The 55,866-nt window shown below is 64.2% G+C and carries 57 protein-coding genes (1 of these 57 only partly in view); 25 read left to right on the top strand and 32 right to left on the bottom strand.

Features of this window, described 5'->3' with window-relative positions; translation table 11 throughout:
• The 4 genes in view from AC1DJB_RS20280 to AC1DJB_RS20265 are tightly spaced (at most 13 nt apart) and all read right to left on the bottom strand, a layout consistent with a single transcriptional unit that may run on beyond the window.
• Positions 1 to 677 carry the 5' portion of an ABC transporter ATP-binding protein gene (locus AC1DJB_RS20280; protein WP_441438270.1) on the bottom strand. 163 nt of this gene lie to the left of the window's left edge, so 677 of the gene's 840 nt are visible here — the first part of the coding sequence; the start codon lies at positions 675 to 677; the stop codon falls past the left edge of the window.
• Between the two features lies 1 nt (position 678).
• Positions 679 to 1,716, bottom strand: a complete 1,038-nt coding sequence (locus AC1DJB_RS20275; protein ID WP_441433585.1) for a FecCD family ABC transporter permease — start codon at positions 1,714 to 1,716, stop codon at positions 679 to 681.
• Positions 1,713 to 2,849, bottom strand: a complete 1,137-nt coding sequence (locus AC1DJB_RS20270; protein ID WP_441433586.1) for a FecCD family ABC transporter permease — start codon at positions 2,847 to 2,849, stop codon at positions 1,713 to 1,715. Before AC1DJB_RS20270 ends, AC1DJB_RS20275 begins: the two co-directional genes overlap by 4 nt.
• A gap of 13 nt (positions 2,850 to 2,862) precedes the next feature.
• A complete protein-coding gene (locus AC1DJB_RS20265; protein ID WP_441438271.1) occupies positions 2,863 to 3,933 on the bottom strand; it encodes an iron-siderophore ABC transporter substrate-binding protein in 1,071 nt (356 codons plus the stop codon).
• Between the two features lie 559 nt (positions 3,934 to 4,492).
• Between AC1DJB_RS20265 and AC1DJB_RS20260 the strand changes: the two genes are divergently transcribed.
• The gene (locus AC1DJB_RS20260) at positions 4,493 to 4,987 is read left to right on the top strand and encodes an FBP domain-containing protein (protein ID WP_306963518.1); all 495 of its coding nucleotides are present in this window, start codon (positions 4,493 to 4,495) and stop codon (positions 4,985 to 4,987) included.
• Positions 4,988 to 5,131: 144 nt separating this feature from the next.
• On the opposite strand, the gene AC1DJB_RS20255 is transcribed toward AC1DJB_RS20260, so the two are convergent.
• From AC1DJB_RS20255 to AC1DJB_RS20245, 3 genes are read right to left on the bottom strand one after another with little or no spacing between them, the layout of a single operon-like run.
• Positions 5,132 to 8,596, bottom strand: coding sequence for an ATP-binding protein (locus tag AC1DJB_RS20255; RefSeq protein WP_476910758.1), 3,465 nt, complete (start codon positions 8,594 to 8,596; stop codon positions 5,132 to 5,134).
• Positions 8,593 to 9,507, bottom strand: a complete 915-nt coding sequence (locus AC1DJB_RS20250; protein WP_084784478.1) for a DUF4194 domain-containing protein — start codon at positions 9,505 to 9,507, stop codon at positions 8,593 to 8,595. Before AC1DJB_RS20250 ends, AC1DJB_RS20255 begins: the two co-directional genes overlap by 4 nt.
• Positions 9,500 to 10,957, bottom strand: coding sequence for a DUF3375 family protein (locus AC1DJB_RS20245; RefSeq protein WP_441433589.1), 1,458 nt, complete (start codon positions 10,955 to 10,957; stop codon positions 9,500 to 9,502). Before AC1DJB_RS20245 ends, AC1DJB_RS20250 begins: the two co-directional genes overlap by 8 nt.
• Before the next feature lie 245 nt (positions 10,958 to 11,202).
• On the opposite strand from AC1DJB_RS20245, the gene AC1DJB_RS20240 reads away from it, so the two are divergent.
• Both AC1DJB_RS20240 and AC1DJB_RS20235 read left to right on the top strand, forming a co-directional pair.
• Positions 11,203 to 11,505 (top strand): hypothetical protein, encoded by a 303-nt coding sequence (locus tag AC1DJB_RS20240; protein ID WP_059388681.1) that lies wholly within the window; start codon positions 11,203 to 11,205, stop codon positions 11,503 to 11,505.
• Positions 11,506 to 11,570: 65 nt separating this feature from the next.
• Complete coding sequence (locus tag AC1DJB_RS20235) at positions 11,571 to 13,523, top strand: acyl-CoA dehydrogenase family protein (protein WP_441433590.1); 1,953 nt, start codon at positions 11,571 to 11,573, stop codon at positions 13,521 to 13,523.
• Positions 13,524 to 13,545: 22 nt separating this feature from the next.
• On the opposite strand, the gene AC1DJB_RS20230 is transcribed toward AC1DJB_RS20235, so the two are convergent.
• Positions 13,546 to 13,950 (bottom strand): YchJ family protein, encoded by a 405-nt coding sequence (locus tag AC1DJB_RS20230; protein ID WP_441433591.1) that lies wholly within the window; start codon positions 13,948 to 13,950, stop codon positions 13,546 to 13,548.
• Between the two features lie 192 nt (positions 13,951 to 14,142).
• Here AC1DJB_RS20230 and AC1DJB_RS20225 point away from each other — a divergent pair, with 192 nt between their 5' ends.
• On the top strand, positions 14,143 to 14,895 hold the full coding sequence (locus AC1DJB_RS20225; RefSeq protein WP_441433592.1) for a hypothetical protein: 753 nt from the start codon (positions 14,143 to 14,145) through the stop codon (positions 14,893 to 14,895).
• Positions 14,896 to 15,018: 123 nt separating this feature from the next.
• Here AC1DJB_RS20225 and AC1DJB_RS20220 read toward each other — a convergent pair whose 3' ends face one another.
• Positions 15,019 to 15,510, bottom strand: coding sequence for a flavin reductase family protein (locus AC1DJB_RS20220; protein ID WP_307053260.1), 492 nt, complete (start codon positions 15,508 to 15,510; stop codon positions 15,019 to 15,021).
• A gap of 245 nt (positions 15,511 to 15,755) precedes the next feature.
• On the opposite strand from AC1DJB_RS20220, the gene AC1DJB_RS20215 reads away from it, so the two are divergent.
• The 3 genes from AC1DJB_RS20215 to AC1DJB_RS20205 all read left to right on the top strand — a co-directional run bounded on the left by AC1DJB_RS20215 (position 15,756) and on the right by AC1DJB_RS20205 (position 18,015).
• The gene (locus AC1DJB_RS20215; RefSeq protein ID WP_307053259.1) at positions 15,756 to 16,790 is read left to right on the top strand and encodes an aldo/keto reductase; all 1,035 of its coding nucleotides are present in this window, start codon (positions 15,756 to 15,758) and stop codon (positions 16,788 to 16,790) included.
• A 54-nt stretch (positions 16,791 to 16,844) separates the two neighbouring features.
• A complete protein-coding gene (locus AC1DJB_RS20210) occupies positions 16,845 to 17,240 on the top strand; it encodes an RNA-binding S4 domain-containing protein (RefSeq protein WP_236813437.1) in 396 nt (131 codons plus the stop codon).
• Positions 17,241 to 17,397: 157 nt separating this feature from the next.
• A complete protein-coding gene (locus AC1DJB_RS20205; protein ID WP_059388685.1) occupies positions 17,398 to 18,015 on the top strand; it encodes a uracil-DNA glycosylase family protein in 618 nt (205 codons plus the stop codon).
• A gap of 8 nt (positions 18,016 to 18,023) precedes the next feature.
• Here the strand turns inward: AC1DJB_RS20205 and AC1DJB_RS20200 are convergent, their stop codons facing one another.
• On the bottom strand, positions 18,024 to 19,043 hold the full coding sequence (locus tag AC1DJB_RS20200) for a glycosyltransferase family 4 protein (protein ID WP_476910757.1): 1,020 nt from the start codon (positions 19,041 to 19,043) through the stop codon (positions 18,024 to 18,026).
• 135 nt (positions 19,044 to 19,178) lie between these two features.
• On the opposite strand from AC1DJB_RS20200, the gene AC1DJB_RS20195 reads away from it, so the two are divergent.
• The 3 genes from AC1DJB_RS20195 (at position 19,179) to AC1DJB_RS20185 (ending at position 20,273) form a co-directional block, all read left to right on the top strand.
• Positions 19,179 to 19,685, top strand: coding sequence for a hypothetical protein (locus AC1DJB_RS20195; RefSeq protein ID WP_332602901.1), 507 nt, complete (start codon positions 19,179 to 19,181; stop codon positions 19,683 to 19,685).
• A gap of 67 nt (positions 19,686 to 19,752) precedes the next feature.
• Positions 19,753 to 20,004 carry a type II toxin-antitoxin system Phd/YefM family antitoxin gene (locus AC1DJB_RS20190; RefSeq protein WP_306963534.1) on the top strand — a complete coding sequence of 84 codons (252 nt, stop codon included), beginning with the start codon at positions 19,753 to 19,755 and terminating at the stop codon, positions 20,002 to 20,004.
• Entirely contained in the window at positions 20,001 to 20,273 is a 273-nt protein-coding gene (locus AC1DJB_RS20185; protein WP_306963537.1) for a Txe/YoeB family addiction module toxin, read from the top strand. Before AC1DJB_RS20190 ends, AC1DJB_RS20185 begins: the two co-directional genes overlap by 4 nt.
• Here AC1DJB_RS20185 and AC1DJB_RS20180 read toward each other — a convergent pair.
• Positions 20,261 to 20,878 (bottom strand): hypothetical protein, encoded by a 618-nt coding sequence (locus tag AC1DJB_RS20180; protein WP_332602900.1) that lies wholly within the window; start codon positions 20,876 to 20,878, stop codon positions 20,261 to 20,263. The genes AC1DJB_RS20185 and AC1DJB_RS20180 overlap by 13 nt on opposite strands.
• A gap of 58 nt (positions 20,879 to 20,936) precedes the next feature.
• Between AC1DJB_RS20180 and AC1DJB_RS20175 the strand changes: the two genes are divergently transcribed.
• The 5 genes from AC1DJB_RS20175 (at position 20,937) to AC1DJB_RS20155 (ending at position 26,865) form a co-directional block, all read left to right on the top strand.
• Positions 20,937 to 21,752, top strand: coding sequence for a FadR/GntR family transcriptional regulator (locus AC1DJB_RS20175; RefSeq protein ID WP_284991977.1), 816 nt, complete (start codon positions 20,937 to 20,939; stop codon positions 21,750 to 21,752).
• 20 nt (positions 21,753 to 21,772) lie between these two features.
• A complete protein-coding gene (locus AC1DJB_RS20170) occupies positions 21,773 to 22,798 on the top strand; it encodes an asparaginase (protein WP_370872242.1) in 1,026 nt (341 codons plus the stop codon).
• Positions 22,799 to 22,833: 35 nt separating this feature from the next.
• On the top strand, positions 22,834 to 24,258 hold the full coding sequence (gene aspA / locus AC1DJB_RS20165; protein ID WP_441433594.1) for an aspartate ammonia-lyase: 1,425 nt from the start codon (positions 22,834 to 22,836) through the stop codon (positions 24,256 to 24,258).
• Between the two features lie 124 nt (positions 24,259 to 24,382).
• Positions 24,383 to 25,900 carry an amino acid permease gene (locus AC1DJB_RS20160; protein WP_059388690.1) on the top strand — a complete coding sequence of 506 codons (1,518 nt, stop codon included), beginning with the start codon at positions 24,383 to 24,385 and terminating at the stop codon, positions 25,898 to 25,900.
• Positions 25,901 to 26,193: 293 nt separating this feature from the next.
• Complete coding sequence (locus AC1DJB_RS20155) at positions 26,194 to 26,865, top strand: FadR/GntR family transcriptional regulator (RefSeq protein ID WP_284991975.1); 672 nt, start codon at positions 26,194 to 26,196, stop codon at positions 26,863 to 26,865.
• Here AC1DJB_RS20155 and AC1DJB_RS20150 read toward each other — a convergent pair.
• From AC1DJB_RS20150 to AC1DJB_RS20115, 8 genes are all read right to left on the bottom strand, one after another.
• On the bottom strand, positions 26,862 to 27,731 hold the full coding sequence (locus AC1DJB_RS20150; protein ID WP_441433595.1) for an amidohydrolase family protein: 870 nt from the start codon (positions 27,729 to 27,731) through the stop codon (positions 26,862 to 26,864). The two genes, AC1DJB_RS20155 and AC1DJB_RS20150, sit on opposite strands and share 4 nt — an antisense overlap.
• Complete coding sequence (locus AC1DJB_RS20145; protein WP_441433596.1) at positions 27,724 to 28,680, bottom strand: aldo/keto reductase; 957 nt, start codon at positions 28,678 to 28,680, stop codon at positions 27,724 to 27,726. The genes AC1DJB_RS20150 and AC1DJB_RS20145 overlap by 8 nt, the downstream gene beginning before the upstream one ends.
• Complete coding sequence (locus AC1DJB_RS20140) at positions 28,677 to 28,991, bottom strand: L-rhamnose mutarotase (protein ID WP_441433597.1); 315 nt, start codon at positions 28,989 to 28,991, stop codon at positions 28,677 to 28,679. The genes AC1DJB_RS20145 and AC1DJB_RS20140 overlap by 4 nt, the downstream gene beginning before the upstream one ends.
• 1 nt (position 28,992) lies before the next feature.
• Positions 28,993 to 30,276 carry an alpha-L-fucosidase gene (locus AC1DJB_RS20135; protein WP_441433598.1) on the bottom strand — a complete coding sequence of 428 codons (1,284 nt, stop codon included), beginning with the start codon at positions 30,274 to 30,276 and terminating at the stop codon, positions 28,993 to 28,995.
• A 72-nt stretch (positions 30,277 to 30,348) separates the two neighbouring features.
• The gene (locus AC1DJB_RS20130) at positions 30,349 to 31,248 is read right to left on the bottom strand and encodes a carbohydrate ABC transporter permease (RefSeq protein WP_441433599.1); all 900 of its coding nucleotides are present in this window, start codon (positions 31,246 to 31,248) and stop codon (positions 30,349 to 30,351) included.
• Entirely contained in the window at positions 31,241 to 32,200 is a 960-nt protein-coding gene (locus AC1DJB_RS20125; RefSeq protein ID WP_441433600.1) for a carbohydrate ABC transporter permease, read from the bottom strand. Before AC1DJB_RS20125 ends, AC1DJB_RS20130 begins: the two co-directional genes overlap by 8 nt.
• 73 nt (positions 32,201 to 32,273) lie before the next feature.
• The gene (locus tag AC1DJB_RS20120) at positions 32,274 to 33,512 is read right to left on the bottom strand and encodes an ABC transporter substrate-binding protein (protein WP_306973098.1); all 1,239 of its coding nucleotides are present in this window, start codon (positions 33,510 to 33,512) and stop codon (positions 32,274 to 32,276) included.
• A 57-nt stretch (positions 33,513 to 33,569) separates the two neighbouring features.
• Positions 33,570 to 34,895: an L-fuconate dehydratase gene (locus AC1DJB_RS20115; RefSeq protein ID WP_441433601.1), complete on the bottom strand. Its 1,326-nt coding sequence runs from the start codon at positions 34,893 to 34,895 to the stop codon at positions 33,570 to 33,572.
• Between the two features lie 144 nt (positions 34,896 to 35,039).
• On the opposite strand from AC1DJB_RS20115, the gene AC1DJB_RS20110 reads away from it, so the two are divergent.
• The 9 genes from AC1DJB_RS20110 (at position 35,040) to AC1DJB_RS20070 (ending at position 42,700) form a co-directional block, all read left to right on the top strand.
• A complete protein-coding gene (locus AC1DJB_RS20110; RefSeq protein ID WP_441433602.1) occupies positions 35,040 to 35,951 on the top strand; it encodes a fumarylacetoacetate hydrolase family protein in 912 nt (303 codons plus the stop codon).
• Complete coding sequence (locus AC1DJB_RS20105) at positions 35,948 to 36,697, top strand: SDR family NAD(P)-dependent oxidoreductase (RefSeq protein ID WP_284991965.1); 750 nt, start codon at positions 35,948 to 35,950, stop codon at positions 36,695 to 36,697. Before AC1DJB_RS20110 ends, AC1DJB_RS20105 begins: the two co-directional genes overlap by 4 nt.
• Before the next feature lie 93 nt (positions 36,698 to 36,790).
• A complete protein-coding gene (locus tag AC1DJB_RS20100; protein WP_332602890.1) occupies positions 36,791 to 38,116 on the top strand; it encodes an ATP-binding protein in 1,326 nt (441 codons plus the stop codon).
• A gap of 79 nt (positions 38,117 to 38,195) precedes the next feature.
• Entirely contained in the window at positions 38,196 to 38,855 is a 660-nt protein-coding gene (locus tag AC1DJB_RS20095) for a transmembrane-type terpene cyclase (protein ID WP_441433604.1), read from the top strand.
• A gap of 3 nt (positions 38,856 to 38,858) precedes the next feature.
• Positions 38,859 to 40,106: a low temperature requirement protein A gene (locus AC1DJB_RS20090; protein ID WP_441433605.1), complete on the top strand. Its 1,248-nt coding sequence runs from the start codon at positions 38,859 to 38,861 to the stop codon at positions 40,104 to 40,106.
• A gap of 217 nt (positions 40,107 to 40,323) precedes the next feature.
• On the top strand, positions 40,324 to 40,557 hold the full coding sequence (locus AC1DJB_RS20085; protein WP_284991962.1) for a helix-turn-helix transcriptional regulator: 234 nt from the start codon (positions 40,324 to 40,326) through the stop codon (positions 40,555 to 40,557).
• Positions 40,554 to 41,747, top strand: coding sequence for a type II toxin-antitoxin system HipA family toxin (locus AC1DJB_RS20080; protein WP_441433606.1), 1,194 nt, complete (start codon positions 40,554 to 40,556; stop codon positions 41,745 to 41,747). Before AC1DJB_RS20085 ends, AC1DJB_RS20080 begins: the two co-directional genes overlap by 4 nt.
• A gap of 171 nt (positions 41,748 to 41,918) precedes the next feature.
• Positions 41,919 to 42,065, top strand: coding sequence for a lmo0937 family membrane protein (locus tag AC1DJB_RS20075; protein WP_113990647.1), 147 nt, complete (start codon positions 41,919 to 41,921; stop codon positions 42,063 to 42,065).
• Positions 42,066 to 42,160: 95 nt separating this feature from the next.
• A complete protein-coding gene (locus AC1DJB_RS20070; protein WP_084784483.1) occupies positions 42,161 to 42,700 on the top strand; it encodes a DUF1003 domain-containing protein in 540 nt (179 codons plus the stop codon).
• 27 nt (positions 42,701 to 42,727) lie between these two features.
• Here AC1DJB_RS20070 and AC1DJB_RS20065 read toward each other — a convergent pair whose 3' ends face one another.
• From AC1DJB_RS20065 to AC1DJB_RS20010, 12 genes are all read right to left on the bottom strand, one after another.
• A complete protein-coding gene (locus AC1DJB_RS20065; RefSeq protein WP_441433607.1) occupies positions 42,728 to 43,261 on the bottom strand; it encodes an HD domain-containing protein in 534 nt (177 codons plus the stop codon).
• Between the two features lie 9 nt (positions 43,262 to 43,270).
• Positions 43,271 to 44,398: a serine hydrolase domain-containing protein gene (locus AC1DJB_RS20060; RefSeq protein ID WP_441433608.1), complete on the bottom strand. Its 1,128-nt coding sequence runs from the start codon at positions 44,396 to 44,398 to the stop codon at positions 43,271 to 43,273.
• A 138-nt stretch (positions 44,399 to 44,536) separates the two neighbouring features.
• Positions 44,537 to 45,553, bottom strand: coding sequence for an NADP-dependent oxidoreductase (locus AC1DJB_RS20055; RefSeq protein WP_441433609.1), 1,017 nt, complete (start codon positions 45,551 to 45,553; stop codon positions 44,537 to 44,539).
• Complete coding sequence (gluQRS, locus tag AC1DJB_RS20050) at positions 45,554 to 46,462, bottom strand: tRNA glutamyl-Q(34) synthetase GluQRS (RefSeq protein ID WP_441433610.1); 909 nt, start codon at positions 46,460 to 46,462, stop codon at positions 45,554 to 45,556. It abuts the gene before it with no gap.
• Positions 46,463 to 47,126: 664 nt separating this feature from the next.
• Complete coding sequence (locus tag AC1DJB_RS20045; protein ID WP_441433611.1) at positions 47,127 to 47,717, bottom strand: TetR/AcrR family transcriptional regulator; 591 nt, start codon at positions 47,715 to 47,717, stop codon at positions 47,127 to 47,129.
• A gap of 74 nt (positions 47,718 to 47,791) precedes the next feature.
• Entirely contained in the window at positions 47,792 to 48,961 is a 1,170-nt protein-coding gene (locus AC1DJB_RS20040; RefSeq protein WP_441433612.1) for a pyridoxal phosphate-dependent aminotransferase, read from the bottom strand.
• Between the two features lie 92 nt (positions 48,962 to 49,053).
• Entirely contained in the window at positions 49,054 to 49,866 is an 813-nt protein-coding gene (locus AC1DJB_RS20035; RefSeq protein WP_441433613.1) for an SDR family oxidoreductase, read from the bottom strand.
• 113 nt (positions 49,867 to 49,979) lie between these two features.
• Positions 49,980 to 51,017, bottom strand: a complete 1,038-nt coding sequence (locus tag AC1DJB_RS20030; RefSeq protein ID WP_476910756.1) for a 5-oxoprolinase subunit C family protein — start codon at positions 51,015 to 51,017, stop codon at positions 49,980 to 49,982.
• A complete protein-coding gene (locus AC1DJB_RS20025; protein WP_441438273.1) occupies positions 51,004 to 51,795 on the bottom strand; it encodes a carboxyltransferase domain-containing protein in 792 nt (263 codons plus the stop codon). Before AC1DJB_RS20025 ends, AC1DJB_RS20030 begins: the two co-directional genes overlap by 14 nt.
• Positions 51,796 to 51,842: 47 nt before the next feature.
• Positions 51,843 to 52,646 (bottom strand): LamB/YcsF family protein, encoded by an 804-nt coding sequence (locus AC1DJB_RS20020; RefSeq protein ID WP_441433616.1) that lies wholly within the window; start codon positions 52,644 to 52,646, stop codon positions 51,843 to 51,845.
• Positions 52,647 to 52,760: 114 nt separating this feature from the next.
• Positions 52,761 to 54,110 (bottom strand): MFS transporter, encoded by a 1,350-nt coding sequence (locus tag AC1DJB_RS20015; RefSeq protein ID WP_441433617.1) that lies wholly within the window; start codon positions 54,108 to 54,110, stop codon positions 52,761 to 52,763.
• 45 nt (positions 54,111 to 54,155) lie between these two features.
• Entirely contained in the window at positions 54,156 to 54,788 is a 633-nt protein-coding gene (locus AC1DJB_RS20010) for an RraA family protein (RefSeq protein ID WP_332602877.1), read from the bottom strand.
• A gap of 266 nt (positions 54,789 to 55,054) precedes the next feature.
• Between AC1DJB_RS20010 and AC1DJB_RS20005 the strand changes: the two genes are divergently transcribed.
• A complete protein-coding gene (locus AC1DJB_RS20005; protein WP_306963577.1) occupies positions 55,055 to 55,513 on the top strand; it encodes an Lrp/AsnC family transcriptional regulator in 459 nt (152 codons plus the stop codon).
• Between the two features lie 2 nt (positions 55,514 to 55,515).
• Here the strand turns inward: AC1DJB_RS20005 and AC1DJB_RS20000 are convergent.
• A partial coding sequence (locus tag AC1DJB_RS20000; RefSeq protein ID WP_441438274.1) for an HNH endonuclease signature motif containing protein occupies positions 55,516 to 55,866 on the bottom strand: 351 nt, incomplete at its 5' end.

Raw genomic sequence — 55,866 nt, 5'->3', positions numbered from 1 at the left:
CCCTCGGCGACGATCGCCCCGGTCTTCATGGCGATGACGTGGTCGGCGTAACGCGCTGCCAGGTTGAGGTCATGCAACACGATTGCCACGGTGGTCCCCCGGCTGCGGTTGAGGTCGGTCACCAGGTCCAGCACCTCCACTTGGTGTGCCAGGTCAAGGTAGGTGGTGGGTTCGTCAAGGAGCAGGACCTCGGTCTCCTGCGCAAGGGCCATGGCGATCCACACCCTCTGGCGCTGCCCACCGGACAATTCGTCGACGTTCCGTTCAGCAAGCTCAAGCGTTGACGTGGTCTCGAGTGCGCGTTGCACGGCGAGATCATGCACCGACCGGTCGCCAGTCCTCCAGTGGCGGAAGAACCCTTGGTGCGGATACCGTCCGCGGCCCACCAGTTCGCGGACGGTGATGCCGTCCGGGGCAAGGGGGTGCTGCGGAAGAAGGCCGAGCGTGCGGGCGAGTTCGCGGGCCGGGCGGGAGTAGATGTCCTTGCCATCCAGTGTGACGACGCCGGCGCTCGGCTTCAGGAGCCTGGACAGCCCTCGGAGCAGCGTGGATTTCCCGCAGGCGTTGGCACCCACGATCATGGTCACTTTGCCTTCGGGAACCTCCGTCGAGAGTCCTTCGACCACCCGTCGTTGCTCGTATTGGAGCGTCAAGCCGCGTGCGCTCAGTTGTGCCATGTCAGGCTTCCTTTCGGTTGGAGGTGACCAGAAGCCACAACAGGAATGGAGCGCCGAGGGCGCCGGTAATGACGCCGACCGGCAGGACGGTGCCGGCCAGAACCAGGGGTGCCACGTTGTACGCGAAGTAGTCGGCCGCGAGGACGATCAAGGTGCCGGTGAACGCCGACGCCGGGAGGCTGGGTCGGCCGACCACCCGCCGGGCGATCGGCCCGGCGAGGAAGGCGACGAAGGCAACCGGACCGGCAGCCGCCGTCGCCATTGCTGCGAGCGCGACGGCGGTGATCACCAGGCCGAAACGTACGGCGTTTACGCGGATTCCTAGTCCGGCCGCGGCGTCGTCCCCGAGTTCGAGCATACGCAGCGGTACGGCGAGGAGGGCCAGCGCGGGAACAAGCACGGCGAGCGAGGCCATGAGTACGCCCACGCGCTCCCAATTGGCCGAATTCAAGGAACCGTTGAGCCATATGAGGGCCTCGGAGGCTGTTCGGATATCCGCCTGGGTCATGAGGAAGTTCACCACCGCCCCCAATGAGGCGGCGACACCAACGCCGGCGAGGATAAGCCGGTTGCCTGCCGCATTCCCGCGACGGCCGCCCGACCCGCCCCCTGAACCCGAGCCGCCGCGCGAAATGGCGTAGATGACAAGCGCGACGCCGATCGCACCAGCGAGCGCGGCCGCGGACACGGCGGCACCGGACGCGCCGAACACCACAATGGCCAGGACTGCAGCGGCACTCGCACCGTAACTGATGCCGATGACGTCGGGGCTGGCAAGGGGGTTGCGCAGCATGGTCTGGAAGAGCCCGCCCGAGAGGCCGAACGCCACACCAATCAGGATTGCCAGCACGGCCCGGGGCAGTTTGTTTTCCATGACGATGAAGCTTGCGCCCGGGATCTTCTCCCCGCCCGTCAAGTGGGCAGTGAGGATCCTGAAGAAATCGGGGATGGTGACCGTGTAGCTGCCAAGGAGCACAGTCACTGCAAAGAGGACCACGACGCCGGTGCCCAGGAGTGCGGTCCTGCTGCGGAGGTTCACAGCGACGCCCCCTCGCCCCGGCGGACGAGCCACACGAAGACGGGGGCACCGACGATGGCCGTCATGATGCCCGCGGGAACTTCGCCCGGCAGCAGCGCTACTCGGCCGATCACGTCCGAAACCAGGAGGAGTGCCGGCGCGAGAACCATGGAGAACGGCAGGATCCAGCGGTAGTCCGGACCCGTAAAGAAACGCACGGCATGTGGAACCACGAGTCCGACGAATCCGATGGGACCAGCCAACGCCGTGGCCGATCCGCAGAGCAGCACGATTCCAAGCGCGGTGACGCCCCTGGCCAGGGTCACATTCTGGCCGAGCCCGCGGGCAACGTCATCGCCGAGGGCCAGGCTGTTGAGGATCCGCCCGCTGCCCAGCACGATCAACGCGCCAATCAGCAGGAAGGGCAATCCGGTCAACACCACGGACCAGTCGCTGCCGGCAATTCCACCCACCTGCCAGAAACGGAAGCGGTCCAGGGTGTCCTGGCTCGAAACCAGGATGACGTTCATTATCGAGTAAAGCCCCGCACTCAGCGCCGCCCCCGCCAAAGCGAGCTTCACCGGCGTCGCACCGTCACGCCCGATCGACGCAATCAGATAGACGACGACGGCGGCCGCCGCGGCACCGACGAAGGCGAACCAGATGTAGCCGCTCGCCCCCGAGATACCGAAAAGGTAGATCCCGGCGACCACAGCCAGTGCCGCCCCGGCGTTGACGCCCATGATGCCCGGGTCCGCAAGGGGGTTGCGGGAGACGCCCTGCATCGCGGCGCCCGCAAGGCCAAGGGCAGCCCCTGCCACCAAACCGAGCACAGTGCGTGGAATGCGGGTGTGGACCACCGCATGGTTCCCGTCGTCGGGGCTGAACTGCGTGAGTGCTTGCCACACGGTTTCGAGGGACAAGCCCCGTGCGCCGATCGCGAGCGAGGCCGCACAGGCAAGCGCAAGCACGACGACGGCGGCCAGCAGCCAGGCGGCGCGGTTGCCGCGTCCCCGGCCCCCGACGTCGGGCCCGGCCTTCGCGCGAACTGGCAGGTGTTGCCCTGTGGAAGCGATGTGAGGGTCATGAGCTGCCAGCTCGCGCGCCGTTCCGCCCGCGGAAGGTGGGCCCGCCGTCGTCGTGCTTTGTGTCATGTCAGGCGTTTCGCTACTTGGTGGCCGCGTCGGCGCCCTTGGCCAGCTGCGGCAGGAACATGTCCAGTGCCCACGGCAAGCTCAGCGGCGAGGATGCGGAGATCGCCAGGGTGAGGGTGTTGTCGGAGTCTGCAACCAGGGCGCCCTTCTTGATCGCGGGGATCTGCCCCAGCAGGGGGTCCTGCTTGATTTGGTCCGTGGTCTTGGAATCCGGCACCCAGGTCACGAAGACGTCCGAGGAAAGCTCGTTGGCCTTTTCGGCGGACCACGGAACGAAAAATTCCTTGGAGCCCTTGCTGGCGTTCTGCACCACGGGGGCGAGCGTCATGCCGATTTCGGACAGGAAACGCGGTCGGTTGTCGTTGGCTGTGTAGACGTTGACGCCGTCGCCCTTGGCAGGCTCAAGGTTGCCGTAGATGAAGGACTTGCCGGCGAGCTGCGGAAACGCGGCGACCTTGGTCTTGATGGTGGCCTCGGTGTCCGAGACGAGCTTGGTGGCCTCTGAGCTCTTACCCAAGGCCTGGCCGATGATCGTGGTGGCTTCCTGCCATGGCGTGCCGTACGCGAGTTCGGGCTGCGCCACCACGGGGGCAATTTCGGAGAGCTTCTTGTAGTCCGCCTCGGTCAGGCCGGAATAGGCGGCAAGGATGACGTCCGGTGCCAGCTTGGCGATCTCCGTGAAGTTGATGCCGTCGGCCTCGGAGAACTGGGCTGGCGCCTTCGCGGTGCCAAAGCCGGCACCCAACTTCTCGAGCGCGGCGTCCTTCCAGGGGGTGGAACCCTTGCCGTTGTTGCCCCATTCGTTTTTCGGGACCCCGACGGGCACGACGCCGAGAGCCAAGGCAACATCGTCGTTGACCCACGAGACGGTTACCACGCGTTGCGGTTGCGCCTTGATGGTGGTCTCACCGAAGACGTTCTTGATGGTGATTGGGAACTGACCGCTTGAGGCCGGCGTCGTCGCTGAACTGGCGGTAGTTGAGCCGGTCGAGCAAGCGGTGAGGGACAGCGCGACGGCGGCAACGGCTGCGGTCGCTGCACCTGCGGTCTTCAGCAGGGCTCGGCGTGAGGGGCGGGAAGCCACGGGACTCCTTAGGTAAGTGATGCAAACCTAAGTAAGGCTAGCCTACCCTTCTGATAATTACGAAACGTTTGCGTCGCGTAATTAATTCACGCTCTGCGTGCCCTCAAACGCCCGCTCACCTATCACGGCCAAAACCCCATCGCCCGCTCACCTATAGCGACAAAACGGCGATCGCTCGCTCACCTATAGCGACAAAACGGCGAACGCTCGCTCACCTATGGGAACAAACGGCACGGGAATTTTTGGACACCAACGACGACTTTTGCAAAGATGACAGAGCCGGTTGATTCAACGAACTGGCCAGGGCCGTGAAAGCGGCGAAGATCGAGAGGATGAGCATGCGCACTACACACGTTGGCGCTGCGATGGTTGGCGAGGTGGCCGTTTTGGCCTGCTTTGCAGCCCCCTCTGCGTCGGCCATCCCGCTCGGCGGCCAGGGAAACTAAACCCACCGCCCCTGCACTAGAAGCACTCTAAGGTTCCTTTGCGGTGCCCTCGGATCGCCAGACGCCATGCGTCCTTCCTCTTCGGAGCCCAATCGATCTGAAAGAACTTTGCCGTGCAGAAAATCACCGCCCAACAAATCCGTTCCTCATTCATCAACGCGAGCCGCTCGGAGGCCGCCAAACTCAACCTCCCGAAGGACTTCGATTCCCTCGACTGGGACAACCTCGAATTCCTTGGCTGGCGCGACGAGAAGATGCCGATGCGAGGCTACCTCGTTCTCCCGAACGACGGTTCCCTTACCGGCATCATGCTGCGCGCGCCCGAGGGAGGCTCCGGCAAGAAGCGTTCGGTCCTTTGCGAACTGTGCCGCGACGTGTTTTCCAAGGACGATGTGTATCTTTGGGTTGCCAAACGCGCGGGCCAATCGGGCCGCGACGGCAACACTGTGGGGACGTTGATCTGCGCAGAATTCGGCTGCTGCGCCAACGTCCGGAAGGAACCCCCGGCGAATGAGATCAATCCGGACCCGGCCGACGTCGTCGTTCGCCAAATCGCCGGGCTGCAGTCCCGGACCGCCCAGTTCCTGGGGCGGGTCCAAGGGAAGTAGCCGCCTGCGGCGGACGCTCGCTCTATCTCTAGTGAGCGAGCGTCCGCCGGAAACCCGACATAAGTGAGCGAGCGTCCGCCGGAAACCCGACATACGTGAGCGAGCGTCCGCAGAAAGTGCCACATACGTGAGCGAGCGTCGGGGCTAGCGGAGCACGATGTCCACGGGGTTGGCTTCGGAACGCCATTCGCCGGGCGCGCCCGGGGCGCCGATGACGGGGGCCGTGAGCACGCCGGAGCGGTTGGTCCGCTTGTCGCGCAGGATTTCCGTGACCGAACCAAGATGCCGGGACAGGTCGATGACGTTTTCGGGGGCGGCCAGCAACAACTGGAAGCCGAACTCGTGCAGGGCCTTGATGCCTGCGCCGGCGAACTCCTCCGACGCGAGGACGAACGCCTCGTCCATCATCACCGTTCCGTACGTTGTGAAACCCTGCTCGGCGATGCCCAATTGGTAGCTCAGGGCCGCCGCCATGATGAACGCAGTGAATCGCTGCCGCTCGCCACCGGACATCGATCCGGTGTCTGCGTGCATGTACACCTCGGTCTTCTTGCCACCCCGCGGGCCTTGGACGGAGCGGTGCTCCTTGCACTGGATGAAGAGGTGCCCGCGGACATCCAGCACCTCGGCTCGCCAGCGCCGGTCCTCGGGGGTCTGCGAACCGAGCCGCTTGACCAGGGTTTCGAGCGACTTGTAACGGTTGGTGAGTTCGACGTCGTCGTCCGCCTCGGGTGAGCCCGCGGCCCCCGAAGCGGCGCCGGCCGCGCGGGACGGCCGCGAGTGGCGCGTCTTCAACGCGTTGTGGATGGCGTCCTTGAACTGCTTCGCAGTGGCGGGCAGCGTCTGTTTGATATCGAGTTCCAGGAAGCTGCCCTCGTGGAAGTTGACCTCGGACAGGATGCCGTTGAGGGGAAGGATGCGGCTCGTGATGGCACGGCGTTCCTCGTCTAGCAGGTGGAGAAGCGTGCTGAACGATTCGTGCGTGCGCTGGTTGAAGAACTGCCGGAATTCGGCCTCCTGCGCGGGCAACCCTTCGCTGACGATCTGGTGGTAGCGGGACTCGAACTCCCCCGCGGCGCCGATCGAGGTCCCGTGGTCCGCGGAAATGGCGGTACCCCATTCGCGCACGAATCCTTCGAACATGCGCGTCAGCCGCTCGGCCAACGCCTGCCCGCGCGACTCAGTGGCATGCAGTTCCGCCAAGAGCTTGCTCCGGACTTCGGCAGCCAGGGTGTCGAGTTCATGGAGCTCGCCCACCTCGCCGAATGCGCTGAAGTACGGCTCGAGGGCGGCAACGGTAGTGCCCGACGGCGGCGCCTGGTCCAGGCGGTTGCGTGCGGCATCCAGGAGGGCGTCAGCCGTGGTCATCTGCTGGTCGAGCGTCTTGTATTCGCTCTGCAACACCGCCGCCGACCCTGTGGAGGACTGGTGCTTTTCGCGCACGGCCTCGATGTTTGCCCGCAAGGGCTCCAAGTCGGCCTGCGCGGCCAAGGCATCCTTGAGCCGCTGCTCGATCTTCGCGAGTTCCTCGGCCGCCACCGCTGCAGAGACCTGTTCCCAGCCACGCTCGTCGTCGGCGATGCGACGCAAGGCATCGAGCTGGCGGGTCATGCCTTGGTGCGAATCCTCGCGGCTTTGGGCGAGTTCGGCGGCCTTCAGAAGCTCGTTCTCGAGCTCGCCGACCTTCGCGGCCACGAGCTCCAGCTTGGAAGCGTTGTCGAAACCGAGAACATAGTCTTGCCGGCTCGTGAAACGATCGTCCTTCTCCACTGTGTGCCTGTTGCGCTTGACCACTCCGCCCAGGCTCAGGCCTTTGTCCAACTTCGCGAGCTCGTCCGGGTCTTCCACGCACGGGTACGCGAAATCGAGGGCGATCCGCTCGCGGATCCACTCTCCGGCGTCGGCGTTCGCCCCCAAGGTGAGGATGTTCAGCTTCGTGAGCAAATCGCCGTCGGACACGTCCTCCACAGCCAAGGCCCCGCCCGCGAGCGGTTTGGACACGTCCACTGCCCGCAGCGCGCCGCGGACCGTGTTGTCGTTCAGGTAGCGCGTGACGGCGGCGAAGTGCTCTCCGGGAACAAGCAGCGTCGTGGCGAGGTTCCGTAAAGCACGCTCGGCCGCGGGCCGCCACTGTTCCTCCCCCTCGGCGAGGTCTATCAGCTCGCCTCCAAAGGGCATCCGGTCCTCGGGAACGCCAGTGGCTGCCGCGATTGCGGCGCGGTTTTCAATGCTCGACGGCGGCAGGAGGGACTTGCGCGTCTTCAACGAGACGAGCTCCTGCTGGGCTGCGGCGAGTTCGCGTTTCTTGGTGGCGTGGCCGTCGAAAGCTTCGAAGCGGAGTTCCCGCAGCGCTTCCGAATCGTCCTTGAGTTCGGCGGAGCGGCTCGCTGCCTGCTCGTGGGCCTGCTCCCAACCCTCAGCCGTCCACTCAAGGTTGAGTCCGGCGTCGGCCAATGCTTGGCGTGCCGCCTCCTCCACCTGCTGGCGAAGCTTGAGGCCGACCCGGGCATTTTCGAGCGACTGCTCGATCGCCGAAATCGCGTTACCGCCCTGGTTGTTGTAATCCGACTCGAGCTGGCGAAGCTCCTTGGCGAGCGCGTCCCGGACGCCCCGCTCGGCGCTGAGCTCCTTGGCTTTCGCCTGGGCAAGGTCCTTGAAACGGGCCAAAGTCTTGGCATGGACCGTGACCGAGAGCTGCTGCTTGTAGGCGTCGAATTCCTCGCCGCTGAGCTCCCGGAGCCGGTTGGCTTCCAGCAACGACTGGGCATACTCCTTGTTCATCCCAGGGACGGGGGCGAGCTGGTCGCGCTGCTGGCGCACGTCCTCCAGCCGCTGCCTGATGGACATGAGGTTGCTGAATTCCTCGACGACGTCGTCCGCAGCAGTGAGCGTCGCGGGCGCGTCGAGCACCTGGTCGCGGAAGAACGTGTTGACGCTGCCGCCGAGCCCCTTGCCGGCCTGGATCACCCGCAAAAGCGGAAGCGCCTGGTCCGAGTTGATGCCGAGAAGCCGCCGGAAACGCTCCGCAAAGGCCTTGTGCACATCGAAGATCTGGGCGTCCGGGAAGATTGTCTCCAGCGCGCCCTTGGTGAAGCGCTTCTCCGCGATGCCCTCAATCGCGCCGAGATCCAGGGGCTTGTTGTCAATCACATAGAACCGGCCGACGCTGGACTCCGTGCCGTTCTTGGGCAGGTCGAAGAGGGCCGAGATCGTCACCTGGGTGCCGGCAGCGTTGTCGAACGTCAGCGCGACGGCGGACCACGTGGCACCGGGGCGCTGGAAGGCACTCGCCGAACCCTCGCCCACGGCCTTGTCGCCCACTTTTCCACGCATGTACGTGAACGTGGTCCTCTTGTCCTCCACAGCCCCGCCGGCCCGCTGCGCCGCAGCCTCATTGGAGCGCGGACGGGCATCGAAGACACGCAGCATGGCATCGAACAACGTGGACTTGCCGACGCCTGAGTTGCCTGTGAGCAGGGTGCCGTTGCGGTCCACGTGCATCGTGTGGGCGCCGTGGAACGTGCCCCAGTTGACCACCTGGACCAAGGCGAGGCGCATCTGGCCCGGGTTGGTGAGTTCGCCGATCGGAAGCATCGTCGCAATGGTCACTTGGCTGCCTCCTTGGTTTCGTCAGTTGCGTCAAGTGTCGTTGCGTCAGTTGTGGTCGCCTTTGCCTCCGCGGTGGATGCGTCACCACTGCTGTCGGTCACCACGTCGTCCTCTTCCCCGGTGTCGGACTCAGCGTCGTCGTTGGAGTTGGGGTCGTCCGTTTCCGTTAGTTCGATGAGGGGTTCAGTGCCTGATTCGTCGGCTGCTACCGCGATCAGTGCTTCGATTTGGGCCGGGATGTCGCCGATGTTTTCGAAGGGGAGCGCCAGGGGGAGGGCCTTGGAGATCGCGAACGTGTCCTCGATGCCCGTGGGCAGGAGGAGTTGGCGGGCCAGGAGCTTCGTGATGGTGCGGTTCACGACGTCGGTGTCGCGGAGGGCGTCTTGTTGGCCGGATGGCTGGTAGTGCGCCACGAGTTCGGCGATTTCTTCGCGGGTGATCACAGGCTCGGTCTGGGCAGTGACGTGGCGGTCGAGAAGGAGCCTCAGGCGCAGAAGCACGATGGTTTCGACCCGGCTCAACGCACGTTGCTGACGAAGGATGCTCGAGCGGGTGCTTCCTCCGATGGCTTCTGGATCGACGGGACGGAGCACCGCGATCTTGCGTTCGTGGTCCAGTTGCAGGTTCAGGAAAAGCTCGGAAAGCCGGCTGCGGAGGATCACTTGGTTGTCCAGAAGGGTGGTCCAGAGCTTTTCGTCGCGGCCGCCGTCGACATACGGACCCTTGAGCAGCCGCACGAGAGCCTGGCGGACCTTCATAGGCAGCACGCCGGTGTCGCCCGGGAACAACGCCGCGCCGTCTACGAATGTGTCGCGCGGCGTGACGCGGAAGGGATCGGAGTGGACATGCTGCGCTATGTCCACTCTTTGTTCCGAAGAGGGGGCATGCTCGGTGGGGTGGGCGTCAGTCATCGGAATCCTTAGTCAGGGTCACGAGCGGCAGGTACGCGGTGCGTGTGCTGCCATCGATTTGTTCGAAGTCGATGTTTTCCCAGGCGGCCCGGTCGAACGCCGCACCACCGTGCAGCGCTTCGGACAGGAGGGCCCGGACGGTGTTGATGTGCCGTTCACCCTCCGGGAGGTTCGCCCAGGCCTCTGCCAGTGTGGCTGCGCCCGCCATGGCGGAGCGGACGACGTCGGGCCTTGCCTTCGCGGAGCGAAGTGAACGCACGCGGTCCGAATCGCTGAAGGCGATGGGGTCGGCGAGCTTTGGCGGCGCCGCGAACTCATCCGGGTCAAAGAGCTTGACCATGGCGAGGGATTCGAATCCCGCATTGAACAACACCGGGCCGCGGACCAGGCCGGGACGGTCGCGCTCGTACGGCATCGAGCGGATAGCCTGTTCGGCTTCGCGCAAGACCTGCCGGAGCCGGACGGACTGGCGGATATCGTCGCTCTGGATGTAGTTGTTGAGGCTCTCCGAAAGCCGGCCGTAGATGCGCTGGATCTGGCTGTGCTGCGTGCGCAGTTCCGCCACGAGGTTCTTGAGGGTTTCCCTGTCCTCATGGCTGAGGTCATCCGCGAATTGGCGGCTCAGCACGTCGCCGATCGCCGAACGGAAGCGCAACTGTTGCTGCGGGTCCTCAAGGAACGCCGTGAAGGAACGGAAGGTACGGCCTTCGGGGCTCTGCCGCAAGCGTTTGTCCGCCTCCAGGACCTGCGCCATCGTTGCACCCTTGCTGAGCGACTCCTCGATGATCTGGTTGCGGAGCTCGCCTACCAGTTCTTCGATGCGGTCACGCATCTTCTTGTAATCGGCAGGCAGGCTTGCCGCAAGGTCCAGGATGTTCCCGGCTGCTTCGACGGCTTCCTCATCATCCAAAAGACCGTCGAAGTCGCCGGAACTGATGTCTTCGATCAGCTGCTGCCGCTCCTGGATCTCCTCTTCAAGGGATTCCAAACGGGCGCTCTGGTCCGGGTTCGTCTCGTTGGCGAGCTTTTCGACGTCGCCCAGCAACGTCCCGAGCCTGGAACCGTTGAGCGTGGAACGTTCGCTGGAGAGGCTGTCCAGGAATGCCAGGACTCTTGCGGCGGCCTCGGTGATTTCGTAGACGATCTGGCCGGACTGGCTGCGTCGGGTCAGGAACTGCTTTCGGGTCCATTCGTCCGCAAAGGCCTTGCCGCTCCCCTGGCCGCCCAGCCCGGGATCCTGCCTGCGGAGCTGCTCGAGGAAAGCGTCGACGTCGGCATGGAACTCTTCGAGCGGCAGCTGCGGTTTCGTTCGGGTGAAGGATGCCTGGAGCACCGCGATGACCCAGGGCGCCGAGCGCGTGAGGGCCCAGGCGGGGCCTTTGGTCAGGAGTTCGAGATCCCTGAGCCGCGCACTGATGGCGTCGGCTGAGGACATTGCTGAGCGGGACACTTACTCTCCTTCAGCTGCCGCGGAACCTTCTGGCAGCGGAAATCCCGAAAACTGCCCCGTACAAGGTTAACGCAGGGTGCGCCGCAACCCTTCCGTGATCTACCTCCCGGTAGGGTTTCGATCGCGTATCAACAGTCCCGACGCCGGTGTCGTTGCTAGCTGAACCGATGACGCCGCCCCTAATGTCGACACCAACGACGTCGACGCTCCGACGTCGGCTTTGGCAGCGTTGCGGAGGGGACCCAATGCAGTTCGACTTGACGACCTTAGACACCAGCACTTATGTCTTCGCGGGAACACTAATCCTTGGCCTGGTTCTGGCAGCCTTCATCGCGGTAGCCGCAATGGCCGCACTTGCGTTGCTCGGCGCCGGAAGCCTCGCCTGGTACACCGTGAAGAACGTGCTGGGCGGGCTGGTCCACGGCATCAATTTTGCGTGGGACCAGCTGGTCCACCAGGCCGGAAAAGTGGAACTGCCAGTGGAATTCCCGTCCCAGACCGCCCCTAGCACAGGTACCTACCCGCGAGTAGCATTGAGGGACAGCTGAAGGGTCCACCACCCGAGGCGGATCCTGGGCTCGAAACCGGCACAACCGGCAAGAGGAGTCCTCCCATGACCTCCGCCACTGACAACAAGAGCAACGGCGTCACGGCCGCAGAAGCCCGCGCAGTCGCCGAGGCCGCCCGCGACACCGAATGGAACCGCCCCAGTTTCGCCAAGGGGCTGTATTTGGGAGACTTCGATCTGGGGCTGATCCATCCTTGGCCCCAGGCAAGAGCCGACGACGTCGAGCGCGGCGAAGAGTTCATGGCGAAGCTGACGGAGTTCTGCGGCACCATGTCCGGCCGAGCCATCGAACGCGATGCCAAGATCCCGGACGAATACCTCGCTGGCCTCATCGGGTTGGGCGTTTTCGGCATGAAGATTCCGCGCGAGTACGGCGGCTTGGGCCTCTCGCTGGTCTACTACGGCAGGGCGTTGGCGCTGTTGGGATCAGTCCATCCGAGCCTCGGCGCGTTGCTCTCGGCCCACCAGTCCATCGGCGTCCCGGAGCCGGTCAAAGTCTTCGGCACGCCCGAACAAAAACAGGAGTACTTGCCGCGTTGCGCCGCTGGCGCCATCACGGCGTTCCTGCTGACCGAGCCCGACGTCGGCAGCGACCCCGCCCGGATGGGCTGCACCGCAGTGCCAAGCGACGACGGCGAGTCCTACCTTTTGGACGGCGTCAAACTTTGGACCACCAACGGCGTGATCGCCGAATTGGTAGTGGTCATGGCGGTTGTCCCTGCCCGCACAGCCCCCGACGGGACGGCACTCAAAGGCGGGATCACGGCGTTCGTCGTGGAAATGGACTCACCCGGCATCACGGTGGAGAACCGCAACGCCTTCATGGGCCTGCGCGGCATCGAGAACGGCGTGACACGGTTCCACCAAGTCCGCGTACCTGCAGCCAACCGGCTGGGCCGCGAAGGCCAGGGACTCAAGATCGCGCTCACCACACTCAACACTGGCCGGCTTTCCATCCCCGGCCTTTGCGTGGCGGCGGGTAAGTGGTCGTTGAAGATCGCCCGCGAATGGTCCAACGCCCGCACCCAATGGGGCCGTCCGGTCGGAAAACATGAGGCCGTCGGCAAGAAGATCGCGTTCATCGCCGCCACCACCTTTGCCCTTGAAGCCGTTTTCGAACTGTCCGCCGAGATGGCCGACGCCGGCCAGAAGGATGTGCGGATCGAGGCTGCGCTGGCCAAACTTTGGTCCACTGAACTGAGCTACACGGTGGCTGATGAGTTGGTCCAAATCCGGGGTGGCCGCGGGTTTGAGACGGCAGATTCCCTGGAGGCCCGTGGAGAACGCGCGGTGGCCGCCGAGCAGTTGCTGAGGGACATGCGCATCAACCGGATCTTCGAAGGCTCGTCCGAAATCATGCGCCTGCTCATCGCCCGCGAAGCCGTCGATGCCCACCTTTCGGCCGCGGGCGAGCTCGCCTCCGCGGACGCAACCCTGCAGGAGAAGGCGCGTGCCGCCGTCGGCGCCTCAGGTTTCTACGCCAAATGGCTCCCTAAGCTGGTGGCCGGAGCCGGCATGGACCCCCGGTCCTACAGCGAGTTCGGGCGCCTCGCGAAGCAACTGAGGTATGTGGAACGGGCTTCGCGCCGGCTCGCCCGGCAGACTTTCTACGGCATGGGCCGCTGGCAGGCAAGGCTCGAATACAAACAAGCGTTCCTCGGCAGGATCGTGGATATCGGGGCCGAGTTGTTTGCCATGGCAGCGTGCTGCTCACGGGCCGAGATGCTGCTGCAGACCGCACCGGAGCAAGGCGCGGCGGCGTACGAGCTCGCCGAGGCCTACTGCGAGCAGGCCCGGATTCGCGTGGACGGATACTTCGATCAGTTGTGGCGGAACACCGACGACGTCGATCATGAGTTGTCCTCGAACGTCCTCGCCGGCGACTATGCATGGCTTGAGGCCGGAATCCTTGACCAATCCGAAGGAACGGGTCCGTGGATCGCCGATGCCACCCCGGGCGCCTCGTCGAAGGAGAGCCTGCACCGGAAGTACCGCTGAGGCCTGCTGCCGATCGACGCGGCTAGCCGACGTCGCCGTCGAGGTAGTACCAGCGCCGGTCGATCCGCAGGAAGCGGCTGTTCTCGCGCTGGACTCCGCGTTCGCCGTCGGAACGGTAATGTGCTGCGAACTCGACCGTCCCTTCGGTGTCCAAGGGGCCGCCTTGGCGCGTGGCCAGGATGTCCAGCCTGCGCCATTCAATGTCCGGGTCCAGGTCCAGCGCGGCAGGCCTGGTGTCCGGGTGCCACGTGCGCAAAAGGTAATCGGTGTCAAGGACAACAAAGGCGGAGTAGCGCGAACGCATGAGCTGTTCCGCCGTGGGCGCGTCAGCGTCTCCGCGATGGAAGCGTCCGCAGCACTCGGTGTACTGCTCTCCGGACAAACAGGGGCAAGCGCCTAGTCGTAGGCGGGCCGGATCGAGTGGCATTGAAGCCCTATCTTGAAGAGAAGGTGAGAGCTAGGCAACAAATTCTGTCACAGCAGATAACAGCTTCGAAACAACCTCGGCGAGCCGGAGTTTGGCGGATGATTCCTTAAGATTTCGCCCTTAGGCTAGATGACATGCCCGCAGACCTTCGGTTGCGGCGTCCACCCCACAACTCTGGCTCGAGGAGGCTACGTGGAGGATCCAACAACACTTGGCCTCAATCTGACTTTTTTTGGAACGCTCGGGCTGGCTTTGTTGATGTCCATTGGTTTGGGCTTCCTGATGGTTGTCACTTTGGTGCTGGCCGGCGTCGCGAAGCTGGTTTGGATCATCCTGCTCGCGATGGTCGGGATCTTCCCGAAACGCGATGCCGTACCGGTTGTGCACTTGCCACCAAGGCCTCGACGTGCCCCCGTCCCGCCGTCGGATTCCGAGGAACCGACCTCGGCGGACGACGGCTTGCTGGGCGCAGGGCCGTCCGTTCCCCGGAAGCCGCGTCCTGGGTTTGCTGGGACCACCAAGCTACTGTGGTCGGCGTCGTGGTCAGCCGTCCGGAACGTCCCTTGGAAGTCGCTGGTCAACCCACGGACGTGGCCCAAGCCTGCCCAGATCAAGGACGGTATCGCAGCCACAGCCACAACCCAGGCGAAGGAACATCCTTTTGTGGTCGCGATAAAGCAGGATCCTCCGGTCCTGAACAGCCAGTGGGCTGCCGCCGTCGCCGAGGCCGATGCCCGGGCTGCGGCACGCGACGCTGAACGGGCCGGGGAAGCGTCAGCTTCGGACCCGGAACCGCCGGCTTCCGGGGAACCCGCTGAAGCGAACGTGGCGGAATCGTCGGGGACTGGCACGCCGGTCCGCGAACACCGGGGAGAACCACATGGCGGCAAACCCGTATCTTCCGGCCGTGTGACGGCCTCAGCAGGGTCCCGCCCCCGGGCCTAGCGCCCCGCAGTGCCCGCCTGACCCAATCCTCAGTGCCCGGCCGACCCAACTGACTAGCATTTGTTGTCGTTTTGGAGGCTCATAACGACAACAACTGCGGGTCAGTTGGGGCCGCGACCAAGCTCACGCGGCCAATTGCCTGAACCCGGCCCCGTGGTAGATGAGGGGCTCGGCGTCGTGGTTGATCTCCACGGACTTCACTTCGAGGACGACGATCGCGTGGTCACCCGCCGGGGTTTCTGAGACCACTTCGCATTCAAGCACCAGCGCTGCGCCGTCGATCAACACCGCCCCGGCGTCGCTCGTTGAGGTCGCCAGGCCAGCGAATCGGTCCTGGGTCCGCGAGGAGAGCTGCAGGCACACGGCTTCCTGGCCCTGGGCCAAGATGGAAACACCCAGTCGCGGGGCGCGCCGGAGCTTGGGCCATGTGGTGGAGGAGTTCTGCACCGCGAACATGACCAGCGGTGGTTCGAGCGAGACTCCCACTGTGAAACTCGATGCCACCAGGGCCTCCGGCACGAATCCGACCATGGCACTGAAGGCCGCCACGCCTGAGGGAAATTGCGCGAACGCCTGCTTGATCGATGCGGCTCCATCCACCGTTGCCTGGGTCATGGCGGGTTCCTTTCTCTGTAGTTTCGTGCCTGCCTTTCTACTAATTCACTCGGGGCCGATAACGGCAATATTTGTGTATTCGCGTGTCGAATGAAGTCAATTCATAATTCGTCATTCCTTGTTTCATTACCCCGCAATACGAAAAGCGAAGAATTTGTACGTTTTTCGAGTGCCCCGGGGCACGACATGTGTAGCGTCGTGTCAATCCATTGCACAGCCTTGATTCTTCACGGAGGAAGCCGGAGATGAGCCTCAGCGAGCTTCGAACCCTGGGACGCACGGGTGCCCTGATCAGCCCCCTTACCCTGGGAACCCTCAACCTTGGGACGGGTTCGGCGCCCACGGGCGCAGAGGAAAGCGTCCGCATCATCCATTCGGCCCTCGACGCCGGCATCACCAGCGTCGATACCGCGGACATCTATTCGCAGGGCGAGGCGGAAGCCATTGTGGGCCGGGCCCTCCACGGCAGGCGGGATGATGTTTTCCTTTCCACCAAGTTCCACGGACAAATGGGGCCGAATCCCGCGCATGCAGGCAATTCCCGGCGCTGGATCATGAAGGCCGTGGAAGGCAGCCTGCACCGCTTGCAGACGGACAGGATCGACCTTTACCAGGCACACCGTCCGGACTACAACACCGACGTCCTGGAAACCATCACGGCCCTCAACGACCTCATCCGGCAGGGCAAGATTCTCTACTACGGAACGTCGGTGTTCACGCCGTCGCAGCTTGTGGAGGCACAGTGGATCGCCACCACCAACCACCTCATACCGCCAGTGGTGGATCAGGTGCCCTATTCCTTGTTGGTCCGCGCGAATGAGCGCGACGTCTTTGCAATCACGCAGCAGTACAACCTTGGCGTGCTCAGCTATGGACCGCTCGACGGCGGCTGGCTCTCCGGGAACTACCGCGTGGGAGTCCCCCAGCCCGCAAGCTCCCGCGCGTCGGCCGTTCCCGGGCGCTTCGACGTCTCTGCACCTTTCAACAGGAACAAACTCCTGGCGGCCGATGCCTTGGGCCGTGTCGCCGAACGGCATGGGCTCACCCTCATCCAGCTTGCTGTCGGCTTTGCCCTGAACCATCCGGCCGTCAGCAGCGTGGTTATCGGTCCGCGCACGGAGGACCATCTGGTCGACTACCTCAAGGCCGCGGATGTTGTCCTCAACGAAGCCGTGCTGGATGCCATAGACGAGATCGTGGCGCCCGGTACCAACTTCCTGGAGCGCGACGCAGGTACCGTTGTCCCCCACCTTGAATATGCGGAACTTCGACGCCGGTAACCGGCTTCGCGTTGGAGCCGCCGGTTCGCGCGCCGACTATACTCGTTCGCAATCATGACTAGCCTTCCGACTTCCGCCCAAACATCAAAAACCGGCAATGTGCGCATTGATGCCTGGCTCTGGGCGATCCGCGCTTACAAGACCCGTTCCGCTGCCACAACCGCTTGCCGGGCGGGGCATGTGCGAATCAACGGGAACCCGGTCAAGGCTTCACAGTCCGTGATTATCGGCGACACAATCCGTGTACGGCAGCCCGGCTTCGAGCGCATCCTTGAGGTCCGCAGGCTCATTGCGAAAAGGGTAGGGGCCGAAGCAGCGTCCCATTGCTTCACCGACCACACACCGGAGCGTCCCGCCGCGCCCGCCCTCGGGCTGCCGCAGCGCGATCGCGGCGCGGGACGGCCCACCAAGAAGGACCGGCGCGACATGCAGAAGCTCAAAGGTCAGTAGAAGACCGGGCCAAAGGCGGGTCGGGAAGCTCGCCGCTCGGACCGGCGTCGGGCAGTTTTGTCCCTCGGCTCTGCAGGAGCGTGAGCGCCGCGTAAAGCGACGGCGTAAAGTGGCAAGGGACGCCGATTCTGGACGCCGCGCTGCCGAAGGAGAGAACGTGACCATTGACTGGGACGAAAAACGGGCCTTGCTACAGGAGCCCAACATTGCTGCCGTGACGCAGCTGTGCGACGAACTGATGGCCAAACGGCCCGGTTCCACCGTGCCTTACATCGATCCGGTGCATGACGAAGATGAGTGCCGGATCGTCACCCTCCAGACCAGCCCCGGGCGGGCCCCCACCTCGGGTTTCGTATCGCACCTCAACGACGACGACGCCGCCCGACGTGCGCAGCTGATCTATGACTCGGCCGACTTGGACGTCCGCTACGTCATGCCGTGGAACTGCTACCCCTGGGTCCGCGACCCCGAACTGCCGCCGGCACTGAGCGCACAGGAGAAGACCGACGGTCTCCGTCCGTTCCGCCAGTTCCTCAAGATCAACAAGAGAGTCTCCGCCGTCGTCGCTCACGGCGCGGAGGCCGCCGCTTTCCTGGCACTGTTCGAGAAGACGTACCACTCGCCGCTCCGGCAGCACGGGATCAAGGTCTACAAGGCAAGCGCGCTCGGTGGACGGGCGTTTGCCTTGTCCGAGGCGAAGCAGCAGGAACTCCTGGCAAAGAACATCGAAACCTACCGGGACGCCATGCAGAGGGCGGGCATCCAGCACCTGTAGGGAAGCGCTTAGGACCCCACGACGGCGCGAAGGACTTCCCCTGCGGTATCTTCCCATCGCGGCAACTCCCCGCTGGCTGCCTCGGCCGCTGACTGCCATCGCTTCCGTAGGGCAGCGTCGCCCAGCCATCTCCGAAGGATGTTCTCCAACGATCCGATTCCCGCGGTGAGATCGATGGCTCCACCGGCACCCTGGGCTCCGAGCGCTCCGACGGCTCCGGTTCCCTTTCGGACCACTACCGGTATGCCGTGCGCCAGGGACTCCTGGACCACCATGCCGAAGGACTCCGAGTGTGAGATCAACAGACTGAGGTCAGCCCGGTTCCACTGGTCCTCCAGGGCCGGGCCGGAGAGCTCGCCTGTTGTTTCCACCCGTTTTTCCAGTCCATTCCGGAGGATGCGTTCCTGCACGGCTGCGGCGTACGAAGGGTCTGCTTTTGTGGAGCCAACAAGCGCCGCTGTCCACGCCAGGTCCTTGATCCGTGCCAACGCGTCGACGAATAGGATCTGGTCCTTATTGGGGAGCAGCACGCCCACCATGATGAAATGCGGTACCGCCCCAGCGTCTCGCGAACTCGGGCGTGTTTTCGATGGGAGATCTACCCCGGGGATCGCCAAGTGCACGTTGCCCAGGCCTAGGGTTCTGGCCGTTTCGGCAGTCCGGGAACCAGTGCAGAGAAGACCTGTTGCAGCGCGCAGCGCGCTCGTTTCTACTGGATTCTCCCCGGAAGGGGGCATGTGGAGCAGCACCCAGACACGGCGCCCGGCAGCGGCTGCGCTCTCAATTTCCGCGGGTGCACCCGAGGCAATCAGGCCGTCGACAATGTAGATGGCCTGTTCCCCTCCGGTAAGTGCAGCTGCAAAGCGGTTCCGGTCTGCTGCACTCCCCAAAGGCCAGCCGCCGTCGAGCGTGCAGACCGAGACCTCCGTGCCCAGGCCCCGGAGGGCTTCAGCCAGCTTCGCGTTGTAGATGTTTCCCCCGGAACGATGGCGCACATTCGCGGGCAAAATCATGCGGATCTTGACCAAGGGCTACTCCCCTCCATAGAGCCGGTTGTTTGGCCTCGCAGTCCTCAGACCATGGTGCTGACCATATAACCCGGGCGGGTGGTGTGGTAGGTGAACTGCACATCCGGCGCGGGGCATCGGCGGTAGATTGTGGGCATGGGACAGACTTCTTCAGACCGCCGGGACGTGTTCGCTGATTGGATCTTGAGTGTCGCGGAGTTCACCCACGCACACTGGTTCTTCGGCAACCTCTATGAGGCCATCGTCAAAATCCCGGACCGGGTCGCGGCCTCGGCAGCGAGCAGCGAACTCCCCCGAACCCCCTTTGGAGCGGGAAGCCCCGGGCGCTACTACGCGCCGATCGCGCCTCTCAGCGCCCCTGCCGCCGTCGCTGCCCTCGTCGCGGGGTGGAAGCATTCCGACAATCGGGCTTGGCTGATGGTGGGCGCAGCCAGCTCCGCCACGGGGGCAGCAGCTACGGCGTACCTGCTTCGGTCAGTCAACCCCAAGCTTTTCTTCAGCCCCTATCCGCTCGAAGAGACTCGCCGCAGGCCCCTGTTGAAGCGCTGGTACAGGGTCCACGCCCTCAGGCTCACGGCCAGCGCGGTTGCCCTGGCCGCCATCCACCAGGCCCGCACGATCCGGCTGAGAAGTCACGGATAAGAATCCGCCGTGGGCGCCGACAAAGATGCGGCGTACAATATTCTGTACGCAACTCAGGGAGATCACCATGCGCACACTCAGCTACTCGGAATCTCGAGCCCACTACAAGGAAACTCTCGACGCCGTCACGAATGACCGCGAAGAAGTAATCATTACCCGGCCAGGCAAGGAAGACGTCGTCATGGTTTCGCGTGATGACTACGAGTCCCTCCGTGAGACCGCTTACTTACTGCGCAGTCCAGCCAACGCGCAAAGGATCCTATCGTCCATCGAGGAACTGGAAGCTGGCCGAGGCGTGACCCGGGATATCGTTGAATGAGGCTGATCTGGTCCTCAGCGGCGTGGGACGACTACGTTTGGTGGCAATCCCAAGATCGCAAGACGCTAAAGAGAATCAACGGGTTGCTACAGGACATAGCCCGGCACGGCAATGAGGGCATCGGCAAGCCTGAACCCCTGAAACATGGTTTCCACGGGTATTGGTCACGGCGCATCACGGACGAACATCGCCTGGTGTACAAGTTCGTCGAAACTGACGATGGCGTCGAAGTGCTTATCGCCGCTTACAGGTACCACTACGGCAATTGAGGGAAATGCTGGCGGTTCCTGATCCGCGATTCGCCGAAGTCAACTCCCACCTGGCCAATCTCCCACGGTCCGCGGCCCCTGTGCAATGGCCTGCCCACAGCCACATGGGGTACCCATCGAGGCGAGCGGAATCCAAGGGCAGGGGAGCTGAGGATGAAGTCGTCGATGTTGTCGACAAGCAGTTCATCCAGGAGTTCATGAAGCGCGTGTACAAGGGAGACCTGAAAGTCATGCACCGAGGCGGGCACATCTACTTCCAGTCCGCACACTCCGCCGCTGCCCAGGACGATCAGGCTTTCGGCGCTGCCGGAGAAGGCCTCCAGTACGGGCAGTGCCTCAAGCCACGCGACGGTCCTGAGCATGGCCGAATCGGCGCGGGTGTTGCCTTTGGTCCAATCAGCCACGTCCCGGCAGAAGTCATCCAGGACGCCCAAGTGCAATAGCGTCATGTGCAATCCCCGCTGCCTGCGCAAGGCAAACACGTACCGCGACAACTCCTCATAGTCCGCAGGCCCTGCCCCGACACCGAGGACCGGCACCTCCACTGTGATGGGCGGTGCTGTCTGTGTCGTTGAATCCCATCCCCCGCGCGGACGGTTGGCCATGGGAGTAATTATGCTCCCAACATTGACACCGCCCTGTGACCCGTGCCATATTCGTAGAGTGAACCTGTCAGACAGCCGGACAGCCGGACAGGCCGCCACTGGACAGCCAGCTGTCAGCCAGAAAGCTGCAGCTGGCCAGCGCACCGCCACAAGCGGCGCCGTCCCCCGGCCGGCCCAAGGAGCCCAAGGGGCCCAGCCAGCCAGCCCCCGGCCCCTCGCCCGCTTCAGTGCAGCGGAAGCTGTGTTCAGCGCCATCCGCCAGGACATTGAAAACGGAGCCGTGCAAGTGGGGGCCAAACTCAGCTCCGAAGCCACCCTGGCAACGCAATACGGGGTGAGCCGCTCGGTCATCCGTGAGGCGCTCCGCTCCTGCACTGCGCTGGGACTGACGGTCACCAAGACCGGCAGAGGCACGTTCGTCGTCGCGGACAGGGTGGCCAACGACCTCACACTCGGCCAGTACTCGGCACGGGACCTCAACGAGGCCCGCCCCCATATCGAAGTACCGGCAGCCGGCCTGGCTGCGAAACGCCGCAGCCCGGAAGAACTTGAGCACCTCAAGGAAATTGTCGATTCAATGGCAGCCGAGACCGACCCTGAGACCTGGGTCAGCCTCGACGCCAGTTTCCATTCTGCCATCGCCCGCGCAAGCGGCAACAAGGTCTTCGAAAGCGTTGTCGCAGACATCCGCGAAGCCCTAGCCCATCAATCCGAAACCTTGAACATGGTGGCCGACCGCCAGCATGTTTCAGACGATGAACACCTCCGCATCGTCGAAGCCATTGAAGCCGGCGACTCCCCAGCCGCCGAAGCCGCCATGGCCGACCATCTCAGCGCCGTCAGCGTTGCGTTGGACACCATCCTCAGCAAATGATCCACCAACTGAAGGAAGTCATGCCCACCCCGCATGCAACGCGCACCGCTATGCCCGCAACCACCCCGGCAGGGACGATTCCGCCAACCCCGCGCCACGTCCCCCTCGCGGAACAGACCCGCGACGGCCTGGTCGAGAGCGTCCACTACGGCTCCCTGATCGCAGTAGGGCCTGACGGTGAAACACTCCTCCAAGCGGGCGATCCCGACGCCGCGTTCTACCCGCGGTCCTCCCTCAAACCGCTGCAGGCGGTCGCCATGGTCCGTGCGGGACTCAAGCTTCCGGAGAACCTCCTCGCCCTCACCGCCGCAAGCCACTCCGGCGCCGCGATGCACCTCGACGGTGCCGCACGCATCCTCGAAATGCACGGCCTGGACAAAAGCGCGTTGGAAAACAGCACCGACCTTCCCTACGGCATCGCCGAGCGCGAAGCATGGCTCCGCAGCGGCGGCGAGCCCACCCAGCTCGCACAGAACTGTTCCGGCAAGCACGCATCCATGGCCGCCACGTGCGTCATCAACGGCTGGCCGGTCCAGGGTTACCTGCACCCCGAGCATCCCCTCCAAGTGCTCGTGAAGGACACCATCACCGAACTCACGGGGGAAGACGCGTTGGCAGTCAGCACCGACGGTTGCGGCACCCCGCTCTTCGCCCACAGCCTGCACGGCATGGCCCGGGCCTATGGCCGCATGGCGGCGGCGGACAGCACGGAAGCGGAAGGCCAAGTAGCCCACGCGATGCGCGCCTTCCCGGAGATGGTGGCCGGCGAGGGGCGCGACGTCACAGCGATCATGCGTACAGTACCCGGGTTGCTCGCCAAGGACGGCTTCGAAGGCCTCCAGCTCATCGGCCTGCGGAACGGCACAGGCATCGCCATCAAGATTTCCGACGGCGCCGACCGCGCCCGCATGCCCGTCACCGTCCGCGTCCTTGAGGAACTAGGGCTCGACGGCGGCCAGCTCGCCACGCTCGCCAGCCCGCCTGTGTTGGGCGGCGGCCACCCTGTTGGCGTGCTCCGTGCCGCGAACTTCCTTGCATCCAACTGACGCAGCCAAACAAGCACAAAGACCAAAGGACAGCAATGACTTCTGCCGTGCCCACCACGACAATTCCAGGGTTCCGCTCGGAACACGATCTCCTCGGTGACCGCGACGTCCCTGCTGATGCCTACTGGGGCGTGCACACGCTGCGTGCCATCGAGAACTTCCCCATCACCGGCCACCCCTTGGCCAGCAACGCCAACCTCGTCAAGGGCCTCGCCGCGGTCAAGCTCGCCGCTGCCCGCACCAACCGCGAACTCGGTCTCCTCGACGACGAACGGGCCGACGCCATCGAACAAGCCTGCCAGGACATCCTGGACGGCAAGCTCCACGAGCAGTTCATGGTGGACGTTATCCAAGGCGGTGCCGGCACCAGCTCCAACATGAACGCCAACGAGGTCATTGCCAACCGGGCCCTTGAAATACTTGGCCACCCCAAAGGCGAGTACGCCAGGCTGCACCCGAACGACCACGTCAACCTGAGCCAGTCCACCAACGACGTCTACCCCACCGCCGTCAACCTGGCCACCATTTTCTCGGTCCAGGGCCTTCTCGAGGCTCTTCAGGAACTCCAGGTCGCCTTCGCGGAGAAGGGCCAGGAATTCCGCACGGTGGTCAAGATGGGCCGCACGCAGTTGCAGGACGCCGTCCCCATGACCCTCGGCCAGGAATTCGGCGGCTACGCAGTGACCGTGGGCGAGGACCGGGCTCGACTGGCCGAGTCCCAGCTGCTCATCCACGAGATCAACCTCGGCGCAACCGCCATCGGGACCGGCCTGAACGCTCCCGTTGGATACGCCGCAGCGGCCTGCAGGCACTTGGCCGAGATCACCGGCCTGCCGCTGGTCACCTCGGTGGACCTCATCGAGGCCACCCAGGACGTAGGCGCGTTCGTCCACCTCTCCGGTGTGCTCAAGCGCGTCGCCGTCAAGCTTTCCAAGATTTGCAACGATCTCCGCTTGCTGTCCTCCGGACCGCGTGCGGGACTGGGCGAGATCAACCTCCCGGCTGTGCAGTCGGGATCGTCCATCATGCCAGGCAAGATCAATCCGGTGATCCCGGAAGTGGTCAGCCAAGTGGCGTATGAAGTCATCGGCAACGATGTCACAGTCACCATGGCAGCCGAAGCCGGACAGCTCCAGCTGAACGCCTTCGAACCGATTATCGTCCACAGCCTCCACAAGAGCATCTCCCACCTGGAAGCCGCGTGCCGCACACTCACGTCGCGCTGCATTCGGGGCATCACCGCGAATACCGAACACCTGCGCCTCACCGTAGAGCAGTCGATCGGACTCGTCACGGCACTCAATCCGCACATCGGCTACGCCTCCGCCACCGCCATCGCCCAGGAAGCGCTGGCAAGCGGCAAGGGCGTCGCCGAGCTCGTTCTCGAACACGGCTTGCTGACCTCGGAGCAGCTCGATGAGCTCCTCCGCCCCGAACGCCTGGCCAACCTCAGCAACTAGGCTGAGCCGCGCAGAGCGTCCGACGACGGCGCCACTCACCAGCCGCCGTCGGGCCTGAACACGCGAAGAAACAGGCCGGACGGCAAGATCCGGACCCCCAACAGGACACCCCCTAAGGATTCCCATGACCAATGCACCCATCACGGACCACACGGTCCCTCCGCAGGCGCACTCCACTGAAAAGCTCCTCCACGCCGAGGACAAGGGCTATCACAAGAGCTTGAAGCCGCGTCAGATCCAGATGATCGCAATCGGCGGCGCCATCGGCACCGGCCTGTTCCTGGGTGCCGGCGGCCGCCTCAACGCTGCGGGCCCTTCCCTTGTCATCGCGTACGCGGTCTGCGGCTTCTTTGCCTTCCTGATCCTGCGCGCGCTTGGCGAACTCGTGCTGCACCGCCCGTCCTCGGGCTCCTTCGTCTCCTACGCCCGCGAGTTCTTCGGCGAGAAGGCTGCGTTTGTGTCCGGCTGGTTCTACTGGATCAACTGGGCAACCACCACCATCGTGGACACCACGGCCGCGGCCCTCTACATGAACTTCTTCGGCAAATACGTCCCTTGGATCGGAGTCGTCCCGCAGTGGGCCTGGGCACTGATCGCGCTTCTGGTGGTGCTTTGCCTGAACTTGGTCTCGGTCAAGGTCTTCGGCGAAATGGAGTTCTACTTCGCCCTGATCAAGGTGGCCGCGCTGGCGGCGTTCCTGGTGATCGGCACGTACTTCGTCATCTTCGGCACGCCGGTACCGGGCCAGGAAGTGGGCTTCAGCCTCCTCACGGACCACGGCGGTATCTTCCCCACCGGCATGCTGCCCATGATCATGCTCATGCAGGGCGTTCTGTTCGCCTACGCCTCGATTGAGCTTGTGGGCACGGCAGCGGGCGAAACAGAGAACCCCGAGAAGATCATGCCCAAGGCCATCAACTCAGTGGTCTTCCGCATCGCCGTCTTCTACGTCGGTTCCGTCATCCTGCTGGCGTTGCTGCTGCCGTACACCTCCTACGTCAAGGGTGTCAGCCCGTTTGTGACCTTCTTCGGCCACATCGGCGTACAAGGCGTGGACGTGATCATGAACCTCGTGGTCCTGACCGCCGCCCTGTCCTCCCTGAATGCCGGGTTGTACTCCACGGGCCGCATCCTGCGCTCCATGTCCGTGGCCGGTTCCGCTCCCAAGTTCGCCCAGCGCATGAACAAAGCCGGCGTCCCCTACGGCGGCATCGCCATCACGGCCGGCGTCTCCCTGCTCGGTGTTCCGCTGAACTACCTCGTACCGTCCGACGCCTTCGAGATCGTCCTCAACGTCGCCTCCGTGGGCATCATCGTCACGTGGGCCACCATCGTCTTGTGCCAGATGCAGCTCAAGCGCTGGGCCGACAAGGGCTGGCTGAAGCGTCCGTCTTTCCGGATGTTCGGCGCCCCCTACACTGGCTACCTTTCGCTGCTGTTCCTGGTGGGCGTGCTGGTGATGGTGTTCATCGACTCTCCGCTCACCATGCTGGTTACGGCCATCGCCTGCGCGCTCATTGTGGTTGGTTGGTACATGTGCCGCAAGCAAATCCACGAGATCGCCGCAGCCCGGGACGGCTTCACGGGCAGCTCGCCGGTCATCGCCAACCTGCCGGTTGCCGGTGCCGAGGACAGGATCTAGCCCCCAGTACTGAGTGCCCGACGGCGGCACCCGCGGTTCCGTTCGCGCGGAACCCGGGTGCCGCCGTCGTGCCCCCCCCAACTGATCCCCACCGCCACCCTCGCCTCGCAAGTCCCCACCGGCTCCCAGCCTTCGCAAGCTCAGGCCGGGGCCCTCGCCGGTGTGGCCCCACGGCCAGGGAACCCTGGCGGCGTGGGCCCACGCATTTGTTGTCATTTTGGAGCCTCATAACGGCAACAACTGCGAGGTAGTTGGGTGCCAGACATCGGATCATTCGCCGTTAGGATGTAGCCATGGCTGTCACAGATGAAGCGATCGGCAAGATCAAGGACATGCTGATCCGCGGCGAACTCAAGGCCGGGGACCGCCTTCCGCCGGAGAAGGAACTGAGCGAGCGGCTCGGCCTCTCGCGAAGCTCCCTGCGCGAGGCCGTCAAAGCGCTCGAACTCATCCGTGTCCTCGACGTGCGGCGTGGGGACGGCACCTACGTCACCAGCCTCGACGCCAAGTTGCTCAATGAAGCAGTGGCATTCGTCGTCGATCTCCACCAGGACCGTTCCATCCTGGAACTCTTTGAGGTCCGACGAATCCTGGAGCCCGCCACCGCATTCATCGCCACAGGCAAGATCACTCCCACGGCACTCACGGCGTTGCGCGCCACGATGGACGGGATCGACGAGAACACCGACGTCGAAGAACTCGTGGCCCACGACCTCGAATTCCACGGCATCATCACCCAGGCCGCCGGAAACGACTACCTCGCCGGCCTACTCGAAGCCCTCTCCAGCAGCACCGTCCGGGCGCGCATCTGGCGCGGCTTGACCCAGGAAAAAGCCGTGGCGCACACCCTTGCGGAGCACAAGGCCATCGCGGACGCCTTGGAACGTGGCGACGCCGAGCTGGTCCGGGCACTTGTGACCGTCCACATCAGCGGCGTCGAGAGCTGGTTGCGCCAGGCGCTTTAGTTCGCGATGCTTCGCTTTTGAAGCCCATACGTCCGCACGGCGGTTCCCTCAAGAAACTCCGCCCGCTCACCCGAAGTGAGCTCCTCGGCGAGTTCCAGAAGAACTCCGAGGGTTCGTCCGTACGGCGCACCCAAGGTACTGACGGGCCAATCGCCGCCGACCATGAGCCGTCCAGGACCGAAAGCTTCGAGCGCTTCATCCCACAGCGGACGCAAGGCCTCCGCCGTGTACGGGACGCCCGGCAAGTGCAGGCCGGACACCTTGGCCACCGTGTTGGGCAGCTCAGCCAAGGCGCGGAAATCCGCTCGCCACACGTCCATCGCCGCAGGATCGGCCATCGGCGGCTTCCCGAGATGATCCAGCACCATGGTCAGCTCCGGCAGCTCCCGGGCGAGGTGGACCGCACTACCGAGGTGCCTCGGAAAGGCGTCCGGGACGTCGAACGCCAATCCGTGGCCGGCGAGCATGCGCAAGGAATCGCGGACCGCGGGCAATTCGAGGAAATCGTCCCGCGGATCGTCGTGGACCAAGTGCCGCACGCCCCGGAACGCGGGGTTCCGGAGGAACCGTTCCAGCTCCTGCTCCGCTTCGGCCGGCTTATCGAGGGGAATCCAGCCCACGACGCCGAGTACCCAAGCGTTGCGGTCGGCGACGGCGAGCATGGACTCAGTATCCAAAACGGTGTCGTCAGCCTGGACGAGCACCGCTCCATCGACGCCAGCGCCATCCAGGGTTTTCCGTGCCTCAGCCTCGCCGTAGCTACGGAAGAGTCCGCCGTGCTGCGGCCCAAGCCACGCGTACGGACTCGGACCACCGCCGGCTGGATCCGGCCCGAGGTCCCACAGGTGCAGGTGCGAATCAATCACCCGGCACACCCGCCAAAGCCGCCCACAGTTCTTCCGGCACATCCTCATTCATCCGGGCCGCGTTTGCTGACACTTGCTCCGGACTGCTGGCCCCCACCGTCACGTTCACAACGGCCGGGTGTCGCAGGCTGAACTGGAGTGCCGCCGTCGGGAGCTCCACCCCGAACCCGCGGCACAAGCCGGCGAGCGCCCGTGCGCGCTCCACCAGTGCGCGCGGGGCACGCGCATAGTTGTAATGCGAGTCCTCGGGTACGTCCGGCCTCGCCAGCAGGCCGGAATTGAAGACGCCCACGTTCACGACGCCGGTGCCGCGCGCCACACAGCGGTCCAGGAGCGGAACGCCGGGCTGCTCTAGCAAGGTATATCGGCCGGCGAGCATCAGCAGGTCCAGATCGGCCGCTTCGACGCATTCGAGCGCAGCTTCCGCCGAGTTGGTCCCGACGCCGATCGCCTTCACCACGCCGTCCGCGCGCAGCTTTTCCAAGGCAGGCAGCGCTTCGTCGATTCCCTTGGCGAGGTCGTGGACATCAGGATCGTGCAGGTAGGCGATGTCCACGTGGTCCAGGCCGAGCCGTTCGAGCGATTCCTCGATGCTCCGGCGGATCCCCGCTTCTGAGAAGTCCCATTGGCGTTTGCTCGTTGCTGCGACGTCGAAGCCTTCGTCGTCCTTCGCGCTGAATCCCACGGCGTTCGGCACCAGCAGCCGGCCCACCTTGGTTGACACAGTGAACTCACCGCGTGGTTTCTCCCTGAGCACCGCACCAAGCCTGCGCTCGGAGAGCCCCAAGCCGTAGTGCGGCGCGGTGTCGAAGTAGCGGACCCCCGAGTCCCAGGCCGCCTTGACGGTGGCGGCGGCCTGGGCGTCCGGCATGGCACGGTACAGGTTGCCGATACCGGCGGCGCCGAAGCCGAGCTTGCCCAGCGCGCCATCCCACGACGTGCCGCTCATACCAGCTCCCATACCAAGGGGATGCCGGAGTCATTGCCGGAATAGTCGTCCTGGACTTCCAGCATCTCCGCCATGCGGGCCTGCCACGGGACATTCGCCGGATGGTCCGCGAGCGCCCGGCGCATGGCTTGGTAGTCCTCCACCTCAACAAGGTGGAAGAGCTCCTGGCCGCTGCGCCAGATCCGCCAATTGCCCACTCCGGCCTCTTTCAAGGCGGCGACGAGTTCGGCGGGGATCCCCGCATGAGCTTCCGCGTAGTCCTGCTCGGCACCCGGCTTGAGCCGGGTGTGCAGGGCAATGGTTTCCGGCACACTACACCCCGGGCTTCAGGAAGAGTTCGACGACGGGCACCGCCACGTCCGGTCGCTGGACGGGCAGCTTCAGTGTCAGGGTACCCGCTGGTTGTCCGCCAGGAGTGGTGTTGATTGCCGCCCGGTCCGGTGCGATCTCCAGCATCGCGACTTCGGAGGCGTCGTTGAGCAGTTGGGCGTATTCCACTTTGCCGGCGAGTTCGGGGAGATGGACGTATTCGAACGGCCACGCAAACAAGTGGACGTAAAGCCGGTCACCGCGGCGTGTGTACCGGGCGTCGGCAGGCGCGGTCCACGCAGCGGGTCCAGCTCCGTAGATGGCCCGGGAATGCAGCTTCATCCAGTCGCCGATGCCGCGGAGGGACTCCACGGCCCGGGGATCGAAATTGCCGCGGGCCGTGGGGCCAACGTTGAGGAGCAGGTTGCCGTCCTTGGACACCCCATCCACAAGCATGCGCACCAGCAAGTCCACGGACTTGTAGTCCAAGTTGTCCCGGTCATAGCCCCAGCTGCCGTTGAGGGTTTGGCATGCTTCCCACGGCACTTCGACGCCGTCCACCACCATGGGCCCGGAAGGCTGGTACTGCTCCGGCGTGGCGAAGTCGCCAGGAATGTCCAGGCGGTCGTTGACGATGATGCCGGGTTGAAGTTCCCCGACCATCTTCAAGAGTTCCACGGACCCCCACGCGTCGCGGCCCTTTCCGCCCCAGATGTGCTTGTGGTCCTCGCTCGTGTAGGAAAAGTCGAAGAAGAGGTAGTCGATCTGGCCGTAGTTGCTCAGCAGCTCGCGCACCTGGCCATGGAGGTATTCGCGGTAGCGGGCCATGTCGCGGCCCTCGTTGAGCTTTTCGGCCTCGGGGTTGTCGCGTTCGGGGTGGAACCCGTCGATGGTGAAATCCGGGTGGTGCCAGTCAATGAGGGAGTGGTAGAAACCGACCTTCAGGCCGAATTCCCGCAACGCTTCGACGTACTGGGCCACGAGGTCCTGCCCGGACGGAGTCTTGGTGGATTTGTAGTCGGTGAGTGCGGAATCCCAGAGGCAGAAGCCTTCGTGGTGCTTGGTGGTCAGCACCACGTATTTCATGCCGGCGTCTTTCGCCGCGCGGGCCCATTCCCGCGGATCGTAGAGATCCGGGTTGAAGTGCTGGAAGTACTTCTCATATTCCTCGGCAGGAATACGTTCGCGATTCATGACCCACTCGTGCCGGGCCGGCAGGGCGTACAAGCCCCAGTGGACGAACATACCGAACCGGGACTCCGTGAACCAAGGTGCTTGGGCGATCATGGGTGGTTACTCCTTCAAGGTTGTTGCGGGTCTTTGGGTTGTTGAGTGTTGTGCGGCCCTGGAGGTAACGCGTCAGCGTCCGCCAAAGCCGCTCGTGACGATGCCTTTGACGAGGTGTTTCTGCAGGAGGATCAGCAGCAGAAGGGTGGGAGCCATTGAGATCACGGAGGCGGCCATGACCAGGTGCCACTGATTGCCCTGTTGGCCGAAGAACATCTGGAGCCCCAACGGGATGGTGCCGAGGTTGTTGACGTCGTTGATCACTACCAATGGCCAGAGGAACGAGTTCCAGTAGCTGATGAAGCTGAAGACCGCCAGGACGGCCATGGTGGGCCTAGCCAGTGGAAGCATGACCAACAGGAAGGTCCTCAGGGTTCCCGCGCCGTCCACCCTGGCCGCGTCGTCGAGTTCTTGGGGTACGCCAAGGAAGAACTGCCGGAGCAGGAAGGCACCGAATGCCGTGAACGCCCAGGGCACAATGAGCGCCTGGAAGGTGTTCACCCAGCCCACCTTCTGCATCATGACGAACATCGGGACAATCAGGACTTCTTGGGGGATCATCAGCGTTGCGAGGAACACCATGAAAACCAGGTTCCGTCCCCGCCAGCGCTGCCGGGAGAAGGCGTAGCCGGAGAAAGCGGAAACCACCAGGGTGAGTGCCGTTCCAGCGGCCGAAACCAAGAGTCCGTTGCCCATGAAGCGCAGGAACGGCATGTAGTTCAGGGCCTCCTGGTAGTTCTGCCACCGGAATTCCGAGCCGAACAACTTCGGCGGGACGCTGAAGATCTCAGCAGGGGGTTTGAACGATGTCGCAAACATGTAGATGAGCGGCGACAGGAAGAGCAGCGCGATAAGGCAAAGGATCACGTATCCGATGGCGGGCCGGATCCTCGTGGTCCATCGTCTTCCGGGCTCTCCGGAGCCACGGGGACGGGCGGTGAGGGGGCGTATCCGGCTGGTTGTCTCAAGCATCGTAGTGGACCCACTTCTTTTGTCCGAGGAACTGGACTGCCGTCACGCCGAGGATGATGACGAACAGGATCCAAGCAGCCGCGGATGCCAGGCCGAGCTGGTGGAACTGGAAACCCTGGTTGTAGATATAGAGGACGATCGTCGAGGTGGCCGAACCCGGCCCTCCCTTGGTGAGGATGAACGGCTGGGCGAAGACCTGCAACGAGGTAATGAGGGTCATCATCGTGCCAAAGAAGATGGACGGCGAAATGAGCTTGAGCTTGATGCGCCAGAAGATGGTCCAGGCGTTGGCGCCATCGATTGCGGCCGCTTCGGTGAGGTTCTCAGGAACTGCGTCCAAGGCGGCGGAGAACACCAGCATGTTGTAGCCGAACCCCTGCCACACGCTCATGACGACAATGGCCATCATTGCCCAGTGTTCGTCTCCGAGGAAGTTCGGCGCTGAAATTCCCGTGGCGCTTTGCAGGGTGCCGTCAATGAATCCACCGGGTTGGTACAGCATCCTCCAGACGACGACGTTGGCCACCACCGGGGTGATAGAAGGAATGAAGAAGATGACCCGGAAGATGTGGCGCCCCTTGATGCGCGGAGTCAACCACGCGGCAAGGCCGAGGGAAACAACCAGGTTCAGGGGCACATAGAGGACCACGAACAACACGGTGTTCCCGACAACCTGCCCGAAGATCGGATCGCTGAACAGCTTCTCGTAGTTGCCCAGGCCGAGGAAACTCGGGGTTCCCAGGAGCGGCCAGCGGAAGAAGCTGATGACGAGGGAAACAACGATCGGCAGCAGCGTGAAGATCGCGAGACCGAGGCCATGCGGCAGGGCAAAGGCCGGTCCCCACATTGTCCTCCGGCCGAGCTGGGCATCCGGTTCGGCCTTCGCCTTCCCACTGACGGTGGCAGCCGTTGCTTCAGGAAGCGGCGCCTTTGCGGGCTTGAGTAGTGTCATTTCTCATTCCTTTGCGAAGAGTGCGTGCCTGCCCGGCTGTTAGTCGGGCACTGCCAGGCAGGCATCACACTGATCATCGGGGCAGCTGGGCCGCAATGTCTTTCATGACATCCGCTGCGCTCTGCTGTCCATTGATGGATTTGACGAGGTACTGGTTGAAAAGCTGGCCCAGTTGGTCGCTGTTGGTGTTGCTTGGCATCGGCACTGCCGTGGCCTCGGCGCTCTTAAGGGTCTCCGCGACTCCGGGAATGCCCGCGTTGTCAATCCACTTTGTCTGCTGGGCGGTGCGTGCGGCCAGTGCGCGCCCGGCTGCCGCCAGATTCCCCAGGACCTTGTCGCCGGTCATTTCCTTGAGGGCGGCAAAGGCCTTGTCCGGAGTAGCGCATTGCTTGGAGATGCCCCAGCCGGAGCCGGCGCTGAACGTCTTCCCGCCGCCAGGGCCCGCGGGAAGGGTGGTGACGCCGACTTTGAACTTGGCTTTGGCCTTGACGTCCAGCAGGGACCACGGACCGTCGATACTCATCGCGGTATTGCCGGCCATGAATTCATTGGCGCTGAATGCCGTGTCGCCGCCGGGCAGTTCGGGGGAGACCTTCTCCTTGCTTGTCAGGTCGGAAACCCACTGGAGTCCCTTGGCGAAGGTCGGATCGCTCGCGTCCATGGTGCCGTCTTCCTTCAAGACGCGTCCGCCGTTGTAGGCGAGGACTTGCGATTCAACGAAGAGATCGGCCGTGTTCGGTGCGATCGCATGTTTGCCGTTGGCCGTCAGCTTCTTCGCGGCTGCCACGAACTCGTCGGCCGTCCAGCCCGCCTTCGGGACCGGCACGCCCGCGGCGTCGAACATGTCCTTGTTGTAGAACATCATCACGGGGCCCACGTCATACGGCAGGGCGTACAGATTGTTGTCGGCGCTGAGCCCCTTGATCATGGAGGAGTCGAAGGCGCTCAAATCCAGGTTGTTCTTTTTCACCAGGTCATCGAGCGGCAGCATGCCATCCTTGAGCTGCGCTGTCCGCAGGCTCTGGACCGCCACCAGGCACGGGGCTGTGTTCGAGCTGAGCTGGGTGCTCATCTTGGTGAAGTAGTCCTGGAAGGTAGAACCCTGCAGGGTGATCTTCACATCGCCCAACGTGTTGCTGACGTCATCGGCAACTTTCTCCCAGTTCTTCTGGTCTTCCGTGCCGCCGACCCACATGGCCCACGTCATGGCGGTCTTGCCGTCTGCGGTACTGCCGGACGAGCTGCCCCCGCAGCCTGTGAGTCCAATGAGGCCCAGTGCCAAGGCACCTGCCACCAACGCTTCTTTGCGCATATCTTTCACCACGTGCTTTCAGTAGGGAACTGTGCTTTCGAGGAATTTCGATAAAGGTTATTGCTGGGGAGTCAAAGGAGGGGATCCCGCGGCCCACACAGGGCCATCGGGAAAGCTGTAGCCGGCCAACGTGCCGCCGACCATTTCACTGCCGGCACCGGGTGCCGACGGCGGCCAGTACGAGCCGTCGTGGACATCCACCGGAGTGACAAAGTGCTCGTGCAGATGGTCGACGAACTCAATCATCCGACCATCCTTGTCGGCGGATACCGCCACGAAATCGAACATCGACAAGTGCTGGACGGCCTCGCAGAGGCCGACTCCACCTGCATGTGGGCAGACGCGGACGCCGAACTTCGCCGCGAGCAGGAGGATGGCGATGTTCTCGTTCACTCCCGCCACCCTCGCCGCATCCAGTTGCAAGACCTGCAAGGATCCGGCCTGCAGCATCTGCTTGAACATCACGCGATTTTGGACATGCTCACCCGTGGCCACGGGGATCGGCGCCACGCCCCGGGCAATCGCGGCATGGCCGAGGACATCATCCGGACTGGTGGGTTCCTCAATCCAGGCAATGTCATAGGGAGCCAAATGCGCCATCCAGTCAATCGCTTCCTGGACGTCCCAGCGTTGGTTCGCGTCCACGGCGATCTTGATACCAGGCCCCACAGCGTTGCGGGCCGTGCGGACGCGCCGGATGTCGTCTTCCAGCGAGGCCCCCACCTTGAGCTTGATCTGGCCGAAACCGTCTGCAACGGCTTCCTTGGCCAGCCGCACAAGTTTGTCGTCGCTGTAACCCAACCAGCCCGGCGTCGTGGTGTATGCGGGGTATCCTTCCGCGAGAAGTGCTGCCCTGCGGGCGGCGCGCCCCGGCTCCGCCGTCCGCACTATCCCCAGCGCGTCCTCCGGCGTGAGCGCATCGCTGAGGTACCGGAAGTCCACGAGCGCCACAATCTCCTCCGGACTCATCCGGGAAAGCAGCTCCCAGAGAGGCAGTCCGGCCCGCTTGGCTTTGAGGTCCCACAGGGCGTTGACGACGGCGCCGATCGCCATGTGCATCACGCCCTTTTCGGGGCCAAGCCAACGGAGTTGGGAATCGTGGACCAGGAGCTTCCAGGTGCCGCCCATGTCGCCGAGCAGTTCCTCGACGTTGCGGCCCAGGATGTGGTGGCGGAGTGCCTCGATAGCCACTGCCTCCACCTCGTTGCCGCGCCCGATGGTGAAGACGAAACCGTGGCCCTCGTGACCGTCGCCGGCGTCGGTGCGGATCACCAGGTATGCCGCCGAATAGTCCGGATCCGGATTCATGGCATCCGATCCGTCCAGTTCCAGGGAGGTGGGAAAACGGATATCGAAGGTGTCCACCGCGGTGATGACGCTCATTGTGCTCCTTGCTTGGCAGCAGGTAGTTTGCTGGGAAGAGCGTAAACATCCGATGTCTGCATTGTCAATGGGTCACATTTCCGTATTATGGAGAGCAACAGCAGACTAGAGCTCGGATGTTAGAGCCAGAGCACGGAGGAATACATGAACATGAAATTCGCCCGGCTGGGCACTGCCGGAAATGAAAAGCCGGTTGTCATCGCCCAAAACGCCAACGGCACCGAAAAGTACTTCAGCCTTGACCCGCTGACGAAGGACATCAACGGAGAGTTCCTCGCCACGGACGGCATCGCACGCACCCGCGAAGCCCTTGATGCCGGCAATCTTCCCGAGATTTCTGCCGAAGGACTCCGGATCGGTTCACCCATCGCCCGGCCCGGCAACGTCGTCTGCATCGGCCTCAATTACACGGCCCACGCGGCCGAATCCGGAGCAACGCCCCCGGAATCACCCGTGGTGTTCCTGAAGCCAAGCAACACGGTCAGTGGCCCGTTCGACGCCGCGCCCATCCCGCCGTCGTCGGAAAAGTACGACTGGGAGGTGGAACTCGGAATCGTGATCGGTCGCGAAGCGTCATACCTTTCCAGCACGGACGAGGCCGCGGACTGCATCGCGGGCTACGTCGTCGCCAATGATCTCTCCGAGCGCGATTACCAACTGCCCGGCGCCGCGGGCCAGTGGACCAAGGGCAAGTCCCTTCCGCAGTCCACTCCCCTCGGCCCCTGGTTGGTTCCCGCGGATGGGCTCGACGCCGGACACCTCGCGTTGCGCACCTGGGTCAATGGCGAGATCCGCCAATCGTCGGACACTTCGGACATGATCTTCGACGCGCTGACCGTGGTCCACCACCTCAGCCAGTACATGGTCCTGGAGCCCGGCGACGTCATCCTCACCGGCACTCCGGAAGGCGTGGCGCTCTCTGGTCGCTTCCCGTACATCCAGCCCGGCGACGTGGTGGAGCTTGAAGTGGAAGGGCTCGGCCGCCAGCGCCAGGAGTTCTACAGAGCCCACGCAGCTTCGCTTGCTTCAGTAGGCACTGACGAGGCAACGCGGTGAGCACCGAGTTCGAGGGACTCGTAGCGCTGGTCACCGGCGGGGCGTCCGGCATCGGCGCGGCGATCGCGGACCGGCTCGCCGACGGCGGGGCGCAGGTCGCCGTGCTCGACCTCAACCCCTCCGGGACCCCGCATTTCGGCGTCGAATGCAACGTGGCCGACGACGCCTCGGTGCGCTCCGCCGTCGACGCCGTCGTCCGGAAGTTCGGCCGGCTCGACGTGGTGGTCAACAACGCAGGGATCGGCGCACAAGGGGACATCTCTGCAAACGACGACGCCGAATGGCACCGCGTACTCGACATCAACGTGGTGGGCATCGCCCGCGTCAGCCGTGCGGCTCTGCCGTACCTGCGCGAATCGCCCGCGGCCGCGATCGTGAACACGTGCTCCATCGCCGCGACGGCAGGGCTGCCGCAGCGGGCCTTGTATTCGGCGTCGAAGGGCGCAGTCTTGTCCCTCACGCTGGCCATGGCGGCCGACCACGTCCGCGAAGGGATCCGCGTCAACTGCGTCAACCCCGGCACGGTGGACACGCCATGGGTAGGCAGGCTGCTCGAATCCTCCGCCGATCCCGCCGCCGAACGCGCTGCCCTCAACGCCCGACAGCCACACGGCCGTCTCGTGGAGGCCGCCGAGGTGGCCGGCGCCGTCGCCTACCTCGCAAGCCCGCTGTCCGGCTCGACGTCGGGCACGTCCCTGGCGATCGACGGCGGCATGCAGGGGCTGCGGTTGCGCCCGGTGGGATAGCTACGTAACGCAACGCCCGCGCAACCCCTCTCCACCACCGGTTCGCCTATGCTCAACACCAGGCAATCGATGGCGATCCACCAAGGAGCAGGCATGAGCAATTGGCGCATCAGGGACTTCCATTCCTCGGACATGGACGGGATACTGCACCTTTGGGAGTCGCTCAAAGCCGACAACGTGGACCCTGTCTATGCGCTCTCCGAGGTCCTTGCTTCATGCGAGAAGGACCACGCGGTGGTGGCGGTGCAGGGCGAGCAGGTGGTTGGTGCCGCCGTCGGACGTGCGGCCCATGACCAGGGCTGGATCGTTTTCCTGGCCACGCTGCCCGAATTCCGTGGACGCGGGATCGGCACTTCGCTGCTGGCCGCCGTCGAGAACCGGATGACTCCGCACGGGCTCAACAAGCTCTCGGCGCTCATGCCCGAGTCCGAAACCCGAGTCGAGGCGTTCCTGGGCCGCGGCTTCCTGCTCAAGCAAAACCTGCACTATTTTGAGCGGACCATCCCGGTGCAGCGCCAGGAACTCGAGCCGTTGAGCCAGCTCGGCGGCCGGATCCTGGCCCGGGACCTGTGGGAAAACGTCGCCGGAATGCGCCGCGAAAAGGAGCTGCTGGAACGCCGTCTGGTCCTACCCCTTGCCGAGGCTGACCTCGCCGACCAATTCGGCGTGGTGCCGCCGCGCGCCGTCGTGCTCTTCGGCCCTCCCGGGACCGGCAAGACGACCTTTGCGAAAGCGATCGCGTCCCGGCTCGAATGGCCGTTCGTGGAGGTCTTCCCCTCCCGCCTGGCCTCCGATCCCAAGGGACTGGCCGGCGCGCTTCGGGAGACGTTCCTGGAAATCGCCGAACTGGAGCACGCGGTTGTGTTCATCGACGAGGTGGAGGAGATCGCGTCCCAGCGGTCCGGTGAGCCGCCGTCGCCGTTGCAGGGCGTCACCAATGAACTCCTCAAGATCATCCCGGCCTTCCGCGAACAGCCGGGCCGCCTCCTGGTGTGCGCCACCAACTTCATCCGCGCACTGGACACCGCCTTCCTGCGCCACGGCCGCTTCGACTACGTCATCCCCATCGGGCTGCCGGACGTCCATGCCCGCGAGGCCATGTGGCAGCGATTCATCCCGGCCAGCGTGGTGGACTCGGTGGACGTGGCCTTGCTGGTGTCGCGGACGGAGGGCTTCTCCCCCGCGGACATAGAGTACGCGGCACGCAGCGCCTCCCAGCGTGCCCTGGAAAAAGCCGTCTACACAGCCGACGCTCCCGGTGAAGGCGCCTCCTCCGGGGGCCCCGCACCGGCGTCGAACGCCCGCAAGGGACCAGTCACGCAGGACTATCTCGACGCGATCGCCGACACCCGCACCACCGTCAGCGACGAAGTCCACCAAGACTTCCTCGAGGACATCGACTCTCTCGCCCGGGTTTAGAGCAACGCGGGGTCACTTACGGCCCATGTTGGGGCCCCGGATGGGCCGTAAGTGACCCCGCGTTGGAGAAGGAGGAACCGTGAACCTGTTTCTGACCATCCTGAGCGGGGTCGCTTGGACTACGGTTTACATTTGCGCGATCCGGATCGGGTTTCGCGATAAGACGTACGCGATCCCGGCGGCGGCACTGGGTTTGAACTTCGCGTGGGAAGTCATCTACTCGGTGCATTCGCTCAGCACATGGCTCTCCGTGCAGGGCGTCATCAACATTGCCTGGGCGTTGGCCGACGTCGCGATTGTGTACACGTTCTTCGCGTTCGGCAGGCGGGAACTTCCCGGATTTGTCACACGGCCGCTGTTCATCGGGTGGGCGGCTCTCTTGGGCTTGGCGTCGTTCGCGGTGCAGTGGCTGTTCATCACCGAGTTCGATTGGGATCCGGCCTCCCGGTACGCGGCATTCCTGCAGAATCTCCTGATGTCCGGCCTGTTTATTGCGATGTTCGCTGCCCGACGCAGCTTGCGGGGCCAGTCCCTGGTGATCGCTGTGGCCAAGTGGATCGGAACCCTCGCGCCAACGATCAGCTTCGGGGTGCTCGAGAATTCACTGTTCATCCTGGGCATTGGCGTCCTGTGCAGCATTTTCGACCTGACGTACATCGGGCTGCTGTTGTGGGCCAAGAGGAACCCCGGCGCCCTCTCCAGGGATCGGGACTCCGGGGGCCTCCCGGCGGTACCCTGAACCATGTCCATGAATCCATTGCGCCATGCATTGTCGCGCATGGGCGGGCGCGATCCCCAGGAGCTGAATCGCACCGCCACACCCCTGGAACTCTTCTTTGACCTCACTTTTGTCATCGCCTTCGGGGTGGCCGGCAGCCAGTTCGCTCATGAGCTGGCCGAGGCCCGTTTCGGCTCCGGGTTGATCGGCTTCACCTTCGCGATGTTCGCCGTCATGTGGGCCTGGATCAATTTCTCGTGGTTTGCCAGCGCCTACGACACTGACGACTGGGTCTTCCGGGTTGTCACCATGGTGCAGATGGTGGGTGTGCTCATCCTTGCCATGGGCATCGAGCCGATGTTCCAATCGCTCGACGAAGGCCACCGCGTGGACAACTCGACCATGGTGCTGGGTTACATCATCATGCGCTTGGCGTTGGTTTTTCAGTGGCTACGCGCGGCGAAGCAGGATCCGGAGCGCAGAAGCGCTTGCCTCACCTACGCGAAGTTCCTGGTGGTGGCACAGATCGGCTGGGTGGTGGTGCTGATTGTCCACGCCGACATCCTGACGAATTTCCTCATGGCTGCCCCGCTCTTCCTGCTGGAAATGGCGACGCCGACCATCGCCGAGCGCAAAGCCAAGACACCGTGGCACGCGCACCACATCGCGGAACGCTACGGACTCCTGGCGATCATCGCCTTGGGCGAGTGCCTGATCGGAGCCATCGAATCCCTTCGGGCAATCGTGGCCCTTCATGGCTGGTCTGTTGACGCAGCCCTCGTGGGTCTCGGCGGGACCGGGCTGGCCTTTGGAATGTGGTGGATCTACTTCATCCTCCCGGCTGGCCACGCCCTGCATCACCAACGGCACCGGGCATTCGCCTTCGGATACGGCCACATGTTCATCTTTGGGTCAATCGCCGCTACTGGTGGCGGACTTCATGTGGCCGCGCTCTTCATTGATCATGCTGCCCTCATCAGCGCCACCGTTGTAGTGGCCACCATCGCCGTCCCGGTGGCCCTGTTCAAGGTAGCCCTGAGTTCGCTCTACGGCTACCTGCTGGGTTTCGACCGCGCGCTCCTCGGGGTCACGGCCCTCGTGGTCGTGTTGCTTTGCGGCAGTGTGGGCCTGGCCCCCCTGGACGTCTCTGTTCCTGTCTGCATGATGGTCATTGTGGCGGCTCTGGCCCTCTCGATCGTGATCGACGAAAGGCGCGGGGCGGCACGCCGGGAAGCTGCGCTGGAAAGGCTGGGGGCACACCCGGCCACCTAGGCGAAATCGTGGGTCCTGGCCCCAAACCGCCGTACCGGAACGCAGCGAACGGCCTGCACCCACGATGCCGCGGCGCGGCACATCGGCACGAACGTACCGATTCCCAGCGATCGACCCTTGATTCGCTTCCCATGGAGGCGGAAAATGGTGAAACCGGCACGAACGTACCGGAGCGCGGACAACGCGCATGCCCACAAAAAGGCGAGGAAGGATGGACATGTCCTCCAGGGAATTCACCGAGTCCCTTGGCGCCAAGGTCCGTGCCCGCCGCGGCTCCCTGAGCCTGAGCCAGTCCGACCTCGCAGACCTCGCAGGAGTCTCGGAGCGATTCGTCCGGTTCGTGGAGCAGGGGAAGACCACGGTCCAATTGGAACCACTCCTTGCGGTCCTCGGCACTCTGGGCCTTGAGCTCAAGGTGCAACCCGCGGGCAAGCAATCCAAGCTGCCATGACCTTCCACCGCATCGCCGACGTCTACAAGCAAGGCGTCCTGGCCGCGCGCATCGAGCGGCATGAAGGCGGCACCAAGTTCAGCTACTTGCCGCGGTACCTCGACTCAGGCGGTCCGGCCGTTGCCACGACGCTCCCGCTGACGCGTGAAGCAGTGTTCACCCCGAGCGGCGCGGTTCCGCCCTATTTCACGGGCCTCCTCCCGGAAGGCCGCCGCCTGAATTCCCTGCGCCGGGCGGTCAAGGCCAGCGCCGACGACGAACTCGCGCTCCTCATGGGCGCGGGCGGGGACGCCGTGGGCGATGTCCAGACGGTCCCCCACGGCGAGCCGCCCACGGAAGGAGGCTCCGCCGTCGTGCTCGACTCGAAGCTGCCGCTCGACTTCGATGCGCTGCTCGGCGATTCGGGCCTCATCGACCCAGTGGCGCTGGCGGGGGTGCAGGACAAGTTATCGGCCGGGATGATTTCGCTCCCGGTAGCGCAAGCTGGCAAGCGCTTCATCCTCAAGCTCAATGCTCCCGAGTTCCCGTTCGTGGTGGAAAACGAGTTCCTCATGTTCCGTTTTGCCCGCAAGCTCCGGATACCGTTGAGCAGCGTGCAGTTGGTGCACGACGTCGGCGGGCGGGCGGGGCTGCTCGTCGAGCGTTTCGATCGCCTCACCGGAGCCGACGGCGCTCCCGTGCGCCTCGCCGTCGAGGACGGAGCCCAAGTGCTGGGCCTGTACCCCGCGGACAAGTACAGCGTGCCGTTCGGCGAGGTTTGCGCGGCGCTGGCGGCACACTGTTCCGCACCACTCCCTGCCTTGCGGAACCTCGGCCTCCAGCTGGCTTTCGCCTGGCTGAGCGGCAACGGCGACCTGCATGCGAAGAACGTGTCCATGCTTCAGTCGCCGCAGGGCGAATACACCGTTGCCCCGGTCTACGACATCCCCTCCACAGTGGTCTACGGGGACAAGACGCTCGCTCTGGGCATCGGCGGCAAGAAGAGTGGAATCTCCCGTAAGCACTTCCTTGCCTGGGCCGCGAAGCTCGGCCTGACGGAGCGCGCAGCGGAAGGAATTTTGGGACTCGCGCTCACGGCCTCGGGCCCGCTCATCGCAGAGCTCGACGCCGGCGCCTCGCCTTTCGGGCCGCTGCAGACGAGGGACTGGATCAAGGAGCTAAAGCATCGGCGAAGGTTGATGGGCGGGTAGATTTCCCTGCACCGGGCGTCAAAGCGGCAGTCGAACTATCGCTTATTGCGTACCCGTTAACACCAACCCGATCGTGGCATAAAGTAAGGGCACCAAACGGTATCTGCGCGGCCCGCAGACCAGCGGAGCGCGGAGTCAGCATTTCCATTCGTACACAAAAGGGAGACCCTCATGTTGCTTTGGATAGCCATCATTATCGCTGTTCTCTGGCTTCTCGGCTTTATCGGCAATATCGGCGGCGGGTTCATTCACCTGCTTTTGGTCATTGCCGTGATCGTCCTGATCTTCCACTTCCTCCGGGGAAGATCCCGCGCCTAAGTACCGGGCGTTCGGTCCTAGGTTCAAGCGCATGGCGACGCTAGGCTCGCTCTCAGAGGCGAGATGGGCTCGCCGCGAGCCAAGGGATTGAACGTATGGCACAGCAGGCCGGACACCAATCGACATCCACCACGGGCACTCTTCCGCATTCACGCTCGTATCTGAGACCTACACGGTTGCTCTCTCAAAGCGAGCGGGAAAAGCTCCACCCATCGGTCCTGGCGGAGGCCGAGCGCCGGGCCGCAAGCATTCAGCTTCGAGTCGCGGATGCAATTACGGCCTTCGCCGGATCGATGAATTTCGTCTACCTGCACATTCTGCTTTTCGCTGTGTGGATGCTCGTGTTCGAGCAGAGTCCGTGGCCGACGTTGACTCTGATCGTCTCGCTCGAAGCGATCTTCCTCTCGACCTTCGTCATGATCGGACAGAACCGCCAAGCGGCTTTCCAACAGGTGAAGGCGGACCATGACTACAATGCCCAGGAGCATCTGCTCGAAGAGAACACCGACCTCACGCGTGCGATTCACGAGCTCACCGCCCAGATCCACCAGCGGGTCTTGGCGGAAGTCACCGCATCCACCAGCAGCTCGGCGTCCGCAGCCAGCCCGATACAGGATGACCCGACCAAACCTTAGGTAGGGGGGAACTGCCGAGTCGGACCGCTAGTCGGCCAATCGGTCCATTTCGGACAGGAGATCCGGGTTGATGCGCTGCAGGACCAAGTGGATTTCGCCACGGGGCACAGCCCTGTAAAGCACTTCCCGGGCGTCTGCGTAGCGAGTGGTGGGCGCCTTGTCCGGCCATTTCTCGGCGAGAGCCCGCACGCGCTCCGGCACGGAGTTGTGGGCGTTGCAGGCGATCTTGACCAGGGTGGCATCGTGGTCCTGTGCGATGTGCAGGACCACGGCTTCATCGTTGTCCGAGTCATCTTGGAAGCGGCGGGTTACGCGTTCGATGATGCCCACGGCACGTTCGGAAACGCCCATGTCGAGCAGCGCCTGCTTGGTAATCGGTGTGTCCTTGGCGATGTCGTGCAGGTAGCCAGCGATCCGGATGTCGTCGTCGAAATCGGCGAGCGCATCCCCTACAGCCAGCACGTGCTCGCGATAAGGCCGCTTCAGCTTGTCCTTCTGGCGATTGTGCGCCACTTCGGCAAGGACCATGGCTGTTTCAACGGTGAATCTCGGTTCGGTCATGGCTTCATCCTACTGAGCCAGTTCGGTGACTGCCTTCCGCACGGCGGCGCTCAGTTCGAGGTTGCGGCATCCGGCTCCGCCGGGTTCGGCCTGTTGCGGCACGTACCCGAAAGCGAGTTCATACACGGGGTCAGCGAATCCCAAAGATGCGCTGGCGCCGTCGTGCCCGAACGCCCGGTAGCTCCCGTATGGCGAGCGTGCATGCGATTTCATGAACACGGTCCCAAAGCAGCTGGTCTCGCCGAACACGCGGTCGATGCCGAAAACCTGCTCGGCCGAGACAGCCTGGATGGTCTCTTCGCTGAGGAGGGGCGCGACGGCGGGCCGGTCGCCGTCGGCGGCAAGTCCGGTGAGTGCCGCAGCGTAGACGCGGGCCATGCCTTCGGCGCTGGCGACCCCGGCGGCGGAACTCAGGCCGGCGGCGCGCACCTCGCGGATGTTGGGCAGGTCAAGGATGTCCCCCACCGCCGAGTTGGCCGAAAGTCCGAAATGGCTCGCGGGATCAATCCACGGCTGGGAGGGGTCCTCGGCCCAACGGAGGGTGGCATAGCGGGGCTCCTCGGACTCAGGCAGTCCCAGGAAGAAGTGGGCGCCCGTGACCGAACGGATGCGTTGTTCGTAGATTTCCTGGAGGGTGGACCCGGTGATCCTTCGGCAAAGCTCCTCCATGAAGACGCCGATGGTCAGGGCGTGGTACCCGAATGCGGTCCCGGGCTTCCAGAGCGGCCGCATCTGCGCGAGCTTGGCGGCGGCCAGCTCGGAGTTGTTGTATTCCTCGAGGGTGAGTCCGCCTTCGACTCCCAGAAGACCGGCCTGGTGGGAGAACAACTGGGCCACGGTAACGGTGGCCTTTCCTTCGGCGCCGAATTCCGGCCAGTACTTGACCACTTCAGCGTCAAGGTCCAGGAAGCCGTCCTGGACCAAAAGCGCGATGACCAGCCCGGACACTCCCTTGGAACAGGAGAAAACACCGGTTACCGAATCCGGGCGGCGGTGCGGGCCGCCGCTGATGTCCAATACCTTGACGCCGCGGTGGTAGGCCGCAAGCTGGGCTGAATATTCCGGGTCCTCGCTGAGGAAACGGCCAAAGAGTTCGGCTACCGGTTCGAATCCAGGGGCAATCGTCTGTGCATCCACCCGGACAGCCTAATCCCTTCAGCCCCCTAACCTCGCTAGCTCGGCCAGGGAACCCGGCAGAATGGGCCCACCTTCCGCCCACTAACCTCGCTAGCTCGGCCAGGGAACCCGGCAGAATGGGCCCACCTTCCGCGCCCCCTAACTGCCGCGAGTGTCCATGGTCACCACGATCTTGCCCTTGGCGCGTCCCTGCTCCAGCGCGGCGAAAGCGTCGGCGATCTTTTCGAGCGGATAGCTGCTATCCACCACCGGTTTCAGTTTTCCGTCGGAAACGAGGCGTGACAGGAACTTCAAGTCTTCGCCACTGGGGTGCATGAAAAGGTAGCGGTACCGGACGTTGGCTTCACGGGCGCGGCTCCGGATTCCGAGGCTGACCGCCCAGAACAGCACGGTCATCCAGGCCGGGGCCCCAAGGTCCTTCAGGGCCGTCTGCGGTTCGGGCATCCCCGCGATGCTGACCACCTTCGCGCCCGGCTTGAGGATCTTGAACGTCTGGTCCAGCGTTTCGCCGCCCACGAGATCCAGCGCGGCGTCGAAGCCATGAAGCACTTCGGCCAGGTTCTCCTTCGTATAGTCGACGACGGCGTCCGCCCCGAGCCGCCGCACCAACTCTTCCCCACGGGGAGACGCAGTGGTGGTCACCTCGGCGCCAAAGTACTTGGCCAACTGGATGGCAAGGGTTCCCACTCCGCCCGCGCCCCCGGAAATGAACAGCTTGGTCCCGGGCTTGATCTCGAGCTCGTCGCGCAGTGCCTGCAACGCGGTGAGGCCCGCCAAGGGAAGGCTCGCGGCCTCGGTGTAGCTGAGCGACCTTGGCATGAGCGCCACGAAATCCTCGTGGACGGCGGCGTGTTCGGCAAAAGCGCCCAGCAGGGTCTTGTCCACGCGGGCAAATACCCGGTCTCCCGTGGCGAAGCGGGTGACGCCCGGGCCTACAGCTTCCACGATCCCGGCCAGTTCGCTTCCAGCCACCAAGGGCAGCCTTGGCCTGGTGATCACCCGAACTGCACCTTCACGTTGCTTGTAGTCCACGGGATTGAGTCCCGCGGCAAACACCCTGACCAGGACCTCGCCCGGACCGGCAACCGGCCTGGGGACGTCCTGCAGCTCCATTGCGTCGGCGCCGCCGTAGCGGGTCAGCACATAGGCGAGCACTTAGGCCCCTTTCCGGAGGGTTGATTGCTGAATGCCATTCCATATCCATGGCCCGTGTGGCAATCGGGCCGGATCAAATCCATCCAAGGCCTCGCCAAGCGGCCCTCCCGGCAAGCCGAGCGATTCCAAGATCACGTCCCGCACCTCCGCGGCAGACAGCCCGACGGCGGCAAGGTCGCCGAGCGTCACCGCGCCGTCGCGCTTGGCCAGGCGGGCGCCGTCGCGATTCAGCACCAAGGGGACGTGGGCGTATTCCGGAACGGCAATGCCCAACAAGGAGGCCACATAGGCCTGGCGGGGTGTGGAGGACAGGAGGTCGTCTCCGCGGACCACTTGGTCCACTCCCTGTGCCGCGTCATCCACCACCACGGCCAAATTGTAGGCAGTGACGCCGTCGTTCCTGCGGAGCACAAAGTCGTCGACGACGCCCGTGTATGAACCGTGCAGCCTGTCCTCCACAGTCCATTCGTGGGCTTCAGCGCGGAGCCGGATGGCGGCAGGGCGGGAGGCCCGGCGGATCTCGAGCTCCGCCGTCGAAAGGTTCCTGCACGTGCCCGGGTAAGCGCCTTGTGGCGCGTGCGGGGCGGACGGAGCATCCTGGATCTCGCGTCGCGTGCAGAAGCATTCATACGTCAGCCCTGCGTCCGCGAGCCGCTCGATCACGTCGTTGTACAGGCCGGAACGGTCCGTCTGGCGGACGACGGCGCCGTCCCACGTCACGCCGACGGCCCCAAGATCGCGGAGCTGGACTTCCTCGGCGCCGGCCCGAGCCCGGTCGAGGTCCTCCACGCGCAGCAGGAAGGCGCGGCCCGTGGAACGAGCGAAGAGCCAGGCGAGCATGGCCGTGCGCAGATTGCCCACGTGAAGCTCGCCGGAGGGGCTCGGAGCGAAGCGGCCAGCGGAAGTCATGGCACAAGACTATGCGCCGCCGGGCGTGCCTGCAGGATTCCGGGGAGGTCGGGGCCGCTGGGAGAATTGGGTACCTTTAGTTTCCAAAGAGAGGACCAACGTTGAACTCAGCTCGAGCCAAGGCGATGGTTTGCTTCTAGAAAGCCGAAGAAGGTTGGGGCGAACTTATTCTTCCCGACGGGAAGAAATGCTTCGCGCATTTCTCGGTCATCGAGCAATCAGGGGGATACAGGTCCCTCAAGGCGGGTGATCTAGTGGACGTCGAGTGGACCGCCGCCTCCCAAGATGAATACGCCTTTGTCGCGGTGTCGATTCAGCCCCTTTGAACCAACCACATTCCGCGGCAGCACAAGAGCCCCTCAGCTACCGCAACGCGTTCGGTGGCTCAGGGGCTCTTATGGTGGTGCCGGCCACCCTTCATGGCGACGCCGGCGGGGTGCGGAAAGACGATGCGTGAACAAGAGTCAATCAGCGGCTGCGTCTTTGCGGGACGGTGTTCCGGGTGGCCGGGTGGTGTGCCGGGGGATCCGTAGCCTGTGGGGTCCGGCGGTAGCCCTTCCCCTTGTTGCCACTATTTCAACAGGAACACTACAACTGGCGCAACGGACTCAACCGTCACTGGTCAATCTGACCGGTTCCTCGACGGAAGGCGATCAGGATGTGGTCACTTTGCCGAAGTTGGCTCCGCAGCTGCCCACGCGGCCATCGCGCCACGGAGCGCAGCACAAAGCTTGCTGGACACTTGGTCCTTGTCCAGGCCGACGGTGTTGAGCAGATCGAAAATTTCCCGGGGGTCGAAGAGGATGTTCCACAGGAACATGGCTTCGTCCCCGAGAGGTGGGAGCCCGAGTTCCTCGCAGGCCTCGCGGAGCGGCCGTTCCAAAGCCTCGGCCTGGATGGTCAGGTAGTACGCGCCGGAGCGAAGACGGGCCAGGTACCCCTCGCCGGAACGGGTGTGGACCATGGAACCGCCATGCTTGATGACGAGACCCACCCAGTGCCGGCTGACGCTTTCCAGCAGTTCCACCCCGGACGTGGTCTGCGCAACGCTGAAATCGCGCAGCTTCTCGCCAACACCGAAGCGGAATGCGGCCAGGACGTCCTCCACCGAGGCGAAATGTCGATACGCGGTCGCGGGAGAGATCTCGGCTTCGCGGGCGATGTCCGTCATGCTCACCGGGCCCTTGGCCTTGGCGAAGAGCTTCCCGGCGGCCCGCACCAGCTGGCGGCGGTTGCGTTGGGTGTCGCTGCGCATGGGCGCCCCCTTCCGTGTCAGATCCCAGCGTATCGCCTGAGCGGCGGGCGCAACGCTGGCCACGTCCGCGGCACTCACCGGAGCTCGGCCAGACCGGCCGCCAAGCGCTCCACACCGGCGGTTATCGCCTCGGAGCTGGCGGCGTAGGACAAGCGCAAGTGGAACTCGCCGTTCCGGCCGAACTCGCTGCCGGGACGGACGGCGACGCCGTGATTGCGAAGGTGGGCGACCATCGCGGCTGCCGGCAGCTCGACGTCGTACTTGGGGAAAAGGTAGAACGCACCTTCCGGCGAGCTGACCGTAAGACCCGGAATCTGCTGGAGACCGGTGGCCATGAGCTCCCTGCGCAACGCATAGGAAGCGTGCATGCGTTCGATGTCGGGGCCGCACGTCTTGAGGGCGGTGAGCGCCGCGTATTGCACGGCCTGGTTCATGGAGCCGTTGAAGGTGTTGTGGATCCGGGCGGCGGAGGCGATGACCTCGGACGGGCCCCAGAGGTAGCCGACGCGCCATCCGGTCATGGCATAGCTCTTGGAGAAGGTCTGGCAGTAGATGGTCCGGCCGGCCAGGGCTTCGATTTCCAGTGCCGAAGTGAAGGGTTCGGGCGTGTAGACGAGATCGCTGTAGGCCTCGTCGGAAAGGATCAGGGTGTCGGTTCCGGCGACCATGTCTGCGAGGGCTTCGAGTTCGCGGCGGGAGTGCACGATGCCGGTGGGGTTGGAGGGGTTGCAGAAGACGAACATCCTGGCGCCTTCAAGTGCGGTGGCCAATGCTTCGAGGTCCCAGTGCAGGTCATCGGCCAGCGGCACCGGCACGGTGATGCCCCCGGCCATGCTGACGAGGTCCGCGTAGAGGGAATAGGTGGGGTCCGGGATGACCACTTTGTCGCCCGGGTTGACAATGCCAAGGATCGCCGCAGACAGGCCGGCCGTGCCGCCCTGCGTGATGAGCACGTCGCCGGGGCTGGCCACTCCGGCGAGGAGCTGGCCGATACGGGCAGCCAGCTCCTCGCGAAGCACCAGCTCGCCGAGCAACGGCGAGTAGTGGGTGAAGCCGTCCTCGAGGGCACGGGCGGCTGCTGCTCGAACCTGGGCCGGCGTGTCGAAATCCGGCTCGCCCATCGCCAAGGAGACGAGGTCTCCCTTGGATTGGGGCTGCTGCACCCGCAGCGATGTGCGCTGGATGCGCTGCACCGCCTCGGAGGGCTGGAAATCGGCGACGGCGGTGGCTGGCTCGAGTGTCATGAGGGTCCTGATCTGGGTGGTTGCTGAGGTTGTTTTGGGGGCGGGCGATTTGGTATTGATTCCGCGGGAGGGCGCGTACAGCCGGCGGGGTTTCATCGCTGCGGCGCCTCGTCGGCGGGGGCCTCGTCGGCAGGGGCTCCGGCCCAGCGGCTGATCTCGATGTCGCCAGAGGTATCCCGCTGGATGGTGGGGGCGATGACCAATTCCTGGACCACGGTGCGCTGCGGCAGCGTCGCCACAAGGTGGATGGCCCGGGCCACGTCCTCCGGCTGGACCATGGCATCGCGCTCTTCCGCGCGAGGCGGGCGGGCGCGGTTGTCCAGGATGGGCGTCGCCGTTTCACCGGGCAGGATGGTCACCGCGCGCAGCCCGTCGTTGCGGAAGGTGTTGTGAAGGTACGTCATGAAGTTCCGGACCGCGGCCTTGGCCGCGCCGTACGCGGCGCCGCCGAGAAGGTTCGGATTCACTGCGGCGAGCGAGGAGACCGTGATGATGGTTCCGGTCTTGCGGCTCAGCATGTCCGGAAGGACCGCCTGGCTGAGCAGGTAGACGGCGTTGAGGTTGACGTCAAGGACGCCGTTCCATTCCTCCTGGCTGATCCACCGGACGTTGAGGACCTTGCTGGAGCTACCCGCATTGTTGACGAGGATGTCCACCGGACCGAGGCTTTCGTGGACCCATTCCAGCAGGGCGTCTACATCGTCTTTGGAAGTGATGTCCGCAGCGCGGGCAAAGGCACGTCCGCCGTCGGCGACGATTTCGGTGGCGAGCTCCTGCAGAACGTCCTCACGACGCCCCACGAGCACCACTGCCGCGCCATCTGCAGCCAGCAGGGCCGCGGTCGAGCGTCCCATGCCGGTACCGGCGCCGGTGATGATCGCGAGCTTGCCGTCCAGAAGTCCCATGGTTTTCAGTTCCTTGCATTTTTAGTGTGCATCATTTGAGATGGCGATCACATATGAGAAGAGTTTCTCATTTTAGAAGATGATGGTCAAGTGTTTTCTTCGGGGACTGCGAGTCACGCCGCGGCGGGACTCGGCGAGGGAGCCGCGGGACTTGCGTAGAGGGGGAGCCCGACGGCGGCGAACAGGGCGTGCGCGCGCTCCTCCAGATGTGCCAAACCGCGCTGCTGTTCGCGGTATTGCTCCACCGCTTCGGCGTTGCTGATCCAGCGAAAGGTCATCTTCCTGCCGGGACTGGCCTGGCCCAGCATGGACAAAGAAGCCTTGGCTGCCACTGCGACGATCGGGTAGCCGGCGGTCAACGTCCTTGAGCGGCCCAGGATGATGAGTTCGTCGCCATGCGGGATTTCGAATGCGCCGATTGGGACCCCATGGGACACGATTTCCCCAAGTCCCTCTGGATGCACCACCGGCCCGTCCAATCGCAGGCCCACGTGGTTGGATTTGGCGCCGACGGTGTAGTGGCTGGAGCTGAGCAGTTTCCGGATGCCTGGGGTCCGGTCCGTTTCGGGACCGTCGACGACGTCGATGGTCCACACGTCCGGGCTGAAGTCGGGCACCGGAACAGGCAGCCGGAACAGTGGCTGGGCCAGGAACGGGTGCGTGAATCCGCGGTACCGGCTGTGGAGGGTGAGCGCCCGCCCGGGAGCGAGTTGTTGAGGGAATCCCATGCGCGATTCCGGCGCTGCGCTGCCCATGAAACGGGCGGTTTCCAGTTCGCCGCTGAACGCCAGGTAATTCCGCATGCCACCGCTGGCCTTGGCGATCACAACCCGTGCTCCGGCAGGAAGACAAAGCGGCTCCCACATGGCCACCGCGTCGCCATTCACTGTGACCTCCGCCGGGACCCCGGTCACGGCGCACATCACGTCGTGCGTGGCCGTGAACGCGAACCGTCCGCCCATGATTTCCAGGCATGTGGCCTTGCGGCTGTTGCCGACCAGGATGTTGGCGACCGCCGCGGAGTGCTGGTCTGCCGCACCTCCGCAGGGGACGCCCATGAACTCGGAATTCTCGCGGCCCAGGTCCTGGAACGTGGACAGCCAACCGGCCTCGCTCACGTTGATGCCGATCGCGTGTTCAGGGAAGGTCACTGTTGCTCCCATCCGAGCCATCCGAGCCAGCGCCGCCCGAAGCACGCAGGAATCGGCCTTCAAGCCGTTCCCATTCACGCTCCGGAACCACTTCAAAACGCACCAGATCCCCCGGTTTGTATGACGTGGCGGGGTCTTCCCGGATATCGCAAATGGTGAGCGGAGTCCGGCCGATCACCTTCCAGCCGCTCGGTCCGGGGAACGGCTGGATGATGGCGTTGGTGCCGGCCACCATGACAGACCCGGGTTCCACGTTGGTCCGGGGCTCGACGCAGCGGCTGACCTGGCCCGGGAATTTCACGCCGCCCATCATGGGGGCCATGGCCGCGGCCAACAGGTTGATGGTCAGCACCGAGGACTGGAACTGCTTCAGCACGGCATCCGGGCTCAGGCCCAGTTCCCGGGCGACCCCCGGAAGGTCGGGGGAGAATTCCTCGCTGACCACCATCGGTATGACAAAAAGTGATTGCGAGGCGCCAGGTGCTCCCGGTTCCAGGCCTTTGCCGGCAACGGCCAAGCGGATGATCTGGGCCAATTGTTCGTGTGTCACGGCAAGGCAATCGAACTCGACCAACAAGGACTCGACGCCGGCCACGATGTCCAGCACCCCGTACGGCCGCACCCCCAGCAGCACGTCGCGGAGCCGGCTGGCCCCCGCCCGGCGGAGGTCGCCGTCGTCGTTCTTGACCCGGAGCATGAGGGCTGAGTCGCCGAACGGCTCGGCTTCCAGTTCGGGCGGGTGGTGCAGCCGCTCCGCGGGTGCTGTGTGCGTGGTCATGAGTCCTGCTCGGTGGTGCGGGTGATGGATCCGGGGGTTGTTCAGCTTCAGACCGTGGCGAGCCGGGCCTTTTCGGCGAGGACTTCCTGGAGGCCTGTGGCTTTGATGCCCGCCTTGTCGAGGGCCGCACGCAGTGCGGTGCCGTTCTGCAGGACCTGCGGGTGGTCGCCGTGGAGGAGGACGACGTCGGCATCGTGGCCCAGCGGGACCACCTTCCCGGTGACGGCGCGAACGGTCCCTTCGGTCACCACCTGGACCACGCGGCGGCCGATTTCCTCGGGGTCGTGCAGGAGTGCGCCTTCCCTGTTTCGCGAGACCGGCATGCCGTCTTCGCCGTAGCCGCGGTCTGCGAGGAAGACGTAGCCCACCTGAAGTCCGCGCTTGCGGGATTCATCGGCCAGGAGGCCGTTCTGGCAGATCACGATGTAGGAGGGGTCGTAGGCCTTGATGGCATCCGTGATGGCGCGGGCGTGCTTGGCGTCGGTCTGGGCGATGCTACCCATCCGGCCGTGCGGGGCTACGTGGCTGATCTTGCCGCCATGGATGCGGGCGAACGCGTCCAGGGCGCCGATCTGGTAGAGGACGTCGGTGCGGATTTCTTCTTCGCTGGCTTCGATGAGCCTGCGGCCGAAGCCCACCAGGTCCGGGTATCCGGGGTGGGCGCCGAGTTCGATGCCGCGCTCCACGCAGGCCTTGACGGTGGCATCCATGACCCTCGGATCGCCGGCGTGGAAGCCGCAGGCGATGTTGGAGGCGGTGACGAGGCCGAGCAGGGCGTCGTCGTCGCCGATCGTGTAGTTACCGTAGCTTTCGCCGAGGTCTGCGACGACGGCGACTGAATTGATGCTCAAGGTGACTCCTGCTTCTGTTCCTGGTTAGGAGGTTCTGTTGTCTTGCTTAGGGTTCGACGGCGGCGGCTGCCGTTCCAGTGGCGGGCGGCCACCGCCGTCGGGGTTCTGGTCTGGCTAGTGAGTCTGCAGGGGCTGGCCCTTGGTTTCCTTCAGGAAGTAGACCGAAACGAGCGTGATGATGGCCGTCCCGATCGAGGCGTAGGCGGGAACCATGCTGTTGCCGGTGGCCTTGATGAGTTCCGTCATGACCAGCGGGGCGCTTCCGCCGAAGATGATGGTGCTGATGCTGAAGCCGATGCTGTACGCGCTGTAGCGGACCGTGGTGGGGAACATTTCGGTCAGGACGGTGTGGACGACCGCGGCGTGGCCGGAGAACGCGATAGCCATCACGATCGTGGCAACGCAGGCCAGCGGCATGTTGCCCGTGGTGATCATGGCGAACATCGGGTACGAAACCACGGCCATGAGCACGGCGGAGAGAGCCAATACGGGTTTGCGGCCGATGCGGTCGGACAAGCGCGCCATGAGCGGGATCGCGATGATGATGGCCACCAGGCTGACGGCGGTGACGAGGAGCGCCTGGAGCATCGTGAAGTTGTGTCCGGAGCCAAGCTGGGTCTTCAGGTACGTGGGCATGTAGGCGAACAGGAGGTAGTAGCCGGGACCGTTCAGTGCCGGAAGGAAGATGGTCAGGGCGATGGCCTTGAGGTGGCGCTTGGAGGTGAAGACGGTGCGCAGCGGGTTGCGTTCCACCTCGTTGCGCTCACGCAGTGCCGCGAAGTGGGGGGTGTCTTCCATCTTGGAGCGGATATAGAAGCCGACGTAGCCCAGGGGCAGGGCGAAGAGGAACGGAATCCTCCAGGCCCAGGCCTCCATGGTGGAATCTCCGAGGGCGGTGATGAGGCCTGCGGAAATGGCACTGCCGAAGAGGAGAGCGCAAAAGGAACCGACCGCAATGAAGCTCATGGAGTAGTTGCGGTGCTTGTTGTGGGCATACTCTCCGACGAAGGCCATGGCGCCTGCCACTTCGCCACCGGCCGAGAATCCCTGGAGGATCCGGAACAGGATCAGCAATGCGGGAGCGGCCCAGAAGATGACCGAGTACGACGGGATGAGGCCAATGCAGGCCGTGGCCCCGGAGATGAGGAGCAGGAGCACGGCGAGCAGGTTCTTGCGGCCCAGCCTGTCGCCCAGGAATCCGCAGATGACGCTCCCGAAGGGGCGGGCCAGGAAGCTCACCAGGAATCCGACGTTGGTCAGGAGCAAGGATCCGATGTCCTTGGAACCCATGATGTTGATGGCCAGGTACGTGGTGAGCAGGCCGTAGATGCCGTAGTCGTACCATTCCACGAAGGAACCCATGGTGCCGGCAAAGGTTGCTTTGCGCACCATCCTGCCGTCAGCGGTTACGACTTTGATTTGAGCGGTGTTCAGTTCCACTGAGTCCGTCGATTGCTTTGTCATGGTGGGTGCTTTCAGTCTATGAGGGGGCTGGGGTGGGAGAAAGCGCTAGCTGTATTCGCGGGTGATTTCCGCTGTCATCTCGGCCTCGTGCGCGGCCACGGCGATGACTCGTTCCAGGATTTCCGCGGCACGGGCCTGGGGGATGATGACCACTCCGTCGTCATCGGCGGCGACGATGTCGCCCGCCGAGCAGACGATGCCGCCGATGGCGACGGGTTCGCCGATGACTCCCGGGCCGTTCTTGAACGGACCCGCAGGGGTGACACCCCGGGCAAAGACGGGGAACTTGATTTCGGTGATGGTGGCGCGGTCCCGGATGTAGCCATCAATGATGGCTCCGGTGGCGCCCGCGGCTTCGAAACGCTGGGACAGCTGCTCGCCTACCAAGGCACGGTGTTCGTGGCCGAAGCCGTTGATGACCACCACATCGCCGGGCTGGATGTAGTTCAGCGCTTCGATGACGGCGGCATTGTCTCCGGCGGCGCCCAGCACGGGGAGGGCCGAGCCGACGCAGCGGGCGCCTTCCCAGACCGGGCTGATCCCGCCGTCCACGATTCCGAGCCGCTCCATAGCGTCACCGATGTTTGCCACGGGGAACGCCTCGAACGCTCGGACCAGTTCGCGGGGCGGCCGGGTCCAGGATGCGGTGCGGACGGTCAGTTCGAGTGTTGTTGCCATTTTCTTCGCCTTTGTTTTCTTCCCAAGAGCCGGCGCTTTGGGCGTCGATCGTCTTGAGACGTCAATCACATATGAGAAGAGTTTCGCGTTTTAAATTCACGCCGTCAAGGGTTTCCCGTTACGGGCATGTAAATGATTCGCAACCACGGCTCGGGGCGGCTCGCTCGCGTCGTCGGGCCTCGGTGCCGGGATTGTGCGGGAGAATGGGATCTGGTTGGACATTTTGACCAGTCGAACCTTGAGCGACCAGGCAGAAAGCAGCAGCGATGCAGGAATTGGATTCAACGGACAAGCGCATCCTTGCCGCGCTCGACGACGACCCCCGTGTGCCGATCATGGTCCTCGCCCAGCGCTTGGGCCTGGCGCGCGGGACGGTCCAGTCGCGCCTGGAGCGCATGACGGCGTCAGGCGCCTTGCGTCCGAACAGCAGCCGCGTACTGCCTTCCGCACTCGGACGGGGCGTTGCGGCAGCGGTGAGTGCGGAGCTGGATCAGAGCCGGCTGAACGAGGCGATCGCGGCCCTGCGCAACATCCCAGAGGTGCTTGAATGCCATGCGCCGGCCGGGGACACCGACCTCATCATCCGCGTGGTCGCAACGAGCCCGGACGATCTATACCGGGTGTCCGAAGAAATCAGGCTGTGCCCGGGAATCGTGCGCACGTCCACCAGCATGTTCCTGCGCGAGGTGATTCCGTACCGGACAACAGGGTTGCTGCAAGGCTGAGGTCATATTTGGAAGTAGTGGTTCCGCCGCGGTTTCCGGTGGGGGTCTATGTGCGGTGGCGGGATGAACCAGGGCACGCCCGCTTGGACCTGGATGTGCCAGTCTTCCTTGTGGATCAGATGATGGTGATGACTGCAGAGCAACGTCCCGTTCGCGGCGCTCGTGGGTCCGCCGCGGGACCAGTATTCGATGTGGTGCGCTTCACACCAAGGGGCCGGCATGGTGCACCCGGGGAAGGCGCAGCCCTTGTCCCGCGCGGTGATGGCCTTGCGGATGTGCGGCGGGAAGATCCGTGAGGCCCGTCCGATGTCCAGGACCTGGCCCTCGCCGCCCAGGACCACGGGGATGATGTC

The sequence above is a fragment of the Arthrobacter sp. 01T428 genome (assembly GCF_056398685.1).
Note: the sequence above shows the minus strand (reverse complement) of the source record. Positions and strands in the feature narration are given on the sequence as shown.

What these genes read in the sequence shown, in the direction of transcription:
- AC1DJB_RS20065 (WP_441433607.1), bottom strand. Translation starts at nt 43,261, where the DNA reads ATGACCGAACCGAGATTCACCGTTGAAACAGCCATGGTCCTTGCCGAA.
- AC1DJB_RS20115 (WP_441433601.1), bottom strand. Translation starts at nt 34,895, where the DNA reads ATGAGCGTCATCACCGCGGTGGACACCTTCGATATCCGTTTTCCCACC.
- AC1DJB_RS20110 (WP_441433602.1), top strand. Translation starts at nt 35,040, where the DNA reads ATGAACATGAAATTCGCCCGGCTGGGCACTGCCGGAAATGAAAAGCCG.
- AC1DJB_RS20230 (WP_441433591.1), bottom strand. Translation starts at nt 13,950, where the DNA reads ATGCCACTCGATCCGGCCCGCCTACGACTAGGCGCTTGCCCCTGTTTG.
- AC1DJB_RS20270 (WP_441433586.1), bottom strand. Translation starts at nt 2,849, where the DNA reads ATGACACAAAGCACGACGACGGCGGGCCCACCTTCCGCGGGCGGAACG.
- AC1DJB_RS20035 (WP_441433613.1), bottom strand. Translation starts at nt 49,866, where the DNA reads ATGGGACTTCTGGACGGCAAGCTCGCGATCATCACCGGCGCCGGTACC.
- AC1DJB_RS20235 (WP_441433590.1), top strand. Translation starts at nt 11,571, where the DNA reads ATGACCTCCGCCACTGACAACAAGAGCAACGGCGTCACGGCCGCAGAA.
- AC1DJB_RS20120 (WP_306973098.1), bottom strand. Translation starts at nt 33,512, where the DNA reads ATGCGCAAAGAAGCGTTGGTGGCAGGTGCCTTGGCACTGGGCCTCATT.
- AC1DJB_RS20215 (WP_307053259.1), top strand. Translation starts at nt 15,756, where the DNA reads ATGAGCCTCAGCGAGCTTCGAACCCTGGGACGCACGGGTGCCCTGATC.
- AC1DJB_RS20250 (WP_084784478.1), bottom strand. Translation starts at nt 9,507, where the DNA reads ATGACTGACGCCCACCCCACCGAGCATGCCCCCTCTTCGGAACAAAGA.
- AC1DJB_RS20005 (WP_306963577.1), top strand. Translation starts at nt 55,055, where the DNA reads ATGCAGGAATTGGATTCAACGGACAAGCGCATCCTTGCCGCGCTCGAC.
- AC1DJB_RS20210 (WP_236813437.1), top strand. Translation starts at nt 16,845, where the DNA reads ATGACTAGCCTTCCGACTTCCGCCCAAACATCAAAAACCGGCAATGTG.
- AC1DJB_RS20045 (WP_441433611.1), bottom strand. Translation starts at nt 47,717, where the DNA reads ATGCGCAGCGACACCCAACGCAACCGCCGCCAGCTGGTGCGGGCCGCC.
- AC1DJB_RS20180 (WP_332602900.1), bottom strand. Translation starts at nt 20,878, where the DNA reads ATGGCCAACCGTCCGCGCGGGGGATGGGATTCAACGACACAGACAGCA.
- AC1DJB_RS20155 (WP_284991975.1), top strand. Translation starts at nt 26,194, where the DNA reads ATGGCTGTCACAGATGAAGCGATCGGCAAGATCAAGGACATGCTGATC.
- AC1DJB_RS20185 (WP_306963537.1), top strand. Translation starts at nt 20,001, where the DNA reads ATGAGGCTGATCTGGTCCTCAGCGGCGTGGGACGACTACGTTTGGTGG.
- AC1DJB_RS20220 (WP_307053260.1), bottom strand. Translation starts at nt 15,510, where the DNA reads ATGACCCAGGCAACGGTGGATGGAGCCGCATCGATCAAGCAGGCGTTC.
- AC1DJB_RS20100 (WP_332602890.1), top strand. Translation starts at nt 36,791, where the DNA reads ATGAGCAATTGGCGCATCAGGGACTTCCATTCCTCGGACATGGACGGG.
- AC1DJB_RS20070 (WP_084784483.1), top strand. Translation starts at nt 42,161, where the DNA reads ATGGCACAGCAGGCCGGACACCAATCGACATCCACCACGGGCACTCTT.
- gluQRS (WP_441433610.1), bottom strand. Translation starts at nt 46,462, where the DNA reads ATGACTTCCGCTGGCCGCTTCGCTCCGAGCCCCTCCGGCGAGCTTCAC.
- AC1DJB_RS20145 (WP_441433596.1), bottom strand. Translation starts at nt 28,680, where the DNA reads ATGAGCGGCACGTCGTGGGATGGCGCGCTGGGCAAGCTCGGCTTCGGC.
- AC1DJB_RS20160 (WP_059388690.1), top strand. Translation starts at nt 24,383, where the DNA reads ATGACCAATGCACCCATCACGGACCACACGGTCCCTCCGCAGGCGCAC.
- AC1DJB_RS20240 (WP_059388681.1), top strand. Translation starts at nt 11,203, where the DNA reads ATGCAGTTCGACTTGACGACCTTAGACACCAGCACTTATGTCTTCGCG.
- AC1DJB_RS20090 (WP_441433605.1), top strand. Translation starts at nt 38,859, where the DNA reads ATGTCCATGAATCCATTGCGCCATGCATTGTCGCGCATGGGCGGGCGC.
- AC1DJB_RS20080 (WP_441433606.1), top strand. Translation starts at nt 40,554, where the DNA reads ATGACCTTCCACCGCATCGCCGACGTCTACAAGCAAGGCGTCCTGGCC.
- AC1DJB_RS20085 (WP_284991962.1), top strand. Translation starts at nt 40,324, where the DNA reads ATGTCCTCCAGGGAATTCACCGAGTCCCTTGGCGCCAAGGTCCGTGCC.
- AC1DJB_RS20010 (WP_332602877.1), bottom strand. Translation starts at nt 54,788, where the DNA reads ATGGCAACAACACTCGAACTGACCGTCCGCACCGCATCCTGGACCCGG.
- AC1DJB_RS20040 (WP_441433612.1), bottom strand. Translation starts at nt 48,961, where the DNA reads ATGACACTCGAGCCAGCCACCGCCGTCGCCGATTTCCAGCCCTCCGAG.
- aspA (WP_441433594.1), top strand. Translation starts at nt 22,834, where the DNA reads ATGACTTCTGCCGTGCCCACCACGACAATTCCAGGGTTCCGCTCGGAA.
- AC1DJB_RS20125 (WP_441433600.1), bottom strand. Translation starts at nt 32,200, where the DNA reads ATGACACTACTCAAGCCCGCAAAGGCGCCGCTTCCTGAAGCAACGGCT.
- AC1DJB_RS20135 (WP_441433598.1), bottom strand. Translation starts at nt 30,276, where the DNA reads ATGATCGCCCAAGCACCTTGGTTCACGGAGTCCCGGTTCGGTATGTTC.
- AC1DJB_RS20195 (WP_332602901.1), top strand. Translation starts at nt 19,179, where the DNA reads ATGGGACAGACTTCTTCAGACCGCCGGGACGTGTTCGCTGATTGGATC.
- AC1DJB_RS20170 (WP_370872242.1), top strand. Translation starts at nt 21,773, where the DNA reads ATGCCCACCCCGCATGCAACGCGCACCGCTATGCCCGCAACCACCCCG.
- AC1DJB_RS20025 (WP_441438273.1), bottom strand. Translation starts at nt 51,795, where the DNA reads ATGACCACGCACACAGCACCCGCGGAGCGGCTGCACCACCCGCCCGAA.
- AC1DJB_RS20130 (WP_441433599.1), bottom strand. Translation starts at nt 31,248, where the DNA reads ATGCTTGAGACAACCAGCCGGATACGCCCCCTCACCGCCCGTCCCCGT.
- AC1DJB_RS20015 (WP_441433617.1), bottom strand. Translation starts at nt 54,110, where the DNA reads ATGACAAAGCAATCGACGGACTCAGTGGAACTGAACACCGCTCAAATC.
- AC1DJB_RS20190 (WP_306963534.1), top strand. Translation starts at nt 19,753, where the DNA reads ATGCGCACACTCAGCTACTCGGAATCTCGAGCCCACTACAAGGAAACT.
- AC1DJB_RS20075 (WP_113990647.1), top strand. Translation starts at nt 41,919, where the DNA reads ATGTTGCTTTGGATAGCCATCATTATCGCTGTTCTCTGGCTTCTCGGC.